The organism is Mucilaginibacter sp., assembly GCF_964263795.1.
In the GTDB taxonomy this organism is placed as follows: Bacteria; Bacteroidota; Bacteroidia; order Sphingobacteriales; family Sphingobacteriaceae; genus Mucilaginibacter.
This window is the reverse complement of sequence record NZ_CAXVWK010000057.1, coordinates 111433-169103: the sequence shown is the minus strand read 5'-3', so window position 1 is coordinate 169103 and position 57671 is coordinate 111433. Positions and strand designations below refer to the sequence as shown.

Genomic DNA, 57671 nt, shown 5'->3' with positions numbered 1-57671 from the left:
TTGTTAACACGCAAAGGTAACAATTGCTCGTATTTAAAGGCGATAGAGTAGAAAACCTTGGTTAATACTTTTAAATTACCAGCATACTGTTATTTTTGAGATATGAAACTTTTTATTGCCAATGTGGCCTTTAATCTTGCAGAAGCAGAGCTAAAACAAATGCTTACCCAATTTGGCCAGGTTGCTTCGATCAAGCTGATATCCGATCCGGAGACCGGTAAAAGAAAGGGTTATGGATTTATTGAAATGCCCGTCCGGGAACAAGCGTTGCGCGCAATTGCGGGCTTAAATGACAAAATGATCGGCGGTCGTAAATTATCAGTTAAAGAGGCTGTCGAAAAAGATCAGGGCAGCACCGGTTTCAAATCAAAGGGTAATCCACCTCAAAGGAATTATCGTGATAATGAGGGAGAGATAGATGGCAACCGCTGGTAAAAAGCCGCTGACCGACTATATCCGGGCGTTTGCGCATTTCGGCGGTGTGAATAATGTATTTCATACCAGGTCGTTTGGCAGGCATGCGCTGGTCAACGATGGTGTTTATGTTTACCAGGTGTCACGATTTGATGATTTGCTGGCTGACTATCAAAGTTATTTTAAAGGCGATTATCATGCGGTTTATACGGTGTTTCCTGCGGAGTTATGGGCTTCACTGCTGCATGACAAAATTCAGCTGAGCAGCGATGATCTGATCATTGAACTTTACAAAGGCTGGAAAGCCTTTTGGAAAAAACAGGAGTTGAATGCAGAGCGGCAAGCCGCTTCACTTGCAGCTTTTAATGAAATGATACTGAGTTTTCAAAAGGACGGGGATCTGCTGGAAGCTGCAGATGCCGATGCTGAAGTACTCATTCCTGTGATCGCGATAACCATTCAACGGCAATATGCGAAACGAAAGGACTTTCTGATGGATTGTATTAAGTTGATGACGTTCCGGTACGTCGACCAGATTGGTGACGGACAGCTATTTGTCAAAGTGGGGCCGGAAGGTTATCCGGACGAACATACATTTTTCATTTACACGGTAGATGAAGACTTTTAGCAAAGTCTGGGAATGTCCCGACTTTCTGCGTGTGCTTCATCGGTTAATCAATCCTTATATTTGTTGCCAACGATATGATCATTTTGACGTCCTGTTATGCTTGAACAGCTTCCGAATAAATCCACACTTGCCATAGAGATCTGGACAGCGTACCAACAGCACTTTAAGCGTATCGAGGTCCCGGCTAAATCTATCCTGTTAGCAGAAGGTGATGTGGCTCATAAATTATTTCTTATTGAAAAAGGATGTATAAGGGCATGGCACAATGACGACGGCAAAGAGATCACCGGCCAATTCTTTTTTGAAAACAGCAGCGTTTCTTCTATTGAAAGTTTGAAGAAAAGCATTCCTAGCCCGATCACAATCGAAACTTTGGAACCCTCGGTGATCTGGTGGATCGATAAAGCCGATCTGGATAAGCTTATCGCAGAGATCAAGGAGGTTCCGAGGCTACGCGATATGCTGATCGATGCGCTCTTCGAACGGACATTTGATTACATTAAACAGTTCTCCACGTCTATCCGCGATTCGCCTGAACAGCGGTATCAACAATTGATGCAGGACCGCCCTGAGATTGTTCAGCGTATTCCGCAGCATTATATTGCTTCTTTTCTGGGCATTTCGTCGGTACATCTCAGTCGTATTAAAAACAGGATCGCAAGAAGCAAATAAGCTATTTGATAACAAATGTTATCGTTTGACCGGGACGGGTTGATCTACTTTTGAAAAAAAAAACAAAAGAGATGAAAGCGATAGTAATGTTTCAAAAAGGCGGAACGCCGCAATATGTAACGAATTTCCCGGTACCAAATGTTAACAATGATGACCAACTGATCATGACGGTTCAGGCAGTAGCCATCAAACACCTGGACAGATCTATGGCCAGCGGTACGCATTATTCCACGGAGGGTGACCTCAGCCACGCCAAGGTCATTGGCGGAGATGGCGTTGGCCTGTTGGAAGACGGCACCCGGGTTTTCGCACTGGGCGTGACCGGGACGATGGCTGAAAAAGCATTGATCGATAAAAAAAGAATGGTGGTTTTACCTGAAAATATTGCGCCTGCTATAGCTGCCGCTTTACCCAACGCTGTGGCAGGTTCTGCGATGGCATTACTTTACAGGGCGGACATGCAGCCGGGAGAAACGGTGCTGATCAACGGCGCTACGGGCTTCACTGGCCGGATTGCCGTTCAGGTAGCCCGATTGTATGGTGCAAAGAAAATCATTGCTACAGGCAGGAACGAGCAATCGCTAAAAGACCTGCTGGAACTGGGCGCAGACGCGGTCATCACTATCCGTCAGGATGATGAAGGTTTTATCGAGCAGATAAAGAACATCCATCAGGCTACGCCGATCGATGTGGTGGTTGATTATATATGGGGGCATCCCGCGGAGATGATTCTGGAGGCACTTAAGGGCGAAGGCAACTTCACTCATCGGACAAGGTATGTATCTGTGGGTTCGATGGCGGGCGACAAAATACAGCTATCGGCAGCGATCTTAAGAAGTGTAGACCTGCACCTGACCGGGTCGGGGCTGGGCAGCTGGACCAAAGAGCAGATGAAAGTGCTCTTAACGGAGATTCTTCCTGCAATGCTTCAGCTCGCCTCCGAGGGCAAGATCAGAGTTGATGTGGAAACCATCGGGATTTCAGATATAGAAAGCATCTGGAAAATGGAGGTAGCGGACGGAAAACGGCTGGTAGCGCTTTTCTGACCAATGCTGTAAGGGCTATATCTATAATAGTCTATTTTCCTGAAGAATTAGCCTGACACGGTATGCTTATTGTTTCGACCTGGAGCTGATTACATAAAGGGCAACCGTCACAGTGGCTCAATTAAAAATGGAATAAGCCTTAATAGACGCTTGATAATTTACACTACTCAACGCTCTTTGCGGGCTGATAAAACAGGAAGCAAATGAACAGCAAGTCCCAGCATGAGATTGACCACAGCAGCAATCGTCATCCAGTGATTCTCCCGGTAAAAGGCCAGGATGAAAAAACAACCTTCCTTAATTTTCAAGTAGTATTACGTGATGTTTGGATTAATAACTTTTATGCAGCCGGCTTTTTACAACCGCTGTTCAGTTACACATACCGGTTCATTTTTTTAGTGACAAAAGACCATTCATCAGTTCTTGATTAAACTGATCGATCGTGTTTGTGTTGAGCATCTGATGGATTCGTGTCCGTATGGCTTTAAATTCCTCATGCAACGGACAAGGATTTATCTCTGAACATTGCTTAAGTCCAAGTGCGCACCCTTTAAAGAGTCCGTTCCCGTCAATAGTTTCTACAATGTCACTTAAAGGGCGTTTTAAATTTTCAGGGGCGATATAAAAGCCGCCATTGGGACCTTTAAAAGAATTAATGATTCCTTTACGGCTTAGGTCCTGCAAAATTTTTGCAAGAAAGAATTCCGGCGAATCTATACCACCAGCAATCTCTTTGATTCCAACTCTACGGCCACTTGCTGTAGTGTGTGCGATAAAGAATACCGCACGTATGCCGTATTCACATGTTTTTGAAAATATTCCCATGACTAAACAAAGATAGGAAATAATAAAAGATAAATTTGTCTTTTATTATTTTATTTATAAATTTGTCCTGTCCAATCAGAAACAATCAATCACTGGAAAATAAAAGAAGATAAAAAGGTATTAATATAAACTATATGACAACTGAACAAAAAGCCTACATTACTGCAACCGTTCCTGTTCTAAAAGAAAACGGCGTCTTATTGACCAAGCATTTTTATAAACGGATGTTTACCCATCACCCGGAATTAAAGAACATGTTCAACATGGGTAATCAAAAGAGTGATAAGCAACAAACAGCGCTTGCTCTGGCTGTGCTGGCATATGCAGAAAATATCGCAGACCCTACAGTACTCCTTCCGGTAGTTGACCGTATTGGACACAAACACGTCAGTTTAGATATCAGACCGGAACATTACATTATCGTGGGCCGTCATCTGATTGCGTCTATCCAGGAAGTCTTAGGTGATGGTGCTACACCGGGGATTATTGACGCATGGACCGCCGCATACAACCAGCTGGCCACCCTGATGAGCGGTCATGAAGCATCGCTGTATCAGCATAAAACCAATATGGAACATGGCTGGACAGGATGGCGGCCATTTCAAATCCGTAAAAAAGTGGCAGAATCCGACGAAATCACCTCTTTTTATATGTATCCTGCTGATGGCGGACGCGTGGCAGCACACCTTCCCGGTCAGTTCATCAGCGTTCGAACTTTTTTGCCGCAACTCAACCTTAATCAATCCCGCCAATACAGTATTTCAAGTGCGCCGGATAATAATTTCTACCGCATATCCGTAAAACGCGAACGCAGTCAAAATATTGATACGAACGGCATGATCAGTAATCATCTGCACGATCTGGTAAACGAAGATGATGTGGTAGAGCTGACTGCCCCCTCCGGTAACTTTACACTTAAGGAAGAAATGGACGGACCGATCATACTGATCAGTGGCGGTGTAGGACTGACCCCGCTTCTAAGTATGCTTCAAGCCCTTATGGCTAATAATCACCAGCATTCTGTGACCTGGTTGCATGGCTGCAGAAATGAACAAGTACATGCCTTTAAAGAGGACGTTGAAAATATCACAGCTGAATATCCACATTTCAATCATCATATTTTTTATAACGAGGCAAGTGAACAGCATCAAGCTGCGGGCATCCGTCAGGGCTACCTCGATATTGCAACCTTACCTGAAGATCTGCTGGATCCTGACGGACATTATTTCCTTTGCGGCCCATCGGTTTTCATCAGTAAACAATACAGTGATCTGGTTTCAGCCGGCATCAGCAAAGATCATATTCATTTTGAGGAGTTCGGACCGCAAGTGCTGACACTTAATTAATTTTTTATACTCATAAACTACAACATCATGTTAACATTAAAAATAAATACTAGAAGAAATTGGATGCTTAGAGATGCGAAGACCGATACTTTCCATCCGCTAAAAGCTTATCTTAATTTCGCTGACGGTCAGAAGCAGAACCGCACTTTGTGGTGGTTCGTCAGCCTTATGGTACATGGCAACCTAATATTGGCATTACCAGCGGCACTGATTTATTACTACAATGCTCCTATTTACATATTACCAATAACGATTCTTGGATTCTTTGCTAATCTGGTAGCAAATATGGGAGGGATGAGTATACGAGTAACGCTGACTTCTTTTTTTACAAGCCTGGTCGTCAATCTGGCGATGCTGCTTATCTATGTGTTATAAATTTTTTGTTCTTTAGAGGCTGGTGAAAACCGGCCTTTTTCAATATTTATAAACACTTATAGGCTTAACTTAAAGACAAGCCCGAGCATTCAGCATGTAAACGGTTGTTGCTAACAACCCATTATTATTGCCGATAAGCAGGCCTCGGAGTGTTTCACTCCAATTTCTAACGCTATATTCGGTTGTGTCAATTATTCTCACCGCAACTCAGCCTTCAGCTTACATCTTGCCAAATTGCGCTTAGTACGTTTACTCAGCCAAACGGTCAGCTTTGATGACGGCATCTTCGACAGCTTGGGAGCCTCCGGGACCATCTCAACTGTAGTAAAGGAGACATACGGCCGGCACTGTGTTTGAGCCCGACCCGGCATTTTCCGAAGTATGACGTGGAAAAATGCTATCTGATAAGGGCTGCCAGCATGTCTTCAACAATTTTCAGATAAGGGAACAAAGATCTCGACCGCTGAAGAGCGCGTATCATCAGCACCTGTCCCTCTCCTGTACTGTAACGCTCGAAATACCGGCGGATAACATAATCGGCAGGTCTGAAAACCCTGATAAGGAACGGAGGCGTAGACCCATAGAAAAAATCCCTTCCCCAACAAACCTTCCGGGCTATTCCTGCCAACTGTTCCCCGCTTACCAGGTCCCCTGCGAGATCCAGGGTTTGTCCTAAAAACTCATCCGGATTATTGAACAGATGAACTGTACATTTTCCCACGTCATCGTAAGATAAGAAAGGAAGTGCGGTTGCACCGGCAAAGTAACTGCTGAACACATTGTCGCTCAGGCGCATAAAGCTATATCCGATATTATCCATAAATATACCACAGCGTATGATGGTGAACGGCAGCTGCTTCTTCTGTATCATCCGCTCGATCTCCACTTTATTGTCAAAATGTGGAATTCCTGAAGGAATATTATCGGGGTTAATGATTGAACTGAAGACAACATGCTTTATGCGGGCAACATGACAAGCCCAGATCACATTCCTGCCCTGAAGCAGTTCCTTTTCCGGGTCACTATTCGTATTGCCCAAGTCCCAAGGCTGTAGTACGAAAAATACGCCATAGGCGCTTCGAACCGCGTTGGCGACCGCAGCCTGGCTGGCCGGATCAGCTTGATGCAATAAAGCACCCATATTCTGCATCCGGAGTGCTGCAGGTGCCCGGAGGTCGCAGGTTACAGCTATTACTTCCCAGTTCCCGTCATTAAGCAAGTGACGGATGACGGCTTCCCCCTAGTTACCGGCAGCTCCGAACACAATAATTTTGCGTTTTACCATTTGATTTGATATAATTAAAGAGCTTTTGTCCTGTCAATTAAGCAGTTCCCTGATCACCGGCGCAAATTTTGAATGTTTCAGGCGGACTAGCGCAGCATCTCTTAACCGCCTGGTATGTTCTATAGTGAAACCCATTGAACCGGCAATACTTTGCAATGTTTGAGGCTCATTTCCTGCCAGTCCGAAGGAATTGACAATAATTTCAACATCTCTGCGGCTTAATATTTTCATGCATGCACTTAAGGCAGACCAGTCACTGTTGTCATAAAGTGACTTATCCGGATTCACTTCAGGTATCACTAAAAAATCAAGCAAAGTGATATCGCTATAGGAACTTACGGGTTGATCAACAGAAAGTGTTCTTTCGGAAAACGAAAGTAGTTCGATAATCCGCCAAACAGGCAGTTGCAAGTAATCGGCGAGTTCATCAGGGCTGGGTTGCCGGCAAAGCCGCTGTTCCAAAGCAGACTCAGACCGCCGGATCTTCTTAAATAAGGTATGACAATTATTGGGTAAATGAACCGTCCTGACCTGCTCTGCCAAGGCATAGCTTATAGCCTGCCTGATCCACCACACGGCATACGATATAAACTTACATCCTTTCGAAGGATCGAACTTCTTGGCAGCGGTTATCAGTCCAATATTACCCTCGCTGATCAGGTCCTCAAAACTTAATCCCTGATTTTGGTATTGCTTAGCCACAGACACAACGAACCGCAGGTTCCGTGTGGTTAAAACGTTTAGGGCTACGTGGTCGCCCTCATGGATCCGACGCGAAAGCGCTATCTCTTCTGCCCTGGACAGTACCTGCATTTTGTTAATTTCCCTGAAGTACTTGTCTATAGAGCCGGCGGCTTTATTGGTAAACGACATGGATTTGGTAAATTCCCTCATAAACTTCGTTTTCTGCTTCGTATACAAATCGTTGACTATATAGCCAACTACCTTTAAATCAATTGTTAATATTTCAAAGTATGGCCGATTTGACAAAATATCGTTTGTAGCACGATAGAACGGCGAGACTTCGTAACCATCACAAAATGATGGCCCTTCCATTAAAGTCACGACTTGCCGCTGATGCCACTTAAAGCTGTAGGTCATGGAGCTGATTCACTTTTCGTATCGATACCCCTCAAATAAGGCAGCAATTCACAGACATGTCCTGTCACACAAGCTTACCGGCTATCTTAGCGATTTTGACCGCATGTTACCTTATCTCAGCCATCAAACCTGATCACGGGCTTTATTGTTAACCCTTTTTCGGAATCATCCGCCGCCTCGTTTATCTGTGCCGGTTCATAATATTTGATTAGACGGTCAAAGGGGAATTTTCCACGTTTGAACAAAGAAATAAGCTGCGGTATGAAAAGATCCGGAACGCTGTCTCCTTCAACGATTCCTTTAAGCTGAAGGCCTTTTCCCACGAGGTAATTGGCATCCAGGGACAACGGTTTGGGAGATGCACCGATGATACCGCATGTCCCTTTGGATTTAAGTGAACAGATGGCGGAATTAATAATTTCGCCTCTGCCAGTCGTATCCAGCGCGAAATCGAGGCCGTCCGCTGCTATTGCTTTGACCGCTTCGGCAAAATCACTTTGCCTGCTGTCCAGTGTATGGGTTGCACCAATTGTCAGCGCTAGTTCAAGTCTCGATGGATTGATATCCACTGCGATAATGGTCGTACAGCCTGCAGCCGCAGCGCCCATGATTGCCGAAAGGCCGACAGCCCCAGTGCCGAAGATGATAATCCCGGAACCCGGTCCTGGCTTAAGAGAATTAATCACAGCGCCCGCGCCGGTCTGTATACCGCAGCCCAGGGGGCCAAGCAATTCCAACGGAGCCGTCGGGTCTACTTTTACTACGTTGAGCTCCGGTGCAATCGTATACGTACCGAAAGAAGACTGGGAAAAAAAGAAATCATGAAGCGCCACTCCGTCAAGATGATGCGCGTGCGTGCCGTCTGTGCGGCAGCCTTCAAAATTAAGGCTCAGGAATTGATAACAATATGCCGGGCTGCCCTTCAGACAATTAGGGCACTTACCGCAATGCCCGAAGCTGAGTACGACATGATCTCCTACTTTAACTTTTGTAACCTCATCACCTACTTGCTCTACCACGCCCGAACCTTCATGGCCGAGAACAATTGGCAAAGGTGCAGGATAAACCTGATCCCTCACTGCCAGGTCTGTATGGCAGATACCGCATGCGGTTATCTTAATCAGAACTTCGTTCGGCCGGGGTTCATCCAGTTGTACCTTTTCAAAAGAAAAAAGCCCGCTCTTTTCCTTTATAACTGCTGCTGTGATTTCCATATTTGTTTAATTTTTTGATATTGATAGGGAATGCGAATTCGTATAAATCCGGCAACCACGCTCCGTCTGATAACACGCAGGGAATGATGAGATTCTATTCGTGGTCAATCAATTGTCCTGGTTCTATTTGAGGATATCCAGCAGAGTAGCTGTTAATTTATCGGGCATAGAAAGAAAGGGACAATGTCCGCTGCCAAGGCTGTATGTCTTAGTAATCCCCGCAGCTTTGACCATGCGATACTGCAGGTCTATACCGACCGCGTGGTCAAGCAGCGTATGGATATAGTATTTATCTACCTTCCCGAAGTTTGATGCAGTCAGTGTCACCTTATCTCCAAAGGGAATGGCGGGCTCAACCCTGAACTTTGACACAACCAGTGCCTTAACAGGGTCCGAACCGTCCTGACAGAAGATGTTGGTTACCTGGTCCCTTTTGATGTCAAGCGTCAGTTGATCTGCTGACGATACCAGGTTTGGCCCGAGTAATGACTGTGCGTCTGTTGCTGCCAGTGCGCCAAGTGATTGGCCGTCGGAAGGTAAAAACGCACCGATATAGACAAGTTTTTCAATCCGGTCAGGGATTGCCTCCGCAACAGCGGTTATGACCATACCACCCATACTATGCCCGACAAGGATTACATTGCCGCTTAGCGCCCTGATGGCCGCAACAACTTTATCCCGGTATATGTTCAGGTTTACTGCTCCGGCCGCTGTCTGATCATCTCCGTGAGCAGGAAGTTCAACCACCACCACTTTCTGACCTGCATTTTCCAACCGTAACTTTACATCTTGCCAAACCCAGGCCCCTTGCCAGGCGCCGTGAACAAGCACGTAAGTTTTAACTGTTTTAAAGTGATTGTCTTTAGAACACGAGGCAAAAACACCGAGTGCCGCCAACACAGCAAATGCCGCCGCAATAAGCTTTTTTGAAGTTTTTAGATTTGTAATGTAACTGATCATATAGCTGTTTTAAAGTTTAATAAACCAACATGATACCAGTACTATTAAATAACTAAAAACCAAGTACTTAAAAATTTTAAGCAGATGAAATAATTGATATTTCGTCAATCGGGAGGTAAAAATCCGATATATAGTCAGCGTCCGTAGTTATTATCATCGCTTCCAATATCGAATGGGATCATATGTAATGCCTTGTCAGTCATCATAGATATATTGGCATGCACATACACTTACTATATATCGTGAGTAATGTCCGCGACTGGCGTAATTTCAACAATCCTAAGCTTTTGAAAAAATATAAAATTGTGTCTATCAATACTTTGCTAAATCAGGCCCTTTGCTTGCAGAAATTACGGAAGTTAAACAACACGCCATGTATAAAATGCTGATGAACTGGTTAATTGCAGTATGGATTGCGAGACAGCTAAAAAAACCGCGCGGGCATTGAAAAACACCTTATTAATTACGAGAAAGACGCCGACATAATGGCGGAGGAGATACCCATTGACTTATAGAAGCGTTAAGCGAAGTCCGGATGCAGCAAAGGCTCGGCAGCAAATTCAATGCTGATGTGTAAACCGGAAATGTTACGCATTTTAAATTCACCGCCAAGCTGTTTACTTAAAGCCTTCATCATTTCCATTCCTAACGACTTTGCATGTTCAAGGTCGAAATTATCCGGTAGCCCTTTCCCGTTATCGCTGATATGAAGAATTAATCCGTCTACGCCAACCTGTTGCAGCCCGATAATTATATCGCCGCCATCAGGCCCGAAAGCATATTTAATTGCATTAGTGATCGCTTCATTCAAAATCAAGCCCAGCGGTACCGCCTGCGCCAGATCGAGGTTGAAATTTTCAATAAGCTGCTCGATTTTAATCTTGCGCCTGCGGATATCGAAACAATCAGCCAGATGACCCGTGAGATCGGATACATAAGCCGGCATGCAAATACTGGCAATGTTCCCGCTGCTGCTGTAGAGTTTTTGATGGATAAGCGAAATAGCCTGCACCCGGTTCTGACTTTCCCTTATCGCTTCCAAGGCAGCAGCATTTTCCAGATACGAAGATTGGGAACTCAACAGGCTCATTACAATTTGAAGATTATTCTTCACGCGGTGATGCACCTCCTTCAAAAGCCAGTCTTTTTCTGTAAGCAGTTTATCTTTATCAGCTACCAGGCTCTGCAGCTTGTTGTTTTGATCATTTATTTCTACCTGTTGCCTGGTTAAGTTAAAGTTGCTCCGCTTTTTATTCCGGTATCCGTTGTAAGCGAAACCCGCAATTATAAATGACAACGCTATCCCAATCAATATGATAGTTCTTTCCAGTTCTCCCCGTTTCAGTTCTTCATATTGAAGCGTACTTTTGTTCTTTAGTTCCAAAAAGGATTTTTCGCGAAGCTGCGTCCTGTATTTAATATCCAACTCAGATATTTGCCTGCTTTTGACAGCATTAAACATAGAATCCCTGGTATCGTTGCTATGCTCAAAATAACGGATCGCCGACACGTAATTCCCTAGTGCGGAATCCGCCTTGAACATAGAAAACTCAATATTGCTTCTTTCTTCAACGCTGGAAGACTGAGTGCCTGTCAGCGCCCCATACAAATATTGCCTTGCAATCGCATATTGTTTTTGTGCCAGGTAAAACCTGCCTATCTTATGTAACGCTTCACTACCTTGTATACTATTATGAAATCCCAACGTTTTATTGCTTTCGAGCTGGGCAGCCTGGTCTTGCGTAATCATTTCCCGATAATACCGTTCTGCCTTTATGTGATTACTCAATGCAAAATAAAGGTCGCCATAAGCGGCGGCGATCAGTTCCTTAGTACTTGCATCAACCGGTTGGAATTTTTTTGTAAACACATCAAACTGCTTGAGCGATTTTTTTGCATCGCCGATTTTAATCTGATCTTCTATCTGCCTGTATTTCCAAAAAAATAAATTGTAGCTGTTGATTGAGGCACAATATTCAAAAACTGCCTTATGATATAGTAAAGCTTTTTCCGGCTGGTTTAACTGGTCGTAAATGATGCCTAATTCGCTGTTAAGTGTGGCCATTTTACCATCACTTAATGTTTCTGGCAAATTTAAAACAGCAAGCGTATAATTTAACGCTTTAGGGAAATCACCTTTTATCTGATAGATATCAGACATTACCAGGTAAGTGTTCATTGACGGACTCTTTTTGATAGAACGTAGAATAGAGAATACTCCGAGTCCGTCTTTTTCAGCGGAATCGAGATAATTACACTTCAGGTTAGCTGTTGCCTTGTCACGTAAGGCATAAGCTGCTTCCTGCTTGTTGCCAGCTCTTAAATAACATTTTACCGCCATATCATGGTAGTGAATTATTTCTTTTCCACTACTGTCCGTAAACGGTATATAATTCCCAAGTTCTGACCAGTAGTGTCCTTCATTTTCAAAGTCAGAATCACGGTGGCAGGAATTGATTATCTGCAGCACTGCTTCTCTACCTTTAGTTATATCGCCTTTCAGAAAGTAAAATTTTCCAAGCAACAGTAAACATTGATAATACCATGGTTTAGATCCGGATGATCTGCTTACATTTATTGCCTGAGCAAGAATAGGATAAGCCTGGTCAATCTGATTTCGTAATTCCCTTGTAAAAACAAGGTGTTCACCAATTGTAAGCAGAATCCGCGCACGTTCTTCGCCGTAAACTTCAGATGCGATTTTTAGTGCGTTTTTGTTATCGTTTTTTTCTACGCAAATTCTGGCCAGCATAAAATTCGCCTCATTACTGCCTTGTATATAACGAAGTTTGTTGCTGATATTTAAAGCCTCTTTTGCCGCTATACGGCTACTGTCCAGCAGCCTGTTGCCCTCTGTCTTCGCTTGCCAGTATAAGTGACTTTGGGCTAACAATAAATTAACTTTGTTTGTATCCTGCCCGGCTATCGCAAGTTTCTGAAGTAATTCACCTACAGTTTTCCCTTCTTCTTTAGGCACAGCAAGAGATCCGGATGTCCGCTGCGCTATCGCATTTGAGATAGCCAACAGGCAAACGAGGACAATTAAAACTGAAGACTTAAAGCCGGCCATTAAGTACAAAATTAAGATAGGTCGATAACTACCTGCCAGCACCTCAGGCGGTTAACAGCTGCTTTTTTGAGATACTGAATTAATACATAATAATAAATATCTTTTTTGTAAATATCTTGCTCTAATCAAAATATATTTCACCGGTCAAAAAGCAAGGCTAAATAATATCTTTCAGCATTAAGGTATGGAAACCACGGTAGGGAAGATAATAGCAAGCAAGTCGGCCGTTTATTTCACTTGTGCTGGTGAAAATGCTGAATGTTGTGAAAGCAAAAAACCCATTGTTGACCGGACCGGACATGGGGATATAGTTAGTTTCATGCAGGTGCTCAAAGGCAATCAGATACCTGTTAAGAACATGTCGCATTGCAACAGCACAAAAAAGGCTGATCTTAAGATCAGCCTGCAGGTATCAGTGTGCAGCCGGTACAAATGACGGTTTATCGCTATCTTTGATGTACATCACTAACAGTTTAGCCGGCCTGGTCTTGCTGTCGTTTCTGGCATCACTATGTAAACCGTTTGGGGTTTCGTAAAACGAATCACCTGCTTTGTAATGGTATGTTTTACCTTCAAATACAGAAACAATCTCACCCGATATAACGTAACCGAAGGTTGGACACGGATGACGGTGCGAGGGTGACCGGCTGAACGGCGGAAAGTCGACCACCATCATCTCTACAGATTTATTAGTAAATCCTTTTTCCGCAAGCAGTTTGGTTAGAATAACCGCATGTTTAGTTTCCGCGTAGCCAGGTGATTCTTTCCCGGTTTGCGCGTTTGAACTGATGGAAAGGAATGCAAGTGCGGTCAGCAAAGTCATCCATTTAAGTGGTTTTTTGTTAATTTTCATATTATTTTTATGTTTAGTGATGAATTTTTTTGTTAGCTGCTAACGATGTGGCGTTATTGGTAATGATCGCATCTGTAATCATTACCCCCTTTTCTCCGTTGCCCGTATCTACAGTATGTATATATTTGAAACAAGAGCTCAATTGATCGTATCCCTGATCCACAACGCATATGTGTACCGCCTCTACCGGAATGGATTGATTATTCTGAACACAAAGCAGCTGGCCTTTCAGCACCATGTAATCAAGGCAATAACCTTTGTCCTCTAGTTCTATGACCTTTCTTGTGAGGTTAAAATTTAATTTGCGGCTCTTTCTGGATTTGTTATTCATAGTTATTAATATTAGATACGTGACTTACGATAATCATTGAACCGCTAAAAGATAGTGCCATTTTATGCAATAAGCTGAACTTCAATATTTTAAGAATATTTTTAAGGGAAACTTGACGATACTTCGCCAGTTGTCAGCCAGTGAGACGAAATAGCGCTATTGGTTACCCGGAATAGGCCATAATTTTGGCAAGATCAAAAGGTGTCTCGTCGGTATGCCTGTGGGCTTGTTGTGTATTTTTACCTAAATCATGGTGATTATTTGTTAAACGAAGAGTATCGGTTGAAAACTGCTTATCAAACGCCAGCCGGCTGACATTTACGGAAACACAATGCGCTTTTTTAGATGACTTATTCATGGTTGTTTAAATAAAGTATGATTAATTGGTGGACACAGCCAGGATTTCCGGCTGTTGTTTTCGCAGGAGAATCTTAATGAGCAGTACGGTTACCGCCAGAAGCAGTATGACCGCTGTTATTTCCGCAATGAACAGAAAAGTGGCACGACTGCTGAGCAGCTGTACCTGCACCGCTAAAGCTTTAGCTAATGATACATTCGCCAGCGTTCCTGCTTGGCCAGCATCGTAGCCTTTAGACATAAAAAGCTGTTTAAATCCGCTCAGCCTGGCAGCGGCACCGCCGTCAACAGCAGTAATGTGATTTAAAAAGCCTTCTTTAAAAAGCTGGCTGTAATACAGCTGCAGGTTATAAAATCCTGCGCCTGCATTCAGCAGTGACACAAAGCGTGCACAGGCTGCTATAGCCAGGCCTGTTATACCGGTGCTTGCTGGTACTGAGGTCAGAATAAAAATCATAATAGGCACGAACAATATGCCTGATGCGGCTCCCTGTAAAAACATAGGTGCCAGCAGATCGTTAAAGGAAAGATCAGGTGTCCATATAAAATACATCCACAAATGGTAAATCAGCGAAAGACTGAACCCGGCGATGAGAAAACCAAGGGTCGCGTCCTTCCTGCGAATAAGAATCAATGCAGCGATAATCAGGAAAAGCAGAAGACCGGCGATATTAACCAGTCCAAGTTCAACTACCTGGGGAGCGCTCCATTGCAGGACAGCTGCTGTATAGCCAAATACAATGTTAATACTTTCCTTCATGCCATAGTAAAGCGCCAGTAATGCCAGACCCAGCCAAAATTTGGGGTAGGTAAATACGCGCAGATCCAGCAGGGGGCGCTTGATGGTCAGACTGCGCCAGATGTATAGCATGGTTCCGGCCAGACTGATCAGGGCAGCGTTCAGGATACGCTGGTCGTGGAACCAGTAATATTTAGACCCGTAGACCATCGTGAAGGCAAGACCGATAACTGCACAGGCCAGGAAAACGGTTCCCGTCCAGTCGATCTGGTACAGCGGATAACGACGTATGTTTGATTTATTACTGAATCCTGTGAGAACGATTAACATTGACAGCAGCTGGAAAAGTATAAGATATTTATAAATCACCGTAAAATCACTGTTAAGCGATACCTGTGAAGCTACCACTGCAATCAGTACGCTGCTGCTAAGAACAGTTCCATAAAATATGGAAGAGCTTACTGCCTGCCGGTGTTCTAGTTTCAAAAAGCCTGGTATAACAGTGATTGTGCTTGCGGCAATCGTACAGACCACAACGCCCTGAAAATATCTGATGATAAAAAACAATATCATATCGGTCGTATAAATGCAGGCAATGGACAACAGAATTCCGACCATCATGACAGCCAGCAGGTAATATTTCATTTCAAACCAGCGAAGCAAACGTGACTGCAGCGGCAAGGCCGATAATATGCCGGTATAACAGATTTGAATACTAAAACTGACATCTTCCGGCTGGGCACCGAGATATGCAATTACATAGTTCTGGCTTAACGCAAAAGCTACGAATTGAACGATAGCTGAAAGCAGTACGATAAAAAGCGCTATACGCGTTCCCCAGCTCCAGCCGGTCAGCCATGGTCTTAGATAAGTGGGCTGATTCATATCTTATTTTCTTTTTTCACTGAAACTAAAGCGTTCATACCCGCTTTGACGGGGCTAAGGTCGGAGGGGGCAAACCTGATCTTGACCGGCACGCGCTGGACAATCTTCACAAAATTACCGGTAGAATTGTCCGGTGGCAGCAGTGAAAACTTGGCGCCCGTTGACGCGGCTATGGCTTCAATTACCCCCTTATATACTTTGTTGTCAATGGCATCGAGCCGGATCTCCACTTCCTGACCAATGTGCATGCCGCTAACCTGAGTTTCTTTGAAGTTAGCGGTAACCCATTTATCCTTTTCATTGACGATGGAAACCAGCGGCTGGCCAGGCTGGATCTGCTGCCCTTCGAGGATCGTTTTCTTTCCCATCCGGCCTGTATAAGGAGCTACAATTACCGTGTAAGCCTGGTTGATTCGGGCAAGCTCCAGTTCAGCCGTTTTCTTTTTAAAGTCAGCAGCCAGCAGGGCGCGTCTTGATTTCAATTCTGCGATCTTGGCATAACTCGTTTTTAAATTATTTTCGGATGCGCTGTAGTCACTCACCGAAACGTCATAACGCGATTGTACGGATTCAAGATCTGATCCGGTGATCGCTTCCTCTTTAATCAGATTTTTAAAACGTCTGATATCTGCCTGTTGCAGCACGAGCTTTGCTTTTGCGCCATTGATCTGGTCTTTATTCACCAACGTGGCGGTTTGCGCAGAGGTAATACCCGCTTCCAAAACAGCAAGCTGTGCCCGGGAATCATCGACGGCGGCCTCTGCTTCAGTAACACGCTGACGGTTTTCCCTGTCATCCAGAATGACCAATGTATCTCCTGATTTTACTTCCTGATGTTCTTCAAACAAAACTTTTTTGATATAACCTCCAGTTCGTGCAGACACCGGGTTAATGTAAGCTTCCACCTGGGCATCATTGGTTTCCTGATAGCGCTTATTCCTTAAAAAATAACCGGTAAAGTACCAGATACCGGTTCCTAACGCCAGCAGTGCCAGAACAGCCAGAAATATATTGCCGGGGTGAAACTTAGACTTCGTTGATGTATTCATGATTTCTATGATATAGGGTGTTTAATTAGAATGTAGCGGATGTATAAAGCAACTGGTAGTAAATGAACTGGGCATTGGTTTGCGCCTGAACCAGATTGAAACGACTTTCCTGGTAAAGGTTATCGGCGTCCAGCAGATCGGTGAGCAGCGCGAGCTGATTGAAATATTTTGCGCTGACGATTTTGTAATTAACCCGTGCCTGTTCAATAGATTTTTCAGTAACCGAAATCCTGTTAAGCGCTTCCTGATATTTGATCAGTAGACTGCCGGCCTCCTGCCGGACATTGTCTTTTGTATTTTGCTGTACATAATTCAATTCCAGCCTTCGCATCCTGCCTGCCAACATCTTATTTTTGTTCTGATAAAGCGAGGAGATATTATAAGAGACTTTTAATCCGACAAAGCCAATGCTGTAGGCCTGGTCAACTGGTGGGTAGAATATGGTATTGGGATAACTGATGCCGTAGGCTGAAAACAAGGAAAGTGAAGGCGCATAATTACTTTTGATTCCCCTGATCCTTGCGTCCTGTATCTTTATATTGTAACCGGATCTTTGAACCGCATAAGCGTTTCGTGCAGCTTCACTCACTAATTGCAGCAATGTATCGGCGCGCGGCCGGGACATATTAGCAGAGTCTGCTGGTAATACGCGGAGACTGTCCGGCACGTTCAGCAGTACATTCAGTTTCTGACTGCTAATTATAATGTCATTCTCAGCTTGTTCCAGGTTCAGTTTAACGGCGGAAAGTACCAGTTCAGCACGGAGCACATCACTGCGGGTCACCTTCTGATTACTGTACAGCGCATTAATATTCTTCAGCCTTGTCTGAGCGCGGATGACCTGTTCTTCAATGAACCTTTTCTGGTCATTCAGGCGAACCATACTCAGATACTGAGCAACTACCTGGAGAGCGACATTCGCTGTTTGTTCCTGAGTGGCGACCGTAGCCAGATCACGTTTTCCCTTTTGTTCTGCTTCAAATGCTTTTTGCCTGCCGCCTGAATAGAGATTAACAGCAGCAGAAACGTTTAGATCTGCGCCGTTCGAGCTGGGACGTTTGGGTACGGAGTGCGCACCTCCTAAAAAGCTTTCGTAAAGTGTTAGGCTGGTAAAGCGCTGATAATCGCCGCCAGCCGTAATGGTTGGCAATGCTGCGATCTTTGCATCTTTAAGGTCTGCCCTGGCAGCGTTCTCTTCACTTTGCGCAGCTTTAACCAAATTGTTATTAGACTTGCCAAGCATAATGGCCTCCTGTAGGGAAAGCTGGAAAGGCCTGCTGTTTTGCTGTGCAGCAACATTTAGTGGCAACATCAAAATTTGGCACAAAAGGATTCCCGCGAGCCCGGTAAGAACCGGCTTTAGATATATAAAGTTCATGATATATTGTTTTGAGGTATTAATTCATACTGCTGGTAGAATTGCTGTTTGCTAATAAAATCTGATATAGATATGTTCTGATTTCGTCTGTGGTATAGGTCTGTGCTGGCATGTCACCATCAACCTGTACATCGCAAATAATCATAGACAGCATACTGATCAGGGTGATATAATAAAAGGATGTGTTCAGCGGCCTGAAGTCTCCCTCCGCAATTCCCTGTGCCATGATGGCCTGAAAGACCATTTCATTTTCTGCAAGAAAATCTACGATCGTGTCACGGATCGGCGAAGGCGACAAAGAAAGCATCTCGCGGTATAACATGCGCTGAAAGTTGCCGTTCAGGCGATAGCTATCCATATATATCATTAAGAATCTTCCGAGTTTGTCAATTGCAGATAAGGGCTGTCCTTTGATACACTGAAGGCTGATGACCATTTCCTTTAGCCTGGTACAAAAAATCTCCCGGTAGAGTAACTGTTTGGATCCGAAATAATAACTGATCAGCGAAATATTCGTACCGGCTGCCCCGGCAATATGGCGGGTAGAGGTCAGCTCATACCCCCGCTGAGCAAACAGCTTCTCAGCCGTTAATAAGAGCTTGGTCCGGGCATTGGAAAAGATATCGGCAGTAATGCTCATCTTTGTTCCTCCTTTCCGATCTCCATCAGAAACAAATTGGTGTCTTTATTGAACTCCAGAAAAATGCTGGCCTCACCTGAAAAAATCACGGTGTCACGGTAGTCCAGTTGGCAGCCATTGGCAGTTACCTCGCCGTTAAACACAAAGAAGATCAGCAGATGGCCGGCGGTAATAGCAGAGATCGTATGGTTTGCGCCGGCCTTAAAAGTGCCGATCCGCAACCATTTTTTTTGATTCTTCCCATTAGCATTCTCTTTTTCGTCAGTAAAGACGACTGTGTAGAACTTTCCTTTCTCGCGGCCGACAGGCCCTGAGTGAAACTGATAGCTGCTTTCCTCCTGACCGGGTAGCATCCATATTTCCAGAAGCTCGGTATCCGTTTGATCATCATTGTTCTGCGTTACAGAAGAAAGTATTTCATTTCCTGTATCTATCGCCAGAATACCTTGTTCACCCAAAACGGTGCGGTAGCCCCAGGAATCAAAATAGTCAGCTTCGCCGTTAATCGCTATCCGGAGAACCTGGACAGGGCTGCCAATAAAGTGCTGAACATCCTGACGTCCGGGAAGCAGCACTTTGTTATCAAAGCGAATTACAGGCCCCCATGCGTTATCCTCCGGTTTCATACGAACAGGAAAAATTGAATGGTAGATTTTCACTCCTCCCATGTCTGTAAATTTGCGGTCTTGTTCTGCCACGTATTTCATGTTCTTATTGATTCGGTCGGTCATTGATGTCTTGCTGATTGTATAGTACAAATATCTGAATGAAGCGTGCCGGTAAAAAGGTCATTTTTGCTGTACTTTTCGTCGAATTTGCTGTCATTAAAGACCGGAGTTGTGATAAACGGACGACGGCTGAATGAGGTGTGATAAGCCGCCGAAGCTTTTAAAGGCAGCTGCCGGAGCCGCTATCTTAAGCTCTTTCTGTATTCAGCCGGAGAAACGCCTTCATGAGATTTGAAGAATTTACCAAAAACAGACTGATCGGAAAAGTGGAGTTTGTCGCTGATCTGGGCGACGCCGAGACTTTTGTTCTGGAGCAATACCTTTGCCTCCAGAATTACAGCCCGGTCAATCCACTCCCCGGCGGTCTTGCCTGTTTGCTTTTTAATGAGTTCAGAAAGGTACTTCGGTGTAACATTCAGTTGATTTGCATAGAAACTGACTGACCGGTGCCGCCAGAACTCTTTGGTCAGCAGATTCCGGAATTTAATGAACGCTGATCCATGTTCATCACTTTGCAGCGACCTGGTTCCAAGATTTTTGTGCATTGCGTCAATTTCGTGAATCAGCAGGTAACTGTAACTGCGCATCAGTACCTGCTCGTTGGCGTGATCAACGTTGAACGATGTTTTGATCATGTTAAATATCGGGGCTATACGGTTCACAGCACCGTTATCCAGTTTAAGTATGTGCCGGTCATTGTCTTCGAAAAACTGGTATTTGCTTAGGTAAAAGATGTTTGCCCTTGTTTCGAGCAGGAACGAATCGGTAAAGAAAAGAAGTTCCATTACCGGTTTCTCAGTACTTTTTCGGAAAGTCCGGGTGACTGTCGGGCTGATAGTAATCACTGCAGGTGCAAAGACCTCCCGGCAGGTAAGTCCGGCCTGCAAGCTTATGCTGCCTTCTTTCAAAAATAAAATAGCGTAAGTTTCCGTACGAAACGGTTCATCAGTATACAGCGGTTCTTTACCGAATTCCACATAAAAGTAATCGTTTCTTTTAGTGGTCAGTTCGAAAGCTTTTTGAAGCCTGGAGATAGAGTATAAGCTGATATCATCCATAATCCATTTAAACTAGCTGAAATTCATTTTCATGTTCCTTATTTTAATTCCTTGTATACAGCAATGCCATCATAAAGAATTATTTACAATGGTATACTAAAACGATTCAATCGTGAGTAGTCGCCCCTTTATCAGGAAATGAATACTTTTAAAAAGGAGATATATGATCAGCGTAGACAAAAACGCAAGTAAAAAACCTGCGATAAAAGCTGAAAGCTGCCGATGATTATGGGCTGCATATTGAAAGGCCGCATTTGTCAAAGCGGCTACCGGAAACGCTAATGACCACCAGGTGTATTTAAAGCCGTTTTGGTGAAGCAGGATTCTGAAGACCAAAATGAGGAAAAGAAACAGTCCGAAATAAAAAAGGACAGCTGCAAAAAGATCGACGTGCCCCGAGACAGCGGTATAAGCCAGGAAACAAACGCCAAACGGGCTCATCAGGATCATTAGCGTGGGTTCCATCTTATCGTTTAGGCGGGGGAAATGCAGCAGCCTTGAAAATATAAGATTTAAAAACACAATCGTAAGTACAGCACCCACGGCTAAACAGAAAATATTTAATTCATCAACCCAGAAGGCATGGATAAAGCCGCCTGTCTGGGCAACGTTTAAAATGCCCACAGCGGGAAGTATCATGGCCGGTTCAAAATCGGTCTCCCGATGGAGTTTCGTCAGAAGGTTGTAAACCGTAATATAAGAAAGTAAAAAAATCAGCCCGGTTCCGGTTATCCAGCAGCATAAGCCAGCCAGCCAGGAGTAAGGCATAGTTACCGCAGCAAGCAATAAAAGACTGATCGGAATCGTTCCATAGAACCTTCCCTGTACAGGGTCGGTAAATTCAGCCAGCACTTTATAAGGGTAAACGGTCAGTTTTATAATAAATATGAATGCCGTTATTGAAAAGACCAGCCAGGCAAGAATACCGCTGATTATACTCCAGTACCGACCTATCTGAAATAGGTCTTCAGCAAGGCGCAATGCTCGGCTGAGACCTGCTGTTCCCATGACAGCGCTAAAAATACTTACAGGAAAATTGTAAAGCGCAGACTTTTCCGCTCTCCATAGTTCCTGCTGAGGTTTCCGGTGGTATCCTAGTAAAATCATTCCTGTTGTTCTTTTGTTATCATTACTTTCAATATAGTTTGGGCTCAACCCTATTAGTGCGGTATGTTATTGCGGCATCAGCCGGAATGACATACCGTTCATAACCGGACTGATCCGAAGCTGACAGGCCAGGCGGCTGGCTGGTGCGGTTTCAGGCAAACTTTCTATCATTGCCATCTCGTCTTCCTGTGGTTCCGGCAGATCTTCCGAGCCCTGCAGCACTTCCACATGGCAGTCGCCGCAGAGTGCAATTCCACCACAGGTGGCGGTAAAAGGGTACCCTGCCTCCTTCAGATACTCCATCAGGCTCAGCCTGGTATCCTCGGGTATTTCGACAGGCTGCCGGAAACCATTTCTGTCTTCGATGTTGATCCCAATCATATTAAAAAGTGTTAACTCCGTAAACGGTCGTGTATTTGAAACTTAATTTCTCATCCGGGTAAATGTATTTGAACGCACTCTGTACCATTAAAGCCGCTTCGTGAAAACCGCTCAGTATCAATTTGAGCTTACCCGGATAAGTGTTAATGTCACCAATAGCATATATCCGCTCCCGATTCGTACTGTAATCAAGTGTATTAACTTTGATCGCATTCTGATCAATGCCAAGTCCCCAGTCCGCGATCGGTCCGAGCTTCGGGCTAAGGCCGAACAAGGGTATAAGATGATCCGTAGCCAACTGACGCACATTTTGATTATGGTCGGTGATCCCTACATGCGTAAGAAAATTTTCCCCCGACAATCCGGTAAGATGTGATCTAAGCAATAAGGTAATCCTGTTGTTGCTCGCCAGCTCAAAAATGCGCGAAGCCGAATCCGGCAAGCCGCGGAAAGTATCGCCGCGATGAACTAAGGTGACGCGTTCTGCAACATCGGCGAGATATAGTGTCCAGTCAAGCGCGGCATCTCCCCCGCCTGCAATCATGACCTTTTTCCCTTCAAAGACTGACGGGTTCCTGACCATGTAGCTGACTCCCTTGCCCTCAAATCTTTCCAGGCCGGCCAATGCTGGTTTTCGCGGTTCGAAACAACCTAATCCCCCTGCAATAGCGATGACCTTACTGTGAATGACAGTTCCCTCGCTGGACGTGATCTCAAATCTCTTATCATGCAGCTGGCTGATTCTGTTGACCCGCTCACCTAAAGTAAAGCCTGGCGAAAAAGGTTTGATCTGCTGGATAAGCTTATCAATCAGTTCAAGCCCTTTAATTTCGGGGTAGCCGGGAATATCATAAATCGGTTTGTGCGGGTACACCTCAGATAACTGGCCGCCGACCTGAGGCAGGGCATCAATCACATGGCAGCGCATTTTTAACAAGCCAGCCTCGAAAACCGCAAACAGCCCGACCGGCCCGGCACCTATAATGCAAATATCACTTTCTATCATGACCTTAAATTTCTCCTGTTTTCATTGGTTAGCCTTGTATCAGCACACAAATGCTGTCCTCTCTTGCTTCCAGAGAATGGATGATATCGACAGGTATATCCATATCACTAAACAGATCCAGCTCCGTCAGCTGATCATCCTGCCGGTATGCAACATGGCCCTTTATGACCAGTAATCTGGTGGGCATGGCAGCTTTGTGGTCACGCCACACCATGCCTTTTTTGAGACCGATTGCCAATGATTTGAATGAATCGCCGGTTTTGACAATTTTTGATACCGGTCTGATGGCTGCTTCGAGCTGGGCCACTATATTTTTTATGATCATATGTTAGTTTATTTAATCCAGAACTCATCCGGATAATTGTCTTCAAATGGTTTGCTGTGGAGTTTGATAAGTATATCCCTGACAGCGGTTAACACCCGTACAGATAAGACCGTTTCCAGCAAAGGAAAGACCTCCCGTTCCTCAAATCTGATGTGGGCAATCAGCTGTTCAGTGAAATTAAGATAGTCAGGTTCCTTCAAATGCCCTTCACCGTTTGCGCGGAAAATATTTTCGAGAAAAAGATGCTGTTCCTTACCTCGACGGGTCAGTTCGCAGTCATGCTGGTTGAATAGCAGAATCTCCTCTTCCTGAAAGTGTTCTTTCAGATGACCCTCCCAGAAAAAGTTTACATAATCTGCAATCCTATTCAAAGATCTGCCTCTTTTAAGCCCTTGTTTAATCTTCCAGCAGAACAGCAGACCGGAGTGATGGTCACGGGATAACGCTATAACATATTCGCTCCTTTTAATGGGTTGGTTTTTCATTTAATCGATCTGATGAGCTTCGTCAGCAAATCTGATAGAGGCCCCCTCCTGCAAGACAATGAAACCTTTAAAATCCTCTACGACCTTAAGCAGATGTTCTTCATTAGCAGGTATCATCGCAAAATTTCCTTTATGTACTTCGCGCCTTTCACCGGCATAAACGAGCAGTGCATTGCCCTCTTCCGCTACCAGGTAAGCATCGCAGGTTGCAATATGCCGAGGCATGTTGGTACCTGCTGCATAAGCCACTTCGATGATCTTCACCCCTTTACTTTCTTTAAGATTTTCCATATTATAATTTTTAAAAAACAATTTTCGATACATCCCGGGCGGCCTGTAGTTTAGTCTGGAACATTACCGCCATCAGCCCGGCCCGTTTCTTTGCATCCTCAGCAACTTCTCCTTCAAAGTGACGGTCGATAGCCTGGCTGAATAATTCCAGCCAACGGTTGAAGTGAGAAGCGCTGATTGGCAATGGCACGTGTTTGATAAAAGGATTTCCGCGGAAACCCGGCACCCCAAACAGAGCCGCATTCCAGAAGTCATACATCTGACGGAGATGCGGCTGCCAGTCCCCCTTAATCACTGCTGAAAATACAGGTCCGAGCATTGCATCTTTTCTCACCTCTGTGTAAAAGTCATCGACCAGTACTTGGATGGATATTAAATCCGCTATATCTTTCATATTTGATGTTTACATTAAATCTCTTTGAGGAACTGTCTCAAAACATATTGCAGGATGCCACCATTCCGGTAATATTCGATCTCGACCAGCGAGTCAAGGCGGGCGACGACATCAAAGACTTTCACTTTACCCGCCGGATCCGTTGCAGTTACGCTGACTTGCTTGTTGGGGTATACGCTTTCGATACCTTCGAAATCAAATATTTCCAACCCGGTCAGTCCCAAGGAATCAGCAGTTTGGCCGGGTAGGAACTGAAGCGGCAGCACTCCCATACCCACCAGATTACTGCGGTGGATACGCTCGTAACTTTCCGCAATGACTATTCTGATCCCTAAAAGGAAAGTTCCTTTAGCAGCCCAGTCGCGGGAGGAGCCACTACCATATTCCTTGCCGGCAAGTACGATCAGCGGTGTTCCGGTCTTTCGGTATTCCATTGCAGCCTCGTATACAGTCAGCTCCTGTCCGGCCGGCAAGATTTGCGTATACCCGCCCTCGGTTCGGGCCAGTTTATTCTTCAGCCGCACGTTAGCAAAAGTACCCCTGATCATAACCTCATCGTTTCCCCGACGCGAGCCGTATGAGTTGAAATTTTCTTTGACCACGCCCAGGCTGTTCAGGTAGAGGCCTGCGGCTGAAAATTCACTAAATGAACCTGCAGGTGAGATATGGTCGGTGGTTACGCTGTCACCCAGGTAAAGCAAAACTCTCGCGGATGTGACATCCTTCAATGCAGCAGGGATAAGCGGCAGGTCCCTAAAGAATGGTGCTTCCCTGATATACGTTGAAGAGTGATCCCAGTTATACAGTTTCTCAGCACTGACAGCTAATCCTCGCCAGATTCCGTTGCCATCTAAGATGGTAGCGTAATTGCTGGAGAAATCCTCTTTCAGCAGCACTTTGCTCATTAATACTGAGATTTCTTCCTGTGTCGGCCATATATCCTTTAGAAAAACCGGACGCTGATTGGTGTCAAAATCTACAGGTTCATTCAACAGGTCTATATCCACCCTGCCGGCTATAGCATAGGCAACAACAAGCATAGGCGACATTAAAAAATTCATACGGACCTGCGGATGAATCCGGGCCTCAAAATTGCGGTTACCGGACAGTACAGCGGCCACAACGAGGCCTTCCTCATCAATAGGTTTGGAAATATGAGGCGGCAGAGGACCGGAGTTTCCGATGCATGTTGTACAGCCATATCCGACAATATGAAAGTTCAGTGCTTCCAGGTCGGCCAGCAGCTCCGCCCTGCGCAGGTAATCGGTAACAACCTTAGATCCGGGTGCCAGCGATGTCTTGACCCATGGTTTGACGTTGATACCGCGTTCGCGAGCTTTGCGTGCAACTAAGCCGGCCCCAAGCATAACATAAGGATTTGAGGTGTTTGTACAAGAGGTGATTGCTGCTATGACAATACTGCCGTCACTCAAACGCAGCTTTTGCTGCCCGGTTGTAATCCAAATCTCCTTCTGCGCATCATGGTTGGCTACTTCCACTATTGTTTCGGGCAGCTCGGCAGGAACGCTTACCAAGGGCTGACTGCCGCCTTCTCCTTTCCAACGACTGATTGAATCAGGCTGCGGTATATATTTCCGACCGTAATTTTCCTCAAGCAGAGTAATGAAAGTGCTTTTAAAATTTTTAAGCAGGATTTTGTCCTGCGGGCGTTTTGGACCGGAAACTGTTTGTTCAACCGTAGTGAGGTCAAGTTTTACAACTTGAGTATATGCTATTTTTTCACTGCCTGTCCGCCACAACAGATTAGCCTTGCAGTACTGTTCCACGAGCTGTACCTGCTGTTCAGAACGGTCACTTTTGCGCATGTACTCAAGGGTCTTTTCATCGACTGGAAAATAAGTAACTGTACAGCCGAACTCCGGTGACATGTTGCCGATACTTGCCCTGTCCGGTACCGATAGTTCATCAAGCGCAGAACCGAAAACCTCAACGAACTTGCCGATAACGCCACGGGTACGAAGCAGTTCTGTAATGGTTAGGACGAGATCGGTTCCGGTACTGCCGGCAGGCAGTTTACCAGTAAGTTCAAGCCCGATTACTTCCGGTATGATGAAATATACAGGCTGGCCAAGCATAGCCGCTTCCGCCTCAATGCCCCCTACACCCCAGCCTATGACGCCAATGCCATTTACCATAGGCGTGTGACTGTCCGTACCTACCAGCGTGTCCGGAAAAACAAGACCTTCACGTTCAATGACGCCTTTAGCCAGATACTCTAGATTGACCTGATGACAAATTCCCATTCCGGGCGGCACAACGCTGAAATTATCGAATGCATTTTGAGCCCATTTCAGGAATTGGTATCTTTCTGTGTTGCGCTCATATTCACCGGCGATATTCATCTCATAAGCATATGAGGTTCCATAATAATCGACCTGAACGGAATGATCCACCACCAGGTCAACAGGAACCAACGGATTTATGCGCGCCGGATCTTTTCCTTTACGAACCAGTTCGGCACGCAGTGAGGCTATATCGACAACTGCAGGGACACCCGTAAAATCCTGCATGAGCACACGCGCCGGCTTGAAAGGAATTTCCAGTGCAGTACTTCCTGATCCCCAGTCAAGGAGGCCGGAGATGTGTTCAGCTGTAACTGCGAAACCATCATAATTCCTTAGCGCGTTCTCGAGCAGAACGCGGATAGAAAAAGGTAAGGCCCCTATGTCATAACCTTTCGTCTGCAGCGCCGCCAGACTAAAATAATCATAAGTACCGTTTCCGGTAACCAGCGCTTGCCTGATTTGATATGGATCTGAATTCATAGTATTATAATTATAGTTTGACCGACAGGGAAGTGATAATAAAATACCCGGTCCAGGCAAGAAACATGATAATGCCTGCGACAAGCCACCAGGGAATACTTTGCGGGGTCTCGCTACCATGAAGGACGAACGTTTTCTGGTCGCCTTTGCTGTAGGCATTGATCATTAACGGCAGTGTGCCTTCCACAACTTCGTCCTTCCTCAGGCCTTCAACTGCGATCGCCGGACCGTTACGGACGCTGAAGGGAATTAGTTTAATGCCTTCTTTTCCAACATGGTCTTTACTGATAACTTTTAAAACATGACTGCCATCCACCAGTTTTCGTGTATCAAGTTCGAATGCCACCGGTGCCGGAAATTCACCAACCGGCTGAGGATCATCATCTATAAACAGGGTTACAAAGCTTTGATTTCTCATGGTTAGTCATTTAATATCATTCTTTTGATATGCCGTTCTTCACTTTCTGCCGGTTTGATCAGACATTTTAATGTGGCTGCAAAGACATAGAGTGTAATAACGACCATAATGGCTACGATCAGGTAGTCCCAACCACTGTCGGGCCCCGTTCCATGAGTGATACCCTGCAGGAATTTCGGCTGTTGCTTCTTGCAGGCGTCACAGGCCAGGACGCTTAATGATGGGGTAAACAGGAATAAAAGGATTAAAGTACGTCTGAATGACTGATTGAGATTTTTCATGATGCTATTTTTTTAAGGATGCAATAATTTTTTTAACCTGGTCCACAGTAACTTTCTTCGAGTTATTTCCCCAGTTTGAGCGTTCATGGTTGACAATGGCAGCGACTTCCTCCGGCTTAAGGTTATTGTTCACGCCCACAGGCGGCATAATACCATACCCTTCACTGACACGGCCATTATAGCCCTTCATAATGATAGTCACTTGCACATCAGGATTTGCATCAAGTACAACTTTGCTACCCTTTAGCGCCGGAAAGGCACCAACTAAACCCTGACCGTTTTCCTGATGGCAGGACTGGCAATTGCTGGCATAAAGCGCGGCACCATCCAAACCTGGGGTTGCTGTTCCTTTTGTCTGAGGAAGGCTGCCGGCGGCAGCGTCTTTTCCATACAAAAAAACAGGCGTTGGTTTACCGATCGGCAAGGGAGTTTGCCGGAGCGATTTTAAATAGGCTACCAATGCTAATGCTTCGTGTGACGCTACAATTTTACCGGTAACACCTTTACGATACTGCTCCGGCACTGTAACAACAACATCTTCCGGATAGGCATAATCCCTGGCAGTAAAAAGCCACGCGTACGATGGCATAACTGATCCGGGCACTACTGCTCTTGGGTTATATAAGTGAAGCATATGCCAGTCCGAACTGGACTGGCGGCTACCGATACTTGTCAGGTCAGGTCCTGTCCTTTCAGACCCCATCAAAGTGGCGGTGTTACGCCAAACATCTACTCTTTTATTGCGCGCGTAATCTGCGGCTATACCAGGCCGCGTTCCCCAAGATTTATCCATATCAAGATTACGAACCTGCTGTGTATGGCAGGCAACGCATCCTTCGGCAATAAAAATGTCTTTACCCTCTTCTTCCAGCCTGCTTAGCGGTTTGCTGCCCGGAAGTGGCGCATTGTTGGTCTGATTGTTCAGGGCAGGAAGAATGGCCACAAAAATGGTGAGAACAATAAAAAGGAACAGGGCCGCCAGGTAAAGCTTTTTGTGGTTGTTATAGATATCCATTTCGTAAAACTTAAATTGTCGTGTTAGTCTGCAAATTTTCCAGCTTATCGAATATTTCAGCCTGTAATTCCGATTCCGTCGTAATGCATGTCATCGCATACATGTTCCAGGCAAAAATTAGGTGGGAGCCCCACATTAGGGAACCTCCTATAGCCCGCCAGAGCCAATAAGGCGCCATCATTGTAACGCTGTCGATGAACGGCTTTCCGGCCACCCAGTTCATGCCTTTCAGTGTTCCTCCTATCATTAGCGGTATGGAATAAAACAGGATGCCGACGAGCGCCATCCAGAAATGGGCTCCTACAAGTCCCTGTTTCGCCTCCTTTCCGGTCAGGCGGGGTACCAGGGTATAAATACATGCCCAGAGCATGAAGGCAATGATGCCGTACATTGTTATATGAGAATGGGCTACTGTAAAGTCGGTAAAATGCCACACCAGGTTGGCGGATCGAAATGCTTCAGCCGTTCCCTGCGCAGACCCGGTAAAGTAAAAGATAATCCCTGTGAGGAAAAATGGCAGTGTGTAACTACGGCCGATCTTATGGTAATTGCCTTTAATGGTCATTAAAAAATTGGTAGTGCCGGAGAATACAGGGATAAGCATCCCGACGCTGCCTACAATTGCAACGGTCTGGAGCCACCACGGAATTGAACTAAATAAAAAGTGGTGCGTGCCGATCAGCGTATAAAATAAAATCTGTGACCAGAAAGCGAGAATTCCTAAGCTGTATGAGTATATTGGTGTATTCAGCTGCTGCGGTAAGAAGTAATAAACCAGCCCTAAACTAAAGAGCATAAACCACATGCCTACTGCCTGATGCATATAAAACCCCTGAATGATGGTTTCACCCAGCCCGTTCTGCCACCATGGAATATAGCCTACCACGACAATGACGATCAGAAACATTACAGCTGCAATAATGTACCAGTTCGATATATAAATCTCACTCGTTTTTCTGCGGGCGATTGTCTGGAGAAAGTTCACAAGCGTTATTACGATGCCAACTGCAAACAGTCCCATGACCGGCCATGTATATTCCCTGTATTCTCCTCCTCCGTTGTTGATACCGGACATCAGAGAAACAGTGCCAGCCAGGACCGCGGCATTGATCAATATGAGTGAATAATACCCTCGTTTTATGCTGACAAGCGCAGTGTTGCTGACTGTGGTAACTACATAGTGTCCGAGTCCAAGCATTGCAAGGGAGGACCAGCCCCAGAAAACCATATTGGTATGAACGGGGCGCAGTCTTCCAAAGCTCAGCCAGCTTACGTGATCGGCGTCAGGAGACACGAATTTGATCCCGATGTATTCGCCTATAGATGTTCCTGCCACTAACCAGAAGGTGCCGCTGCAAATGAACCACAGGATAAGGTTTACGAGCTTTTGATCGATTTCATGCCTTTTCGCCGCCTTTCTTTTAGGTGCAATGAACCGTACGCTGCTGACCTCTGCTATATTATGAAGCAACCCCTTTTTATCAGCCGGCTCGCTATCGCCAGCCAGCTCTTTATTTGTCAGTGAAAAATCGAGTGCTTCCCTGCGTCGCAACACTCCGGCATAAAATTCTTCATCACTTTGCAGAAGGCGACTAAGTTCGCGCGTTTCCTTAGTAATCCGGGAAGATCTGGTTCTTGAAACGAGCCTGCTTAACTTAAGGCCCGCAAACCAGATCAGCAGTACCAATGGGATCATGATAAGTGTAATCATTATATACATGCCCGGACTGCTAAGTGCATTACTGGCCGAATCTGTATCCTGCGCTAATGATTTGATTGAACACGAGATCAGGAAAAGTAACAGGGTAATCCTTTTCATGCCTCTGTCATTTAACTTTTTACCCGCGCAGTTATCTTTTCTCAGGCTATGACCTACAAGCTGACCTATTTGTGCACGGTTCAATCTGCTTAACTTTTCACTAGCATCGTGCGGATCAAATTCGAGGCCGGCAGCTTCATCTTTTAATCTTAGAGACAACCGATATAGCCACAAACACAACAACAGCAAAATAAAGATCATCAGCGCAAAAAGGAGACCCGTGCCAATGTCGCTGTCATTCTGAGCACCTGTGTCATCTGCCCTTACAATACTGCTGATCAATAAAATTGGGCTGAGGCAGACGATATTACTAGTAAACTTTGTTTTCATATTAAATATATTAATACCTTAATATCTTTTTTAATTATTATTCTGATTCGACTAAACGTATTTTAAATAAGTCTGTATCGTTTAACCTATTGCTTCAGAAATATAAAATCCAGAGGAGTTCGTCGCTGAGCTGACCTGGTTTGAGAAAACTTTCCCATCTCTCCTGCAAAGGTAGGAGTTAACGCGAATAATAAAAGACAATTAGGTATTTTATTATTTCCTTGCATAATCTTGACTATTGATACAGTTTTTGTCCGGCCCTCGCGGCCATCTTATTTGTCTCCTCGCAGTACACCGGTAAGCTGAAATAGAATACAGATCCGCCCTCTTTTCCTCTTTCTGCCCTCACTGCGCCGTTATGTTCACCGATGATTTGTTTTACCAAGTATAAACCCAGCCCCTTACTGTTTTTCTGCCTTACGGATTTTAAGTCGGAGCGGTAGAACTTTTGAAATATCTGTTCTTCCTGACCTGGAGGAATACCTATTCCTTGGTCCTGAACGGACACAACAACATAAGCTTCAACAGCTGACACCTGGATAGCGATCTGCGAGGATTGGGGAGAAAAGTTCACTGCATTCGTAAGGTAATTGATGAAGACCTGCACAATTTTGTATTTGTCCGCTTTGACCAATACGGGCCCACCTTCCTGCTTGATAAAACGGTGTCCCGGATACACTAGTTTCATTTCACTGATGATGATATCGATCAGATCATCAAGGTCAAATACCGTACGGTTCATTTCCCGCTGTCTTTTATCATTTACCGGAGAGGCGAGGTATTCTTCCATCAGGCTTGTCATACAATTAATATGTAGTTCCACATTGCGAAGGAGCCTGACGGGATATTTGTCGACGTTTCCGGATAAGATATTGATCAATAACTGCACATTTAACTTGATAACGGTCAGCGGGCTTCGAAGTTCATGATTGACGACGGCAAGGCTCAGGCATTCTTCGTTCACCTGTTGGCTTATATCTTCAATTACACCAACCATCTGATCCGGACTGTCCCAGCGACGATAATAAAGTATTCCTGTTAGGCGGAACCACTTAATTTTACCATCAGGTAGATTCGTTTTTATTTGCATTTCTAGCTTTGTATCAAATGCACAGGCGTAATTGAATTCATGAATCAGGATCTTTACCTGTTTTGCGGGCATAAGGCTTAGTAGCTGCTGAATATCTAGGCCCCGTGCTGCCTCCAAGCCGATCATTTTGCGGCTGCGCGGACACAAAGTCAGGCTATTTGTCTTCAGCATCAATTTCCAGCAGCCTGCATAAACGCCCGGGTCAGCGTAATCTGCTGATATACCTGGCTTTCCACTAGTAACGGCTCTGTGCGCTTTCATATTTATTTGATTGGTCGGACAAGTAACTATTATAAATTTGTGCCATACTGGATTCCTTCTTCACATTTACATATTCTGGATTTGATAAGACTGAATAATTATTTCTTCTGAGGTTCGCCATTTATAAAACACATCAGTTACGTGAGCTCTCCGGCGCCCCGGAACAAGGTCGATACATACTAAAAGAATCTGCACAATAAGTATTTCAGGCGGGAACGAATATGCTGTCTTGTTAAAGACCAACGGAAGCCCGTATATCAAATCCGCCGCTATAAATCCTGCAGTGAGCTGTTTAAAGCTTAAATTAGCCGGCATGGTTATTATAAAAACGCTGATAAATTTAACAATTAACAGTACCTGTAACAGCAGAAGTCCTGTCTGGTCATGATCCGTATGGCCTGGCTGATCGTTGAGAATCAGCAATGTAATATTATACCATATAACCAAGATCATGCTTAGAAGGAAAGCAGTAAAGAAGGATTGTCGGTTTTTCATATTCCTGCGTTTTAAGTTTTGAAGCTATTGTTTCATTGAAGTAAAGTTCAGCATGAAACGCACGTTTATCAATGTACCGATTAAGGATATCGTCGTACAAATTACCTATTGAAAAAGCCGGTTGTTTGAACAACCGGCTTATCAAAGCGCTATCATCAGATATCTTCCTTTCGGATACCGAGCTTTTTAATTTTTGAATGAAGTGTTGTCGGGAGTATTTCAAGCATTTCTGCAGCGCCGCCAGCTCCGCTGATCTTTCCCTTGCATCTTTTCAACACAGTTAATATGTGTTCCCTTGCATTATCATCTATCGTTTTAAGCTTGCCTGAGTCTGCCGGAACTTCTGTCTGCCTGCCCGCAAAAAGTTTTGGTAGAAAAACCTCCTTTATAAATGGCCCGTCGGTTAATAGTATACTGCGTTCAATCAGATTTTCCAACTCACGGACGTTCCCAGGCCAATAATAATCAGCCAGCTGCGCCAGAACAGCAGGGGTCACTCCAATAATTTCTTTTTTGCTTTTTCGTGCATAGCGTGATATAAAGTAATCGATCAATACAGGTATATCTTCTTTTCGATCGCGCAGGGGTGCGATCAGAATGGGAAAAACATACAGACGGTAATAAAGATCGAGACGGAAACGTCCTTCCTCAACTTCTTTTTCCAGGATACGGTTAGTAGCAGCGATGATACGCACACTGATCTTTATGGGGGAACGCCCGCCTATCCGCTCGATCTCGTGTTCCTGCAGTACTCTCAGTAACTTCACCTGAAGCTCGGCAGGCATTTCTCCTATTTCATCAAGAAAGATAGTTCCTTTATCAGCCAGTTCGAACTTACCTATACGCTTTTCTATTGCCCCTGTAAATGCACCTTTTTCATGTCCAAACAATTCGGATTCAATAAGATTAACGGGTAAAGATGCACAATTGACAATGATCAGAGGTTTTTCACGACGCAAGGACAATTCGTGGATGCTTTTCGCAATCCGCTCCTTGCCGGTTCCGCTTTCACCTAAAATCAGCACTGACGTGTCGAGTGGAGCTACTATAGAGACCATGTCCTGCACGCTTAACATCTGATGACTGTTACCAATAATACCATCGAAAACCTTTCGCTTGTCCGCTTTCATGGCGACTTCCGTAGGGCTTTCGAATTGAAGGTTGCTTAATCTCGGCTTCGATGCAAGCCAGATATTCTCAAGCGCCCTAGTAAGTGAATTCTGAATACGGTTCATCATGGAGAGATGCTGGGGGGTATAGACATCAGGTTTACGGCTGTAAAAACACATTGTCACAATTTCGCCGCCGGACAGCAAGAAGGGAATATTGAGAAACGAAAGCAGCTGAAAATTGTCAGCAATTATTTTGCCGACAGGGTAGTATTTCCATGCATTTTTCAGTTGATCAGCATTAAAAAACTCGGCTTTTAATGTCGCAAAGGTAATACATTGCTTCGCATGATATTCTGTCACCCCAATACGCATACTTTGCAGCAGATCTTCCTTTGTCAAAACCTGGTATTCATTAAAACCAGTGCGCATGAATGATATTTCCTCATGAGGTTGGTTCTCGGAACGCTTCAAGTCTACTCTAAGAAAATCATAAGGCATATAGGCTTGAAGCGAGCTAATCACCTTTAATATTTTCTGGTTAAAATCTAAAGAGTCTTTTTCAATTTTACTTAACAGATTCTGCAACCCCTGCTCCTGGTGCAGCTGTTGTTCTAAACTGTTCTTATGTCTGAAAAAAGCAACGTCAAGTGATATGAGCAGTTCCTTTTCTCGGAAAGGCTTTACAAGAAAACCGTATGGCTGCGTAATTTTTGCAAGATCAAGTATACTTTCCTGAAAGTTAGCTGACAAGTAGACAAAGCCGACTCCTTTTTCCCTTAATATTTTCGCCAGATCAATGCCATTTAACGGTCCTTTAAGGAAAATATCAAGTAAAACCATTTCAGGTTTTTGCTCATCAACCAGTTTTATCGCTTCCGCCACAGAATCAGCAACGCCGCAAACCTTATAACCTGCCCTTGTCAGGATCAGTTTAAGATCAAACGCGATCATAGATTCATCTTCCACTATAAGTATCCTTTTTTCCATCTTCAGCTATACATGTGATTAATAATATCTCTGCTGCTACATCAGCTTCGTTTTTTGTAACCGGAAACTAACGCTCATGGTAACTCCGTTTCTATTTTCAATTTGAAAACTGCCGTTCAACTGCCTGCAAAGTGCTTTCATCATTTCCATTCCAAAAGTATTTGTCTGATCCAAACTGAAGTTCGGGCTCATTCCTTTTCCATTATCTGACAAGGTAAGCAAAACCTGATTGTTCTCATATAGTATCAAACGGATTGTTATCTGGCCTGTGCCATTGTCAAATGCATGTTTTATCGCGTTCGTAATCCCTTCATTCAAGATGAGTCCGATCGGTATGGCCTGCTCCAGCTCCATTACAAACGGATCCATTACTTGCTTGATGTGAATCCCCTTTTGCGTCGTGCAAAATGAGTCACTTAAATAGGTTACAAGGTCTTTTATGTAAGTGTTCATGTCAACATCCGAAGCACAGCTGGCATATAACTTCTGATGGATAAGTGAAATCGCATGCACCCGGTTCCGGCTATCACTCATTGCTTCAATGGCTACATGATCTTTTAAATAGGCCGACTGAGTGTTTAGCAAACTCGTTACGACCTGAAGATTATTTTTGACACGGTGCCGAACTTCCTTTAACAGCCAGTTTCTTTCCCGGAGTATTTTGTTCCTTTCTTCGGTCAGTCTTTGCAACCGGGCTTCCTGCTCATCAATCTCAATCTTTTGGAATTGTGCTTCAAAATTACATTTTCTTATATTCCGATGACTATTGTAACTTACTCCAGCGATAATCACAAGTGTAGCCAAAACCATGATAGTAACCTTTCGCTGACAGATTGTGAACTCCTTTACAGATTTTTCCTGATTTTCTACATTGCCTCTCGACCCTTCGTTTAGGTGAACCGTATGATTTGCAACCTGACAAAGGGCATCGAAATTCATTGTTACTACGAAACACAGGCAAATTAAAATCTTAAACATATTTTTCGGGCTGAACTTGATATACCGGGCCGCTACCAGTTGATTATTTAAATTGTACGCTGCCGGTTGAACTTATATATTCGCCCTAACTGACAAAGAAGGTTAGAGCAGATCAAAAGCAGCAACTGAATAATTTTCGATAAATATGCTGTATCAGGCGGTCTGAATCAATGTATAAAAACAGCCTTTAATTGTATTAATCATCGATTTACGACGTGCGGTTTGCTTTGAAGGCCTCATGCCTCCGCATAATTAATATTTCGACGGGAGCTATAACCTCTTGTTCACTTCGCTGATGCTGATCTGGCAATTATGATTACAAATACGAAATATCGTAACTACCTTATCTGATATCGGATATATCGTATTTTTAAGACGCCCAAATTCTATTTAAATAACTCACAATCAATGAATTATGCAACAAGGCATAATATTGGGGATAATGGCAACTGTAGTAATTACCTAATTAAATATGCTATGAAACAGTTGCACAAGTTATCGCCTTATCCGGGTTCAGAAAATACTAGTTCCGCCTTTAGTATTGGCCCTTTACAGCGTTTGAGTGAAAATGGCACTTTACAACGCGATGATCATTTCAAAATTATCTGGATCACCCGCGGAAAGGGGACATACCGGCTGGCGCAGCTTAAAGGGCTGACTGCACAGAACCAGTTGCTGTTTGTTAAGCCCGGCCAGCTTTGTAACCTGCAGCTTACGGATGAACTTGACGGCTATATTATTTCGTTCAGTTCTTCTTTCCTTGACGTAGCAGATAGTGAGGGCGCGGCTACATACAGCAATTTTTATCAGGTATTCGCCCGTACACAAACAACCGCTGCAGGTACTGAACTCGAAGATATGGAAACAATAATGGCTATAATGATTAAAGAGTTCCGTCGCAATCACCTGTTCCGCTGTGACATTTTAAAAAGGTATTTAAAAATATTTCTCCTCTACGTTTCAGGCTTTCTTGATCACCCTGTCTACCAACCCAGACATAGCCGTAACGAGGCTATCGTCGACCGTTTCATGTCGTTGCTGGAAAATAACTTCCGTACCCAAAAAACGGTAGCTTACTTTGCTGAAGCGTTATCTGTTACTCCTAATTATCTGAACGAAGTAATTAAGAAAACAACAGGGTGTTCAGCCGGCCACCATATACGCCAGCGGGTGGCTCTTGAAGCAAAGCGTCAGGCTGCATCCTCCAATATATGCATGAAGAGCGTTGCCTATGATCTCGGGTTTTGCGATATGGCCCACTTCAGCAAGTTTTTTAAAAACACAACGGGCATGAACTTTTCAGAATTCAAAAACAGAGACAGGATTTTACAATCAGTAATTTAATGAATATGGAATCAAGTTTACCCATTTATAAACGAAAAAAGCTGCTGATCATTGGCGGCGGGTTTGCAGGAATGAATCTTGCGCAGGAACTGATGAAGAGCGAGATTTATCAAATCATACTCATTGACCGGAATAATTACAATTACTTTCCGCCGCTGCTATACCAGGTAGCTACCAGCTTTTTAGATCCATCAAGCATCAGCTATCCTTTTCGCAAACTCTTCCGGAATGAACAGGTAACGTTTCGCATGGGCGAACTGATGAAAGTTGACCCTACAAACCGCGTAGCTTATCTCGATAATGGTAAATTGCATTACGACGAGCTGGTATTTGCTACCGGAGCGCGTACCAACTTTTTCGGGAATGAGAACATTAAGAACAATGCGCTCCCGATGAAAACGATTGATGATGCACTTATGATGCGAAACGCGTTGTTGAAGACTCTTGAACGAGCATCAGTATGTACCGATCCAGATGAGCGCCGAAAACTGTTGACGATCGTTGTTGCCGGCGGTGGCCCAACAGGTGTAGAAGTGTCAGGCATGCTGGCAGAAATGAAAAAACACATTTTAACAAAGGATTATCCCGAAATAAAAAGCAGTGGAGGTGAGATCTATATTGTGGATGGAGGTGAGAACCTGCTCGCACCGATGAGCGAAAAGACCCATCAGGAAACCCAAAGGGCGCTTACGCGACTGGGCGTTCATGTTAAGCTTAAAACCCGTGTGGCTGACTTCAAAAATGCTGTAGTAACCTTGAATAATGGTGAGACGATTGCAGCACAGACATTGATCTGGGCAGCCGGCATTACGGCTAATACATTCGAGGGTATACCACAGGAAGCGCTCGGGCCGGGCCAGCGTATGATAACTGATCAGTTCAATAAAGTAACCGGCCTTGAGCACATCTATGCGATTGGGGATTCATCAATAATGACTACAGATCCGGCCTATCCCCGCGGACATCCCCAGCTGGCACAGGTAGCTATCCAGCAGGGACGGAATCTGGCAGCTAATTTTCTTGCGATAGCTTATGACAAGCAGTCCAAGCCTTTTATATACTTTGATAAGGGAGACATGGCTATTGTAGGCCGGCACAATGCAGTAGTTGATATGTTCAAGCATAAGGTTCATCTAAGTGGTGTCGCAGCGTTGTTTATCTGGCTTTTTATCCATCTTATATCACTAGTCAGCTATACCAACAAACTTAAAACGCTTTACAACTGGTCTGTCGCTTACTTATCAAAAGACCAGTCGCTGCGAATGATCTTCAGGTCATAGCAAAGGTTCACTTTAATCCAACAATAATGAAAAAAAACACAAACACTGCCAGTTTATCCGTTGGCTGCATTATAGCGGCAAAAATAGGTAAGTTAACTGTCCTGCTGCTTAGCATGCTTATTTATTCTTCAAAGTCAGAGGCACAAAGCACTGGTACAAAAGCGACATCAGCAGAAATGGTTGGGGCGCTTCACGCCGCCTTCGGCAAGCATCCCAATGCACGTGCTGTACATGCCAAAGGCTTGTTCTTCACCGGTACTTTTTCGCCGGCCACCAGTGCAAAAATGCTTTCGCATGCACCTCACCTGCATCACTTAACTTCATCTGTAATTGTTCGCTTTTCCGATTTCACAGGAATCCCTGATATTTCCGATACAATCGGCGCCTCAAACCCCCGTGGTATGGCTATTAAGTTCCAACTGGCAGGCGGCAAAAGCACGGACATCATTGCGCATAGCTTTAACGGGTTTCCTGTTGCTACGACAGATGAATTCAGGGAATTTTTGCTGAACATATCCAAAAGCGGACCTGAGGCGCAGCATCCGAATGCCATCGAAGATTTTCTTGGCACGCATCCTATAGCAAAAGTATTTGTAACGACACAGAAACCACCTTCAGTGAGTTACGGAACACTGTCCTACTTTGGGGTAAACAGTTTTAAGTTTGTTAATAGTAAGGGCAGTGCAGCTTTTATCAGATACCAGATTGTACCCGAAGCAGGTGAACAATTCCTGACTGCAGATGAGTTTAAACGATTAGATAACGATTATCTTTCTGCCGAAATCAAAAAACGTGTTGCAGCAGGCGCTGTCAAATTTAAACTGTATGCCCAGGTAGCCGAATCAGGAGATCAGGTCAACAATCCTTCAATCGCCTGGCCGGAGGACCGCAGGCGCGTATTACTGGGTACAATTACAATTACCCATTTGGCTGATAATAGTTTAGAAAAGGATAAGGCGTTGGTATTTAACCCGGGCAACCTGCCTGCTGGGATCGAGATTGCCGATCCGATGGTTGCCGACCGTGCCCGCCTTTACCCAATTTCTGTTAAAGAGCGTCAACAATAATTTAAAAAAGAAAACATATGAACGAGAATCTATCATTAATACCCGGTAATTCTTTAATTACCGCTACGCCCGAAGAAGGCCGTGCACTGGCAATAAAAATGTCCAGACTGATCATCAAAGCAACCCAGCCCGATGCTGCTATCAGAGAAAAATTGCGACCTATTTATGCAGAAGACGCCGCTATGCTGATAGCAATCGGCCAGACAGTCGCTTTAGAATTTGCCACGATTGCAGCGGCAAATAACTACTGGAAATAACGGACCATTGTTAAGTTCATGATGCGTACCAAGATCATCATCATTGGAGCGGGCCCCACCGGCCTGATGGCTGCGTGCCAGTTGGCCCGCTTCAATTGTGACCTGATCATTGTTGACAGAAAGACTGGTCCCACCCTAGAGTCGCGGGCGATGATCGTCACGCCGCGCAGTTTGGAAATTTTTCAGCAGATGGGACTGGGAACCGACTTGTTAGCAAAAAGCAAACCGGTTCCTGATTTTTCAATTTTTATCGGTGGCCGGCAAAAAGCCAGTTTCAGCCTGTCGGAAAATGGCAGCGGCCTGACCGATTTTCCGGCCTTTCAATCTTTTGAACAATATCATAATGAAAAGCTGCTTTACGGGTTTCTTTTGAATACCGGTCGCGATGTGATGTGGCGTACAGAATTTAAAGAACTCAGGCAGCATGGAGATCTCGTAACCGCAAAACTAGTTCAAACGGTCGATGGAACTATTCAAACACTTATTGTTGAAGGCAGTTACCTGCTCGCCTGCGACGGTGCCACCAGTCCGGTCAGGCATGCACTTAAAATAAAGTTCCGGGGCGGTACTTATTACAACAAATTTTTTGTTGCCGACGCAAAGATCGAATGGGAACAATCGCCAAACCGCCTGATTGCAACACCCGCAAGGGGAAACTTCTGTGCATTTTTCCCGATGAACGGAGGCGGCGCTTACCGTATCTTAGGTACGCTTCCAAAAAGATTCAGCAACCGGGAAATTGAAAGTTTCGAAGTTTTAAAGCCGGTCATATTAGCAACGGCGCAGATTTCCATGCACATAGCCCATGTCAACTGGTTTTCAATCTATCATTTACATCACCGCTGCATAGATCATTTCCGTTACAAGAACTGCTTTCTGCTGGGGGACGCTGCCCATGTCCATAGTCCTGCCGGTGGTCAGGGAATGAACACAGGTCTTCAGGATGCCCATAATATCGCCTGGAAACTTGGGCTTGCAGTTAAGCAGCGGGCCGGTAGCCGTCTGTTGGACACCTACCATACCGAACGACAACCTTTCGCTAAATGGCTATTAAAATTTACCGACAGAGTATTTGATTTAATGACCCGGGGCACCTGGTTACATCATATATTTCGCAAGCACATACTGCATTACTGCTTTAAGCTAATTTTGTTACTGCCTGGTGTTAAGAAAATAATCTTCATGACGCTTTCTCAACTATGGTATAACTATGATAGGGGGCCGGCACGTTTTAACAGAACTATCCAGAAAATTAAATTTAAACCCGGCGACCGTTGCCCTTATATTAATTATCTACCCAATGAAGAAAATACTTATTACTATTTAAACTTCGCAGGATTCGTACTTTTTATCATAGGCGATTTTTCCCGGTTACCTGATTTCAGGAAGCTTGAATTTTTGCCGGAGATTAAAGTGGTCTGTTTACCTTATAACCTGGGATGGGCAGATTTGGGTGTAACGAATAAATTAGCGATACTCATTCGGCCGGATCAGTTCATCGGACTGATCGCTGATGAAATGTCGCCTGAACTCTTGATAAGCTATTTTAATTCATTTTATTGATCAGAGCAGATTAGCGCAGGCCAACGCGACCACAAATGCGAGAACCGAAATGATAAGGCCATACATGAAAACATTGTAGGCAAGGCGCAGTAAATAATATTTTCGGCCAAGAACGACTCCCTGGGCATAGATATCTCTTTTAAGTGTGCCGTAGAGAAATCCCTTGTCCGCCATGACCTGTTGCATGCCCGAATCATAATCCTCATAATTCATCTTATAAAAGTTCCCGAAAAAAATCAGATTAACTACTTTGTTGCTTACATCCGCTTTTGTGAAGGTGCCGTGCGGCAAGGTTGGGCGGGTCGCGAGTATAGCAAATATCATAGTGATCAAACTAATACTTAGTAATAACAGGATAGGCATTACAAGGTAATGGTATTCTCCGATTTTTCGCAACACTAAACTTATAATGGCTGATAGTATGATAGAATTTACAGTAATCATGATGTGCGCTTTGTTATCAGCCATATCACTTAGGCGCTGGTGATTGCCCGAACTTATTTTAAACATTGTCTCTATACCCCGAACCGGCTTTTCGACTTTTGATTGTATCCCTGAATTTCCTTGTTGGCCAAGCTTTTCTTTCAACTTACAAAGGTTGTTATGCTTACCGGTGTTCAGTAACATGCGGCAATATTCTGTGTGATAATTGTGACTTTCTAGAAAAGAAATTGTCTCATGCCACCATTTTTTTTTCTTGATTTCGCCATGGTGCAGAAGCTTTTTTTCTTTACGTAATAATTTATCATCTTTAAAGAAGTCAGCGGTGCCCAAAGTATAAAGATTAGCGTCGCAAACAATTTGTTCCAAAAGTATCAGCGGTTCCTGCGGTACTTTCGTTGCCATTATACAACATTTAACGGCATCGATATCCTTGCTGCTGAATCCCTGCTCAGCCAGAAAGGACTCAGCAATCGTTGCACCGGCCTCTTCATGGTTACCCTTATCGGTCATATAACCTAAATCGTGTAACCAGGTGGCCGCTAATACAATAAACCGATCGCGTTCGTTCAGCTGATAATACGCAGCCATATCCTTTACATGTGATGCTACATCTGTGATGTGCTTCTTGTTATGGTAAACATAACACGGCTTTGTGTGCTTACTGTAGTAATTGTCTACAAAGGCCTTTACATACTGCAGGGATCGCTGATACTCCATTTATCGTAACAGTTTTTATTCCGGATGTTTACCGAACGCAATACCTAATCTGTTCCAGGAGTTCATGGCGACGATGGCCAGTATAACTTTAGCAGTAGTCTCTTCACCCAGGATCGTTACTGCTCTTTCGAACACTTCGTCACTCACACCATGGTTGGAAATCAGCGTAACTTCTTCTGTAATTTCCAGAATAAGCTGATCTGTCTCACTAAACCAGTTTCGCGCCTCGCGCCAGGCACTCATGACAAAAATCCGCTGAGGATTTTCGCCGTATTTTAGCGCATCCTTTGTATGTATGTTCAGGCAATACGCACAGCCGTTAATCTGTGAGGTGCGAATTTTAATCATCTCTTTCTGTACAGGATCCAGCTGAGTGTCCATTAACAGCTTATCGAGCTCAATAAATGGTTTGTACGCCTGTGGTACTACGGCCAAAAGGTTAAATCTTGCTTTCATGTTTTATTAATTATAATGTGTTATTTATCGCTTTTTTATTTAAATAATTATCCAAGCTGAAATAATAGACAGGCACTGTTGCTAAAAGTAATGCGGCCGCACTATCCGTAAATACGGAATAATTGAAAGGCGCTTTAATACCCATAAAGATGGCCATGCACAATGCAAAGATCAGCGTCAGCAAAAATGAACCCAACGCGGCAAGTCTGGTCTGATACCCTATTAAAAATTGGATGCCAAAAATAACCTCCGCTAACGTAGCCAACCCGCCCATTACACTTGTAGCCGACGGGTTTAAGAAAGGCAACAGCACATGGGTGTAAGTAACGAAATTTTGCCAGTTCCCCCAATCAACATTAAACTGTCCCGCCGGACCAAGCCAGCCAAACCGGTCGGCTGCAGGAAATAAGAAACCGATACCCAGGGATAACCGCAGAAAAAGCTGCGCAAATTTTAATGTAGTTTTCATTGTGATCTATTGTCAGAAGAAATAAACAGTCGCCTCATGTGATTAAGTTAACAGCACAGGCAATCCACCCAGTTGTTACGGGCAAATTGAACTCAGCATATCTGTTGCGAACTGAATCAGACGAAACAAATAAGGTTAATCGTTTTCCTAATTACCTAAAGCGCATTGCTATTAAAATGCCAATTTCAAAACTGCCTGTAAGCAAGCACTTTAATTAAACGCGATCTCAAACTTTGCCGATATTTCGGAGGTAGTAATCCAATTTTTACGAAATAAAGTAAATCGTGATCCGGAGCCCATGAGGTCGTCGCGTATTTCGCCTTTAGTTACGATTGGTTATTTTCCCTGCATCAAAATAATGTGGATTATTTCGTAATTCAACAAATACTTTTTACGAAATAAAGTAGTTCAGGGACGTAATATTTAACAACCAACTGATATACAAGTATATAAACGAATGGCACAGCTTTAGCCATCAGGTTTATGCGTTAGCAAACATAAAACCTGATTTATATGGAAAAGTACACCAACCTTAACAAACAGTACATCGACGGGGCCTGGAAAGACGGAACAGAAAACGTAGTCATTGACAACTTGAATCCGTTTTCTGACGTAGTCATACACAGCATGAACTCCGCAGGCCATGCTGACGTTGACGAAGCATTTAGCGCCGCAAAAAACGCTTCGTCAGCATGGGCAGACTCAAACCCGTTGTTTAAACGCGACATCCTACTCAAAGCAGCGGACATTCTTTGGCGCCGTAAAAATGAATTTATTGAATGGCTGGCACTTGAAACCGGCAGTACTTATATTAAGGCTTTTGTAGAAACACAGCAAGCACGTGATATCCTTATTGAAGCGGCAAGTTTCCCTACGCGCATGCACGGAACAATCCAGCCGTCAACCATTGACGGCAAGGAATCCTTCATTTACCGGAAACCGCTGGGCGTGATTGCGCTGATCAGTCCTTGGAACTTTCCACTGTATCTTTCCATGCGTACTATTGCGCCATCCCTGGGGACTGGAAATACCGTAGTGGTCAAACCAGCCACCCAATCCTTGGTTACGGGCGGAACGCTGATCGCTAAAGTCTTGGAAGAAGCCGGTTTACCAGCGGGCGTCCTTAATGTTGTAATTGGCAAATCAGATATCATAGGCGATTATTTTACCGGTCACCCCGTGTCAAAAATGGTTTCCTTTACTGGGTCTACCCCTGTCGGCCGCGGAATAGGCAAAATCGCCGGAGAGCAGCTGAAAAAATCTGCATTGGAACTTGGCGGCAATAACGTTTTCATTGTACTGGATGATGCTGACGTTGATTACGCTGTGGAAGCCGCGATCTTCGGTCGTTTCCTGCATCAGGGACAAGCTTGCATATCCGTCAACCGCATTATGATACATGACAGCTTGTACGAAGATTTCAAAGAGAAATTTGTAGCCATGGCTAAAGAGCTGCCTCATGGTGACGCCCTTGATCCTGTAAATATAATCGGGCCGGTCATAGACCATAAAGCCTTGCAGCGGATACTGGGAGTTATTGCCAGGTCGCAGGAAGCTGGTGCGATTGTAGAATGTGGAAACCTAACTGAAAATAACATCTTATTGCCGACTGTTTTATCCGGTGTCACCGAAACGATGCCTATTTTTCAGGAAGAGATATTCGGCCCCGCTGTAGGACTGGTGTCATTTAAAGATGACGATGAGGCCGTAACTCTTGCCAATGCAACCGACTTCGGTTTAAGTGGAGCTATACATACCAAGGATGTTTACCGGGCCATGCAGCTTTCTAAGCGGATCAAGACAGGTATGATGCATATAAATGATCAGACTGCGAATGATGAGATTCATGCACCCTTCGGCGGCGAGAAATCTTCCGGAACTGGTCGGTTTGGCGGCAACTTCATTCTTGATGAATTAACAACTGTTCAGTGGGTCAGTGTTCAATATCAAACCCGTCAGTATCCTTTTTAATCAGAACAATCGTCCTGCGCTGACTAACCTATTGTTTTTTGTTGAATATGAAAAAACTCCCAATCCTAGCTCATTTATTTAAAGTCCAGTTGGCCTTTATAACCGGCATTATGTTATTGTCTTCCAATGCTAACGGACAGGATCCCTCATTACCTGCCGCGAACCTTGGCCTGGCCAATATCACAGATGGAATAACGCCCGGCCCCGGTTTTTACTACGCTAACTTTACGCAGCTTTATCAGGGTCATTCTTTTAGGGACGGGCAAGGAAGAAAAATTCAAACTAACCTGAAAGTGAATTCATATTTTACCATTCACCAGTTAGTCTTCTTGAGTAAAATTAAAGTACTTAACGGGTTACTTGGATTTACAGCTTTCCTGCCTGTCATCCGGATTTCCGCAACGAATGCCGGTGGTCCGACGCCAACAGTAAACAATGGTGCATTAGGTGACATCATATTAGCACCTGCAGTGGTATGGGAAAACAAGAAACTGTTTAATCACCTGTATTTCCACCGAGCGGAAATCGATGTCTTCGTGCCTACCGGTTCTTATAATAAAAAAGACATGATCAACCCTGGTGCTCATCATTTTACCTTTTCCGCCCATTACTCATTTACCTACTTTTTTAACAAGAGCTTCAGTTTCAGTTCACGTAATCACATCAACTACAGCACTGACATTATTGGTACGGATGTCCGCCCGGGCATGTTTTATAACGCAAATTTCTCCCTGGAACAAACCATTTATAAAACGTTTCGCGGCGAAATATGCAGTTATTATTTAAAACAGCTGAATGAGGATACCAATAACGGAAAGAGCCATTATTTTCAGGATACCTATGGTGTTATAAGTACAAAAGAACAGGTACTCGGCATAGGTCCAGGCTTGGCCTACCTTGCAAACCAGCGTCTTGTTCTGGAAGGGAAAGTCTTTTGGGAAACCGCTGTCCGTAACCGGCAACAGGGCGTGCGTCCGGCAATGCAACTATCTTATAAATTTTAAACTTCATTATGAACATTCAAAAAAACATTCATTCAAAAACGATCGTTTTCATCACCGGTGCATTTGTCACCAGCGATTGTTGGGACAAATGGAAGAATTTCTTCGAGCAGAAAGGTTACGAATGCCTGGTGCTACCGTGGCCAAACAAAGAAGCATCTGCAAGCACCCTGCGAAACCGTCATCCGGATGAAGCCATTGCTAAAATGCGCTTGACCACCTTGACAGACTTTTATGAACGTCAGATTAGCGTAATGGCAGAAAAACCAATTCTTATTGGCCATTCTATGGGCGGACTGATTACCCAGATCTTATTACAGCGTAATCTGGCCGCTGCAGGAGTCGCCATTCACCCGGTTGCGCCGCAGGGTGTTATATCATTCAGCTTGTCTATGTTACGTGCAGTTTGGGGCCCATTGGGCCTTTTCACTTCGGTTAAAAAACCATTCATGATGACGTTTAAACAATGGCAGTTTGCCTTTACGAACGGCATGGCGGAGGGTCAGCAAAAGGCGGCATACGAAAAATATTGTATTCCAGAATCTAAGTTGATTTCTCGGGATGGTCTGACAAAAGCAGCACATATCGATTTCAAAAAATATCACGCGCCTTTGCTCATCACCGCCGGCAGCACGGACCACATTGTTCCTTCAAAGCTAAACTATGCAAACTACAAGAAGTATCAATCCGGTTCCGTCATTGATTTTAAGGAATTTGCGGGCCGTAATCACTTTGTACTTGGACAGCCGACCTGGCAGCAAGATGCGCAGTACATTTATGACTGGCTTCAAAATAAAATAAGAGCCGGCTGCCTTGAATGAATAACCGGCATTAAACATGCGTTTTAACCATAAAGTCCATCGGTTTAAATTTGACGGAAACGGTCATACCATCTTTACCGTCAATACATAGTGTACCATTGACCTGTTTGGACAGGACATTGAAAAGTTCCATTCCCAAAGAGTTTTTGACCATTTGTGCATTACAGCAAATTCCTACACCGTTATCAGCAATAATTAAATGCCAGTATCCTGTGCTGTCATGCAACAGCTTCACCTGGACTTCACCTTTCCTTCTGTCGGGGAAAGCATGTTTTATTGCATTCGTTATCGCTTCGTTCAGTATCAGGCCCAAAGATACTGCTTGTGCGACATCAAGATTCAGTTGTTCCGCTTCTGTTATAAATTTGATGTTACTGGTATAAGTGAAACTGTCTTTCAGATAAGCGACCATCTCTTTAATGTACATTGCCATTTCGACATAAGCGAGACTGTCTGACTGATAAAGTTTTTGATGGATCAGTGCCATGGAATGCAGGCGTCGCTGGCCATTCAATAGCGCTTCCTTAGCTACCTTACTGGTTGTCGTTTGTGTTTGAACGGAAAGCAGGCTCATGGTAATCTGCAAGTTGTTTTTAACCCGATGATGAATTTCTTTTAAAAGCCATTCTTTTTCGCTCAGCAGGGTTTCCTGACGCGCGTTGAGGTGCTCAAGCCTTTCGTTTTTGACATCGATCTCTTTCTTTTGCAAGATCAGGAGCCGGTTACTTCGCTGCTTCTGAGCATATCCGTAAGCCACCAACCCAGAAATTAAAGTAAATAGTGTTAAGCCGCCGAGCGTAATATTTCTTTGTAGCCGGCTATGAATAAGTTCGGCACGCTGGCTTAAACTTTCGCTTTTTAACAATCTGATCGCCTGCTCTTTCTCTTTTGTTCGGTACTTGATATTAATATCTGCTATCTGCTTAGCCTTTTCTGCATTATAAACGGTATCATTTAATGCTTTATACCGACGGTAATGCTTAAGCGCCCCGAAGTAGTCGCCTTTGGCCGAATCTACTTGATAGTACTGATACTCTTCAAGTACCTTTTCCATAAAAACCAGAGCGTGTCTCTTGTTTCTCACATTGGCTAAGTAGCTTTCCGTCTTACTTAGTTGTTTAGTGTGCGCATAAAATCTTGAAAGAGCAGCTTTCGATTCCGGAAGCAGCAAAGCATCATCTTTGTTTAATTCAACTGCTTTCAAATAAAATTTTTCTGCCAGCTTGTTCTCATGAACGGCATTATAATAAAGCGCATGAATGGTGGCTATTCTTGCTTGCTCTCCCTTAAACACGGGTGGATACAGCTTAATATACCGGTCAGCAATTACAGAGGCTTCCTTTGCCCGTCCGGAGTTACACATCACGTTTACCAGGCCCTGTAACGCTTCATAGAATTGAATCATCCCTCCCTGATCTTTGTTAATCAATGCGTAATTCATCGCATCATTATAGTACTTTATGCTTTGCCTGTGATCGTAAGCTTCATAAATTCTTGCAATTTCTATATTTATATAAGCGTATTGACCTGATTTTTCGGTGTAATGCCGATCACGGAGATTTTGCAACGCCGCAAGCGCATTGTTCAGGGCTTTTACGTTGTCTCCTTTAATCCTAAAAAAGCTACTGAGTGAAATGTAGACTTTATAAGCTTCCTCACCGCCGATCGATCTTGCGGAAGGTAGTGTTTGCAAAAGGTGAAAACTTGCGCTATCGGGATACCCCAAACGGTCGAATAAAGTGCCTGTAATCAAATGCCCGTTTAGAATTCCTTTTATGTCACCTATTTTAGTTGAAATAGCCAACGACTTTTTCCCAAAAAGAAGCAATTCTTCTCGAATGCACTTGTAAAACAATGCTTTAGCAGCCAATAAAAAGTAGGCACGGGCTTCGTTTTTTAGCTGTCCGCTATTTTGGTAATCACTGATCGCCTTCAGATAAAATGCTTTTCCTTCATCATAATTCAGCATTTTCAAATAAGAATCCCCGATTAACAAAAAAGTTATGTCGCTGAGGTCAGGTCGATGCAGTGAATCTGCAAGTGATATTGCCTGTTTTCCATAAATGATGCCACTGTCTAAATTTATCTTTAAGTTTCCTCTTTTTTGAACATAGTATTTGAGTAAAGAATGCAAGGTCTTAATAAGATTAGAGTCCCGTTTAGCGGTTGTTATTTGCAAAAGCACCTCGTCTGAAGTTGAAGACGATCTTGTCTGCGCCGAGGTAAAAAGTGATACAGAGAACAATAATCCAAAACACATCAATAACGCTTTCATTAAGTGCTTAATAACTCTTTAAATGTCTATGCAGGTTCTGAACGATGGCAATCCAAGTCGCGAAATCTGTCTTATAAACTCAAGTTATTTATTATGAATCTCGATATTTCAAGTCCAGTGAAAAATGTATCGATAATGGTCTTTGTTGTATCTGTTATCGACGGGATAGGTTAAAAGCTTAATCAACTGGCGAAGCGACCTTATGTACATCCCTATCTTCAGGCTGAAAACTGTTTAAGGTGATAATCAAGGTGAAGCATACATAATTTCCCCCATTGCTTTACACTTAGTTTTCCAAAATAGCAATGCGGTTTCCAGTCTTCCTGCGACCTTGAGCTGGTTGCACTATCGAGGAGTACCAATAGGCGGTTCTTTTCCGTTTCAAAGTCGAATCTTTCATCCGGCTGTATAACCATACTCAATGGTAGCCGCAAACCTTTAGGTTGCTCGTTATACCAGTCAATTACCATCCATTTAATCAATGTCCTTGATAATAAATAGCTTTCATCTGGCAAAATATAAAGACCTTGCCCGCATCCTATGGATAAGTTAACATGGCGCAGCATATGTTCTACCCGCATAGTACCCCAGATTGCAGGCGCTTCTTGTGTTAGACCTTCAATTCGCTTTTTAAATTCCTGATAGGCACCTTCTGTAAAAAAGTCTTCCCCTCTAATACGCTGACTATTCAGTGATTTCAGAAAGTGACCGGCAAGAGCTAAAAATGACTGCCAAAGCTCTTTGTTAAAAATTGCTCTTTTCTTCATTTATTTGAACGTTACTATTTTCAGAAATTATCGTGCTGATGCCAAGATGAGATTCGCTGCAAATTCGGCGATCATAATCGTTGGTGCGTTAGTGTTTCCGGAGGTAATTTGAGGCATAACAGAAGCATCAGCAATTCGCAAACCCGAAATACCATGCACCCTTAGATGGTTATCCACAACTGCAGCTGCACCGGACCCCATAGCGCATGTACCTACAGGATGGAAATACGTGCCGCAGGCGTCTCTGATGAAATCCTTGATGTCCTGGCGGTTTTTTACCCGTCCTGGGGTTACCTTGTTTTTAATGATCGTTTGGAAAGCAGGCTGTGCGGTAAGGTCTAAACACAGTTCGATAGCATCGGTTAAAGCTTCAAGATCCTGCTGATCAGCCAAAAAATTGGGCTGAATGACTAAAGGACCGTCGAATTGAGCTGTTTCCATTTTAAGAAAACCGCGGCTTTTGACTTTTACAAGGGTAGGCAATAGTGTAAAGCCATATTCTGGTATCTTATGCTTCGCACCGATTTCGTCAGTAACCAACGGCCCCTGAGCGGGAATGATCATCAAATCCGCAGTTTTCGTCTCTTGGGCACTTTTCGCATACAACGCGCTTCCCAGTAAATTATGCGTAGGCTGGCCAAGAGGGCCGTCAGTTTCGAAACAAAGCCCTGCAATCAACGGGTGATCCTGGAGATTCTGGCCGACACCTGGTAAGTCCGCCGAACATAATATACCGATTTTACTTAAATCTTCTGCCGGACCTATGCCGGACAGCATTAATATTCGAGGCGTTTCAATCGTCCCGGCTGTCAGGATCACTTCACTGGATGCACCTATATGATAATAATGTTCATCATGGATGAAATTCACGCCTTTGCATTGTCCGTCCTGGATGGCCAGACCGGTAACCTTTGTGTTGGTTAGCACCGTCAGGTTACCGCTGTTCATCACCGGCTTAAGATAGCCTGTGAATGTGCTGCAACGTTTGCCGTGAAGCGTATTCATACTCATCGGGCCAACACCCTCGGAATTGAGCCCGTTGGTGTCTTTCAAATAAGGTATTCCGTAAGATACGGCTGCCTCTATCAAAGCATTGGCAGCCCTATGCATTTCTTTTGCAGTCTCAACATGAATTGGCCCTCCGGCGCCGTGGAATTCCGTTTCACCGAATTCCCAGTCCTCAATCTTTTTGAATAGCGGCAATACTGAATCGAAATCCCAGCCTTTATTACCAGCTGCTGCCCAGCCATCATAATCCGCTTTGTTACCACGCGCCCAAACCATAGCATTGATGCTGCCGGAACCACCGAGCAATTTTCCCCTCGGAGCAATAATTGTCCGATGGTTAATATGCGCCGTTGGCTCGTAGCGGTAAAAATAATCATGAGTAGTTCCAATATTGCTCAACCACTGCAAAGGATCGGTAATCTGATCAATTTCCGTGTGGCTATCTCCTGCTTCTATCAGCAGTATATTCGCCTCTGTAGCGTCCAGAAGGCGACGTGCAATAACACAACCTGCGGAACCGGCTCCAACGATGATATAATCATACTGAGCAAGTATATTCGTATTTAATTTTGAGTCAACCTGACCTGGTTTACCATTTTTAACATTTATCGTTTCCATAGGGTAAAATTATTTAGTCAATCATGTAAGCGACATGACGCTGTGCAGACCTCGTGTTTTGAATTTAAATCCCGGATGCATGCCGGGTATATCCATTACCTTTGTATCGCGGAACAAAATTCAACCTATTAAAATGGGCGTGCATTCACATTTGTTAATTATTAAGTAAACTGAATGTCAGGAAACGTAAGGCCGCCGGATCGAGGTTAACGGCGCTAATAATCTAATAAGAATGAAAGAATCAACCAACAATCATTTTTGTAATCCGTTTATCAGTTATATTGAGGAAAGCTTTGCATTAGATGCCACAACTAAAGCATTGATTGCACAGCAATCACATCTAATGACTATAAAAAAGGGGGAGTTAATACTGAATGCTGGTAATGTGTGTAATTACGTGTATTTCATCATCTCAGGAGAAGCCATTTCCTATTTCAATAATTCCCGGGGCAAGACAACCACTTTCTTTTTTTATTTTAATTCGTCGGTAAGCACTATAAAAAATTTATTTGCAGTAGACTATAAAAGCTTTTTATCATCATCTCCGGCATCTATTTCCATAGTTTCGGTGTCGGCAGTTAAAGCGATAAGGTTTTCTAAAGAAAACATTGATTATCTTATAGAAAAGTCTCCCATTTTCGAGCGATGGATAAGAACTGTAGATGAGAAAGTTTACAGCTATACTTTTGATCGTGTCTTCTCGCTATTGACCCTATCAGCGAAAGACCGATATGAAAAATTTTTAAAAGAGGAACCTTACTTGCTCAATATCTTCTCCAATTACCATATCGCTTCGTATCTGGGTATAACCGCACAATCTCTTAGCAGGATCAGAAGTGGCGTTAAAAACCTTAAGAGTAATGAGAGCGGATTGTAACCGCAATTACACATTTTTAAGATGAAGAAGAATTCATGCTACTGTAACAGGTTAAATTTTTAAGTATGTTAAAGGTTATTTAAAGGTACCAGCTACATAGACGCAAATTAGCACTCGCAGGAAACCGGTAAGTTCCTGAGAATTGAAATATGCAGCATCGAATTACAGCGTTAAATGTGTATTCATCGTCAGTAAATTCCGTATTAATAATACGTGGTCTGCTTTTCCCCTATATATCGCGCTTCACAAGGTAAATTCACTAAATATAGTGGATAGTAACTGGCCTATTCATATGAAAAGACTGTCAGTCAATGTATTAGTTAGTTGGCACTCCTCTTGTAGTTGCAGAAGCGAGGTGCTACAGGCGTTCAGACAGTACTATTGTAAGGCTCTGATTTCTCCCGGAACGATGGTAGCGTAAAGAGACTGGCGCTATATAAATTGCATGGTGGCTGTCCTTTACAGAAAATGCCTGTTTCCATGCTCAACCTTTTTTGCAACTACAGACTTTAAAAATGAGCTACCATTTTGCGCCGCAACTGCTTTTACGGATGCCTGTCAGGACCCCGGCTGACTATATCAACGACATTCAGCTATTTTTAGAGGACCAGCTTTTTCTTGGTGCGCTAAGAGTCGCTACAATTTCTTTTTACACAGTTTTAGAGCGACAGCAGTTTCAAGCTTCTAAACTAACGGGTAAAGAATTAAATTCATTACAAAAATATATAAACCGGTATTGTTTTCGCCCTACCCCTTTTGGCTTATTTGCTTCAGTATCCCTGGCGCATTGGATAGAGAAAAACGACGCAAAAACCACTTCAGCCAATTTTAGCGCTCATATCGAGGCGGCGATGCCCATACAGGATATAATCGGGACCAGTTTGCTGGCAAATCAGCCTAAAGACCTGGCAATATTTGAAAGTAATCCCTCCATCTACAGGGTGTTGAATGAATACCGTTTTTTTCGGACAAGCCTGGATGAAACGGGCAAGCAACGCGAGTACCAGTTGCAATCCATTGCATTTTCCAGGTTACTGAAAGACCTGATCCGTCGCTGCACCTTAGGATGCTCCTGGCGAGAGATCGTCAGTCAAGTTTTACTTTATGCGCAATGTACAATCAATGATGCTGAAGATTATGCCGAATTCCTGATTGATGCCCAACTGCTCGTCCATAATAACCGTTTATCCATTACCGGTACGGATCATTTATCGCGATTAGCGATCAAAGTTGATGACAGCCAAATGAGAAGCAAGTTACTCGCCATGCGGTCCCGGCAAACCAGTACGAATGGCATTGATTCCCGGTTCATAGCGCAACTGGAGCATGACTTTCAAAGTCTGTTACCAGATGTTAAATTACCACAGGATAAATTGAATGTTATTTTACTACGGGAAAATTCGGCAAAACTGGAGATGGACTTTCAGCATAAACTTCGGGATGGACTTAAAGCATTGGAGTTACTTTCGATAAGTGGACCATCGGCCAACCTATCACAGTTTATCCAATCTTTCCAGCAAAATTTCGAAGGCCAGACATTACCGGTCTTACAGGCGCTTGATCCGGAAGCTGGTATTGGCTACCAGTTACCTGACATAGAGAGAAATAACCCCCTCCTCGAAACACTGAACATTCCCTACAGAAATCTGGTAAAGGCGGACGGAATATGGTCTTCTGTTCATCGTATGCTGATCGAATCCTGGCTTCGTAAAAAATCAGACGAGGTGGTGATCAGGTTGCAGGATGCCGACCTGGAGCACCTAAAAAACGCTAATCTGCCTGAGCCTATTCTTGGCATGTCGGTACTGTTTCGCGTTTCGGAGAATAAAGTATTTATTGAGAACGCAGGCGGTATTAACGCTCCTGCATTAATGGGACGATTTACGATAGCTGATGAAAAAATAGCCTCTGCTGCAAGGATGATGGCCCGAGAACTGGAAGCACAAAACCCTGATCTTATTTTCGCCGAACTGCTGCATCTGGGCGATCCCCATACTGATAATGTAAACCGCAGGGAACATATTTATCATTACGAACTGCCGATAACTGCGGCCTCTACCTTACCCGCAGAGCAACAGCTTCAATTGTCCGACCTGTATATCAGGATCATTCATAACAAAGTGATGCTTTTCTCTGGACGGCATCAGAAATTCGTGATCCCTCGTCTTACATCCGCTTATAATCACAGCCTGAATAAACTGCCATTATTCCGTTTTCTGGCAGACCTGCCTTATCAATATGGGCGTTCAAACCTGGGTTTAAACCTGCGGCATTTATTCCCGGGCCTTCGGTATTACCCAAGGGTCGAGTACAAAGACACCATTTTAAGTTTGGCCACTTGGATAATTACCGAACAGGAGATCGAAAACTTATTTGAAGAAACTAACGCGGCCGGTGACGCTTTCATCCGTCTAAGTACCGCAATCGGACTAGCACGCTATTTTTCAATCGTCGAAAGCGACCAGGAATTGGTTTTTGACGGAACAAGTAAGCGTGATATCGAGTCGGTCTGCAATTTTATACGGCAAAAAAAAGAAGTGGTTTTCAAAGAGTTTTTGAACCAAACGACGATAAAGCAGTATAACGCTTATCTTTTACCCGATGAACCTTTTGTGCTGCCAAAACCAGCCAGCCTGAAAAAATCACCAATCAAATTACAGCGTAAATATATTCCGGGCTCCTCCTGGCTTTACCTGAAAGTATATGCGCCCAAGATTAGTGTAAACCGCCTGCTGTTACGATTAGCCCCCATGCTCCATAAGCGCTATGGAGGTCATAATATCCGTCAATGGTTCTTCATCCGTTACGACGATCATGCGCCCCATATCAGATTACGGTTGCAAGTGGATCCGGGCTCGATAAACGAAATCCTGCTTGCTTTCAAAACGAAATTGGAAGACCGTATTCAGCAGCATGTCATCCGAGAATTTCAGATCGATGTTTATAGCCGTGAACTGGAACGTTATGCGGCAGGCGGAATGGAAAATACAGAACGCTTTTTCTGGACGAGCAGTGAACTGGTATTGCAATTCTTAAAACATACAACGACAAAATCCGTTGCCAGCACCCACGCGTTCGCACTTTATTCGATTTCAATAATGATCAGCACGTTTATCTCCGATATCGATGAGCAGCATGATTTTACGCTGACCAGCTTTCAGCAATTCCTGCCGGAATTTACCGAGAAGCCTTTCAAGGTAGATCTTGATAAAAAGTACCGTGAACTTTCGAGTGGGATCTTGGCAGCTTTCGAGACTGCCGATGCAGGCCTTTTCAGCGGGTCTTTAAAAGCGGGCAACAATTTCAAACGTAGCCTTTCCATCATAAAAAACCTTATGGTTGGATCTCTGGATGCAGATTACCTGCGCAGCATTATTCATATGCACGTTAACCGGATTTTCACAGATGAGTCGCGCAAACAGGAAATGATCTGTTATTACTTGCTGCATAAATACCTGCTGTCTTTCAAAGGCCGTAATAAACGATCAACGTGAGGGTTGTTTAACGGTCAGTTTTAACCAGATGCTCATCCATCAGATCCAAAAACCGCTTTTTATAATAGTCACCCATGACCAGGTTATAGCCGTTTTCCATCCGAATCTGACCGCGCTCTATTACCTTGACATGATTAACATTGATCAGGAAAGAACGATGAATTCTGGCGAATAAGGGTTTGGGGAGAAAGCTTTCCATATCTTTCATGGTCAGATAAGTTGTATGTTTTCCAGCAGTTGTGTGTATATGTATATAATTATCCGCGCCTTCGATATAGATCAATTCATTGAACTTTACTTTTATCATTTTACCCTTTGTCTCACTTTTAATATTGAAAAAGTCCTCCCGGATAGGATAGTCATTTTTAGCCATCAATTTCCGCTTTCGCTTGGCATGTTGAATGCACTTTGCAAAGCGTTCGTAGGTAATCGGCTTCAGTAAGAAATCAAAGGCTTCTTTCTCAAACGCCTGTAGCGCGTACTGCGAAAATGCAGTGGTGAAAACAACGGTCGTATACAGGTTGACCATACCTGCCAGGTCCATGCCAGATAGCAAGCGCATATCAACATCCAGAAAAGTAATATCCGGGGCGTTTGAGCTTGTCAAGTCATCCAGTGCAGCAACAGGATCAATTGAAGATCCGATCAACTCTAACCCCGGCGTTCGTTCAATGTATTCTTTTAGCAGTGTTATCGCCCCCGCTTCATCGTCTACCACATAGCAACT

At 44.0% G+C, this 57671-nt stretch carries 56 protein-coding genes (1 of these 56 running past the window's edge); 16 read left to right on the top strand and 40 right to left on the bottom strand.

The genetic code is table 11. The features are described 5' to 3' along the window. Positions 1-102: 102 nt before the first annotated feature. From ACE5CV_RS10605 to ACE5CV_RS10590, 4 genes are all read left to right on the top strand, one after another. Positions 103-435 carry an RNA recognition motif domain-containing protein gene (locus ACE5CV_RS10605; RefSeq protein ID WP_374950138.1) on the top strand — a complete coding sequence of 111 codons (333 nt, stop codon included), beginning with the start codon at positions 103-105 and terminating at the stop codon, positions 433-435. Next, positions 419-1042: a hypothetical protein gene (locus tag ACE5CV_RS10600; protein ID WP_374950137.1), complete on the top strand. Its 624-nt coding sequence runs from the start codon at positions 419-421 to the stop codon at positions 1040-1042. Before ACE5CV_RS10605 ends, ACE5CV_RS10600 begins: the two co-directional genes overlap by 17 nt. A 96-nt stretch (positions 1043-1138) precedes the next feature. Further along, the gene (locus ACE5CV_RS10595; protein ID WP_374950136.1) at positions 1139-1714 is read left to right on the top strand and encodes a Crp/Fnr family transcriptional regulator; all 576 of its coding nucleotides are present in this window, start codon (positions 1139-1141) and stop codon (positions 1712-1714) included. 50 nt (positions 1715-1764) lie between these two features. Next, the gene (locus tag ACE5CV_RS10590; protein ID WP_374950135.1) at positions 1765-2760 is read left to right on the top strand and encodes a zinc-binding alcohol dehydrogenase family protein; all 996 of its coding nucleotides are present in this window, start codon (positions 1765-1767) and stop codon (positions 2758-2760) included. Between the two features lie 167 nt (positions 2761-2927). Here ACE5CV_RS10590 and ACE5CV_RS10585 read toward each other — a convergent pair whose 3' ends face one another. Continuing rightward, positions 2928-3068 carry a hypothetical protein gene (locus ACE5CV_RS10585; RefSeq protein WP_374950134.1) on the bottom strand — a complete coding sequence of 47 codons (141 nt, stop codon included), beginning with the start codon at positions 3066-3068 and terminating at the stop codon, positions 2928-2930. Positions 3069-3147: 79 nt separating this feature from the next. After that, positions 3148-3585: an RrF2 family transcriptional regulator gene (locus ACE5CV_RS10580; RefSeq protein ID WP_374950133.1), complete on the bottom strand. Its 438-nt coding sequence runs from the start codon at positions 3583-3585 to the stop codon at positions 3148-3150. Between the two features lie 134 nt (positions 3586-3719). Here ACE5CV_RS10580 and hmpA point away from each other — a divergent pair, with 134 nt between their 5' ends. Together hmpA and ACE5CV_RS10570 are read left to right on the top strand one after the other, a co-directional pair. Continuing rightward, on the top strand, positions 3720-4931 hold the full coding sequence (hmpA, locus tag ACE5CV_RS10575; protein WP_374950132.1) for an NO-inducible flavohemoprotein: 1212 nt from the start codon (positions 3720-3722) through the stop codon (positions 4929-4931). A gap of 27 nt (positions 4932-4958) precedes the next feature. Then, complete coding sequence (locus ACE5CV_RS10570; protein ID WP_374950131.1) at positions 4959-5306, top strand: hypothetical protein; 348 nt, start codon at positions 4959-4961, stop codon at positions 5304-5306. Positions 5307-5703: 397 nt separating this feature from the next. Here the strand turns inward: ACE5CV_RS10570 and ACE5CV_RS10565 are convergent, their stop codons facing one another. The 31 genes from ACE5CV_RS10565 to ACE5CV_RS10415 all read right to left on the bottom strand — a co-directional run bounded on the left by ACE5CV_RS10565 (position 5704) and on the right by ACE5CV_RS10415 (position 36515). Beyond that, positions 5704-6534 (bottom strand): NmrA family NAD(P)-binding protein, encoded by an 831-nt coding sequence (locus tag ACE5CV_RS10565; RefSeq protein ID WP_374950180.1) that lies wholly within the window; start codon positions 6532-6534, stop codon positions 5704-5706. A 90-nt stretch (positions 6535-6624) separates the two neighbouring features. Beyond that, complete coding sequence (locus ACE5CV_RS10560; protein WP_374950130.1) at positions 6625-7485, bottom strand: RNA polymerase sigma factor RpoD/SigA; 861 nt, start codon at positions 7483-7485, stop codon at positions 6625-6627. A gap of 323 nt (positions 7486-7808) precedes the next feature. Next, positions 7809-8906, bottom strand: a complete 1098-nt coding sequence (locus tag ACE5CV_RS10555) for an NAD(P)-dependent alcohol dehydrogenase (protein WP_374950129.1) — start codon at positions 8904-8906, stop codon at positions 7809-7811. Between the two features lie 123 nt (positions 8907-9029). Continuing rightward, a complete protein-coding gene (locus ACE5CV_RS10550) occupies positions 9030-9866 on the bottom strand; it encodes an alpha/beta fold hydrolase (RefSeq protein WP_374950128.1) in 837 nt (278 codons plus the stop codon). A gap of 520 nt (positions 9867-10386) precedes the next feature. Then, positions 10387-12936: a histidine kinase dimerization/phosphoacceptor domain -containing protein gene (locus tag ACE5CV_RS10545; RefSeq protein ID WP_374950127.1), complete on the bottom strand. Its 2550-nt coding sequence runs from the start codon at positions 12934-12936 to the stop codon at positions 10387-10389. 157 nt (positions 12937-13093) lie between these two features. Further along, complete coding sequence (locus ACE5CV_RS10540) at positions 13094-13303, bottom strand: hypothetical protein (RefSeq protein WP_374950126.1); 210 nt, start codon at positions 13301-13303, stop codon at positions 13094-13096. 45 nt (positions 13304-13348) lie between these two features. Then, positions 13349-13789 (bottom strand): cupin domain-containing protein, encoded by a 441-nt coding sequence (locus ACE5CV_RS10535; protein ID WP_374950125.1) that lies wholly within the window; start codon positions 13787-13789, stop codon positions 13349-13351. A gap of 13 nt (positions 13790-13802) precedes the next feature. Continuing rightward, complete coding sequence (locus ACE5CV_RS10530; protein WP_374950124.1) at positions 13803-14120, bottom strand: hypothetical protein; 318 nt, start codon at positions 14118-14120, stop codon at positions 13803-13805. Positions 14121-14283: 163 nt separating this feature from the next. After that, a complete protein-coding gene (locus tag ACE5CV_RS10525) occupies positions 14284-14478 on the bottom strand; it encodes a hypothetical protein (protein WP_374950123.1) in 195 nt (64 codons plus the stop codon). 21 nt (positions 14479-14499) lie between these two features. Continuing rightward, a complete protein-coding gene (locus tag ACE5CV_RS10520) occupies positions 14500-16101 on the bottom strand; it encodes a hypothetical protein (protein ID WP_374950122.1) in 1602 nt (533 codons plus the stop codon). Beyond that, the gene (locus ACE5CV_RS10515) at positions 16098-17150 is read right to left on the bottom strand and encodes an HlyD family secretion protein (protein WP_374950121.1); all 1053 of its coding nucleotides are present in this window, start codon (positions 17148-17150) and stop codon (positions 16098-16100) included. Before ACE5CV_RS10515 ends, ACE5CV_RS10520 begins: the two co-directional genes overlap by 4 nt. Positions 17151-17175: 25 nt before the next feature. Then, positions 17176-18528, bottom strand: coding sequence for a TolC family protein (locus ACE5CV_RS10510; RefSeq protein ID WP_374950120.1), 1353 nt, complete (start codon positions 18526-18528; stop codon positions 17176-17178). 19 nt (positions 18529-18547) lie between these two features. Next, complete coding sequence (locus ACE5CV_RS10505) at positions 18548-19168, bottom strand: TetR family transcriptional regulator (RefSeq protein ID WP_374950119.1); 621 nt, start codon at positions 19166-19168, stop codon at positions 18548-18550. After that, positions 19165-19899, bottom strand: a complete 735-nt coding sequence (locus tag ACE5CV_RS10500; protein ID WP_374950118.1) for a hypothetical protein — start codon at positions 19897-19899, stop codon at positions 19165-19167. The genes ACE5CV_RS10505 and ACE5CV_RS10500 overlap by 4 nt, the downstream gene beginning before the upstream one ends. 179 nt (positions 19900-20078) lie before the next feature. Then, positions 20079-20954 (bottom strand): helix-turn-helix domain-containing protein, encoded by an 876-nt coding sequence (locus tag ACE5CV_RS10495; RefSeq protein WP_374950117.1) that lies wholly within the window; start codon positions 20952-20954, stop codon positions 20079-20081. 96 nt (positions 20955-21050) lie between these two features. After that, entirely contained in the window at positions 21051-22109 is a 1059-nt protein-coding gene (locus ACE5CV_RS10490; protein WP_374950116.1) for a hypothetical protein, read from the bottom strand. An 18-nt stretch (positions 22110-22127) separates the two neighbouring features. Then, on the bottom strand, positions 22128-22442 hold the full coding sequence (locus tag ACE5CV_RS10485) for a 2Fe-2S iron-sulfur cluster-binding protein (RefSeq protein WP_374950115.1): 315 nt from the start codon (positions 22440-22442) through the stop codon (positions 22128-22130). 1 nt (position 22443) lies between these two features. Beyond that, positions 22444-23448 (bottom strand): NAD(P)/FAD-dependent oxidoreductase, encoded by a 1005-nt coding sequence (locus ACE5CV_RS10480; protein ID WP_374950114.1) that lies wholly within the window; start codon positions 23446-23448, stop codon positions 22444-22446. Positions 23449-23476: 28 nt separating this feature from the next. After that, a complete protein-coding gene (locus ACE5CV_RS10475; RefSeq protein WP_374950113.1) occupies positions 23477-23773 on the bottom strand; it encodes a hypothetical protein in 297 nt (98 codons plus the stop codon). An 8-nt stretch (positions 23774-23781) separates the two neighbouring features. Further along, entirely contained in the window at positions 23782-24258 is a 477-nt protein-coding gene (locus ACE5CV_RS10470) for a hypothetical protein (RefSeq protein ID WP_374950112.1), read from the bottom strand. Continuing rightward, complete coding sequence (locus tag ACE5CV_RS10465) at positions 24259-24549, bottom strand: hypothetical protein (RefSeq protein WP_374950111.1); 291 nt, start codon at positions 24547-24549, stop codon at positions 24259-24261. 10 nt (positions 24550-24559) lie between these two features. Next, positions 24560-24943: a group III truncated hemoglobin gene (locus ACE5CV_RS10460; protein ID WP_374950110.1), complete on the bottom strand. Its 384-nt coding sequence runs from the start codon at positions 24941-24943 to the stop codon at positions 24560-24562. 14 nt (positions 24944-24957) lie between these two features. After that, positions 24958-27729: an aconitate hydratase AcnA gene (gene acnA, locus ACE5CV_RS10455; protein WP_374950109.1), complete on the bottom strand. Its 2772-nt coding sequence runs from the start codon at positions 27727-27729 to the stop codon at positions 24958-24960. A gap of 10 nt (positions 27730-27739) precedes the next feature. Beyond that, positions 27740-28147, bottom strand: coding sequence for a cytochrome C (locus tag ACE5CV_RS10450; RefSeq protein ID WP_374950108.1), 408 nt, complete (start codon positions 28145-28147; stop codon positions 27740-27742). Positions 28148-28149: 2 nt separating this feature from the next. Continuing rightward, positions 28150-28428 carry a hypothetical protein gene (locus ACE5CV_RS10445; protein WP_374950107.1) on the bottom strand — a complete coding sequence of 93 codons (279 nt, stop codon included), beginning with the start codon at positions 28426-28428 and terminating at the stop codon, positions 28150-28152. A 4-nt stretch (positions 28429-28432) separates the two neighbouring features. After that, complete coding sequence (locus tag ACE5CV_RS10440; RefSeq protein WP_374950106.1) at positions 28433-29443, bottom strand: cbb3-type cytochrome c oxidase subunit II; 1011 nt, start codon at positions 29441-29443, stop codon at positions 28433-28435. Between the two features lie 10 nt (positions 29444-29453). After that, positions 29454-31592: a cbb3-type cytochrome c oxidase subunit I gene (locus ACE5CV_RS10435; protein ID WP_374950105.1), complete on the bottom strand. Its 2139-nt coding sequence runs from the start codon at positions 31590-31592 to the stop codon at positions 29454-29456. 235 nt (positions 31593-31827) lie between these two features. Next, a complete protein-coding gene (locus ACE5CV_RS10430; protein WP_374950104.1) occupies positions 31828-32943 on the bottom strand; it encodes an ATP-binding protein in 1116 nt (371 codons plus the stop codon). Between the two features lie 66 nt (positions 32944-33009). Continuing rightward, positions 33010-33438 (bottom strand): hypothetical protein, encoded by a 429-nt coding sequence (locus tag ACE5CV_RS10425; RefSeq protein WP_374950103.1) that lies wholly within the window; start codon positions 33436-33438, stop codon positions 33010-33012. A 155-nt stretch (positions 33439-33593) separates the two neighbouring features. Beyond that, positions 33594-35537 carry a sigma 54-interacting transcriptional regulator gene (locus ACE5CV_RS10420; RefSeq protein ID WP_374950102.1) on the bottom strand — a complete coding sequence of 648 codons (1944 nt, stop codon included), beginning with the start codon at positions 35535-35537 and terminating at the stop codon, positions 33594-33596. A gap of 36 nt (positions 35538-35573) precedes the next feature. Beyond that, positions 35574-36515 (bottom strand): sensor histidine kinase, encoded by a 942-nt coding sequence (locus ACE5CV_RS10415; RefSeq protein WP_374950101.1) that lies wholly within the window; start codon positions 36513-36515, stop codon positions 35574-35576. Between the two features lie 477 nt (positions 36516-36992). On the opposite strand from ACE5CV_RS10415, the gene ACE5CV_RS10410 reads away from it, so the two are divergent. Genes ACE5CV_RS10410 through ACE5CV_RS10390 form a run of 5 tightly spaced genes read left to right on the top strand, consistent with a single transcriptional unit; the run spans position 36993 to position 42026 of the window. Continuing rightward, positions 36993-37859, top strand: coding sequence for a helix-turn-helix transcriptional regulator (locus tag ACE5CV_RS10410; RefSeq protein ID WP_374950100.1), 867 nt, complete (start codon positions 36993-36995; stop codon positions 37857-37859). A gap of 5 nt (positions 37860-37864) precedes the next feature. Continuing rightward, positions 37865-39139 carry an NAD(P)/FAD-dependent oxidoreductase gene (locus ACE5CV_RS10405; protein WP_374950099.1) on the top strand — a complete coding sequence of 425 codons (1275 nt, stop codon included), beginning with the start codon at positions 37865-37867 and terminating at the stop codon, positions 39137-39139. 26 nt (positions 39140-39165) lie between these two features. After that, positions 39166-40206 (top strand): catalase family peroxidase, encoded by a 1041-nt coding sequence (locus tag ACE5CV_RS10400; RefSeq protein ID WP_374950098.1) that lies wholly within the window; start codon positions 39166-39168, stop codon positions 40204-40206. A gap of 17 nt (positions 40207-40223) precedes the next feature. Next, positions 40224-40463, top strand: a complete 240-nt coding sequence (locus tag ACE5CV_RS10395) for a hexameric tyrosine-coordinated heme protein (RefSeq protein WP_374950097.1) — start codon at positions 40224-40226, stop codon at positions 40461-40463. 18 nt (positions 40464-40481) lie between these two features. Further along, on the top strand, positions 40482-42026 hold the full coding sequence (locus ACE5CV_RS10390) for an FAD-dependent oxidoreductase (RefSeq protein ID WP_374950096.1): 1545 nt from the start codon (positions 40482-40484) through the stop codon (positions 42024-42026). Here ACE5CV_RS10390 and ACE5CV_RS10385 read toward each other — a convergent pair whose 3' ends face one another. Genes ACE5CV_RS10385 through ACE5CV_RS10375 form a run of 3 tightly spaced genes read right to left on the bottom strand, consistent with a single transcriptional unit; the run spans position 42027 to position 44112 of the window. Then, a complete protein-coding gene (locus ACE5CV_RS10385) occupies positions 42027-43187 on the bottom strand; it encodes a Pycsar system effector family protein (RefSeq protein ID WP_374950095.1) in 1161 nt (386 codons plus the stop codon). A 15-nt stretch (positions 43188-43202) separates the two neighbouring features. Continuing rightward, positions 43203-43643 (bottom strand): carboxymuconolactone decarboxylase family protein, encoded by a 441-nt coding sequence (locus ACE5CV_RS10380; RefSeq protein WP_374950094.1) that lies wholly within the window; start codon positions 43641-43643, stop codon positions 43203-43205. A 10-nt stretch (positions 43644-43653) separates the two neighbouring features. Next, positions 43654-44112 (bottom strand): TQO small subunit DoxD, encoded by a 459-nt coding sequence (locus ACE5CV_RS10375; protein WP_374950093.1) that lies wholly within the window; start codon positions 44110-44112, stop codon positions 43654-43656. Positions 44113-44625: 513 nt separating this feature from the next. On the opposite strand from ACE5CV_RS10375, the gene ACE5CV_RS10370 reads away from it, so the two are divergent. From ACE5CV_RS10370 to ACE5CV_RS10360, 3 genes are read left to right on the top strand one after another with little or no spacing between them, the layout of a single operon-like run. After that, positions 44626-46083: an aldehyde dehydrogenase family protein gene (locus ACE5CV_RS10370; RefSeq protein WP_374950092.1), complete on the top strand. Its 1458-nt coding sequence runs from the start codon at positions 44626-44628 to the stop codon at positions 46081-46083. 47 nt (positions 46084-46130) lie between these two features. Further along, positions 46131-47087: a transporter gene (locus ACE5CV_RS10365; protein ID WP_374950091.1), complete on the top strand. Its 957-nt coding sequence runs from the start codon at positions 46131-46133 to the stop codon at positions 47085-47087. An 8-nt stretch (positions 47088-47095) separates the two neighbouring features. After that, a complete protein-coding gene (locus tag ACE5CV_RS10360; RefSeq protein WP_374950090.1) occupies positions 47096-47905 on the top strand; it encodes an alpha/beta hydrolase in 810 nt (269 codons plus the stop codon). Positions 47906-47915: 10 nt separating this feature from the next. Here the strand turns inward: ACE5CV_RS10360 and ACE5CV_RS10355 are convergent, their stop codons facing one another. The 3 genes from ACE5CV_RS10355 to ACE5CV_RS10345 form a co-directional block, all read right to left on the bottom strand. Next, complete coding sequence (locus ACE5CV_RS10355; RefSeq protein ID WP_374950089.1) at positions 47916-50180, bottom strand: histidine kinase dimerization/phosphoacceptor domain -containing protein; 2265 nt, start codon at positions 50178-50180, stop codon at positions 47916-47918. 218 nt (positions 50181-50398) lie between these two features. Then, positions 50399-50947, bottom strand: coding sequence for a DUF1569 domain-containing protein (locus tag ACE5CV_RS10350; protein WP_374950088.1), 549 nt, complete (start codon positions 50945-50947; stop codon positions 50399-50401). Positions 50948-50974: 27 nt separating this feature from the next. Beyond that, positions 50975-52573, bottom strand: coding sequence for a GMC family oxidoreductase (locus tag ACE5CV_RS10345; RefSeq protein WP_374950087.1), 1599 nt, complete (start codon positions 52571-52573; stop codon positions 50975-50977). A 232-nt stretch (positions 52574-52805) separates the two neighbouring features. On the opposite strand from ACE5CV_RS10345, the gene ACE5CV_RS10340 reads away from it, so the two are divergent. Further along, entirely contained in the window at positions 52806-53450 is a 645-nt protein-coding gene (locus tag ACE5CV_RS10340) for a Crp/Fnr family transcriptional regulator (protein WP_374950086.1), read from the top strand. A gap of 515 nt (positions 53451-53965) precedes the next feature. Further along, positions 53966-56944 (top strand): thiopeptide-type bacteriocin biosynthesis protein, encoded by a 2979-nt coding sequence (locus ACE5CV_RS10335; RefSeq protein WP_374950085.1) that lies wholly within the window; start codon positions 53966-53968, stop codon positions 56942-56944. 7 nt (positions 56945-56951) lie between these two features. Here the strand turns inward: ACE5CV_RS10335 and ACE5CV_RS10330 are convergent, their stop codons facing one another. After that, on the bottom strand, positions 56952-57671 hold the 3' portion of the coding sequence (locus ACE5CV_RS10330) for a LytR/AlgR family response regulator transcription factor (protein ID WP_374950084.1). 12 nt of this gene lie beyond the right edge of the window; the window shows 720 of its 732 coding nt (coding positions 13-732); its start codon lies beyond the right edge, outside the window; it ends in the stop codon at positions 56952-56954.

Coding starts and splice junctions, on each gene's coding strand:
- ACE5CV_RS10605 (WP_374950138.1), top strand. CDS start 103: ATGAAACTTTTTATTGCCAATGTGGCCTTTAATCTTGCAGAAGCAGAG.
- ACE5CV_RS10600 (WP_374950137.1), top strand. CDS start 419: ATGGCAACCGCTGGTAAAAAGCCGCTGACCGACTATATCCGGGCGTTT.
- ACE5CV_RS10595 (WP_374950136.1), top strand. CDS start 1,139: ATGCTTGAACAGCTTCCGAATAAATCCACACTTGCCATAGAGATCTGG.
- ACE5CV_RS10580 (WP_374950133.1), bottom strand. CDS start 3,585: ATGGGAATATTTTCAAAAACATGTGAATACGGCATACGTGCGGTATTC.
- hmpA (WP_374950132.1), top strand. CDS start 3,720: ATGACAACTGAACAAAAAGCCTACATTACTGCAACCGTTCCTGTTCTA.
- ACE5CV_RS10570 (WP_374950131.1), top strand. CDS start 4,959: ATGTTAACATTAAAAATAAATACTAGAAGAAATTGGATGCTTAGAGAT.
- ACE5CV_RS10560 (WP_374950130.1), bottom strand. CDS start 7,485: ATGAGGGAATTTACCAAATCCATGTCGTTTACCAATAAAGCCGCCGGC.
- ACE5CV_RS10555 (WP_374950129.1), bottom strand. CDS start 8,906: ATGGAAATCACAGCAGCAGTTATAAAGGAAAAGAGCGGGCTTTTTTCT.
- ACE5CV_RS10550 (WP_374950128.1), bottom strand. CDS start 9,866: ATGATCAGTTACATTACAAATCTAAAAACTTCAAAAAAGCTTATTGCG.
- ACE5CV_RS10545 (WP_374950127.1), bottom strand. CDS start 12,936: ATGGCCGGCTTTAAGTCTTCAGTTTTAATTGTCCTCGTTTGCCTGTTG.
- ACE5CV_RS10540 (WP_374950126.1), bottom strand. CDS start 13,303: ATGCGACATGTTCTTAACAGGTATCTGATTGCCTTTGAGCACCTGCAT.
- ACE5CV_RS10535 (WP_374950125.1), bottom strand. CDS start 13,789: ATGAAAATTAACAAAAAACCACTTAAATGGATGACTTTGCTGACCGCA.
- ACE5CV_RS10530 (WP_374950124.1), bottom strand. CDS start 14,120: ATGAATAACAAATCCAGAAAGAGCCGCAAATTAAATTTTAACCTCACA.
- ACE5CV_RS10525 (WP_374950123.1), bottom strand. CDS start 14,478: ATGAATAAGTCATCTAAAAAAGCGCATTGTGTTTCCGTAAATGTCAGC.
- ACE5CV_RS10520 (WP_374950122.1), bottom strand. CDS start 16,101: ATGAATCAGCCCACTTATCTAAGACCATGGCTGACCGGCTGGAGCTGG.
- ACE5CV_RS10515 (WP_374950121.1), bottom strand. CDS start 17,150: ATGAATACATCAACGAAGTCTAAGTTTCACCCCGGCAATATATTTCTG.
- ACE5CV_RS10510 (WP_374950120.1), bottom strand. CDS start 18,528: ATGAACTTTATATATCTAAAGCCGGTTCTTACCGGGCTCGCGGGAATC.
- ACE5CV_RS10505 (WP_374950119.1), bottom strand. CDS start 19,168: ATGAGCATTACTGCCGATATCTTTTCCAATGCCCGGACCAAGCTCTTA.
- ACE5CV_RS10500 (WP_374950118.1), bottom strand. CDS start 19,899: ATGACCGACCGAATCAATAAGAACATGAAATACGTGGCAGAACAAGAC.
- ACE5CV_RS10495 (WP_374950117.1), bottom strand. CDS start 20,954: ATGGATGATATCAGCTTATACTCTATCTCCAGGCTTCAAAAAGCTTTC.
- ACE5CV_RS10485 (WP_374950115.1), bottom strand. CDS start 22,442: ATGATTGGGATCAACATCGAAGACAGAAATGGTTTCCGGCAGCCTGTC.
- ACE5CV_RS10480 (WP_374950114.1), bottom strand. CDS start 23,448: ATGATAGAAAGTGATATTTGCATTATAGGTGCCGGGCCGGTCGGGCTG.
- ACE5CV_RS10475 (WP_374950113.1), bottom strand. CDS start 23,773: ATGATCATAAAAAATATAGTGGCCCAGCTCGAAGCAGCCATCAGACCG.
- ACE5CV_RS10470 (WP_374950112.1), bottom strand. CDS start 24,258: ATGAAAAACCAACCCATTAAAAGGAGCGAATATGTTATAGCGTTATCC.
- ACE5CV_RS10465 (WP_374950111.1), bottom strand. CDS start 24,549: ATGGAAAATCTTAAAGAAAGTAAAGGGGTGAAGATCATCGAAGTGGCT.
- ACE5CV_RS10460 (WP_374950110.1), bottom strand. CDS start 24,943: ATGAAAGATATAGCGGATTTAATATCCATCCAAGTACTGGTCGATGAC.
- acnA (WP_374950109.1), bottom strand. CDS start 27,729: ATGAATTCAGATCCATATCAAATCAGGCAAGCGCTGGTTACCGGAAAC.
- ACE5CV_RS10450 (WP_374950108.1), bottom strand. CDS start 28,147: ATGAGAAATCAAAGCTTTGTAACCCTGTTTATAGATGATGATCCTCAG.
- ACE5CV_RS10445 (WP_374950107.1), bottom strand. CDS start 28,428: ATGAAAAATCTCAATCAGTCATTCAGACGTACTTTAATCCTTTTATTC.
- ACE5CV_RS10440 (WP_374950106.1), bottom strand. CDS start 29,443: ATGGATATCTATAACAACCACAAAAAGCTTTACCTGGCGGCCCTGTTC.
- ACE5CV_RS10435 (WP_374950105.1), bottom strand. CDS start 31,592: ATGAAAACAAAGTTTACTAGTAATATCGTCTGCCTCAGCCCAATTTTA.
- ACE5CV_RS10430 (WP_374950104.1), bottom strand. CDS start 32,943: ATGAAAGCGCACAGAGCCGTTACTAGTGGAAAGCCAGGTATATCAGCA.
- ACE5CV_RS10425 (WP_374950103.1), bottom strand. CDS start 33,438: ATGAAAAACCGACAATCCTTCTTTACTGCTTTCCTTCTAAGCATGATC.
- ACE5CV_RS10420 (WP_374950102.1), bottom strand. CDS start 35,537: ATGGAAAAAAGGATACTTATAGTGGAAGATGAATCTATGATCGCGTTT.
- ACE5CV_RS10415 (WP_374950101.1), bottom strand. CDS start 36,515: ATGTTTAAGATTTTAATTTGCCTGTGTTTCGTAGTAACAATGAATTTC.
- ACE5CV_RS10410 (WP_374950100.1), top strand. CDS start 36,993: ATGAAACAGTTGCACAAGTTATCGCCTTATCCGGGTTCAGAAAATACT.
- ACE5CV_RS10405 (WP_374950099.1), top strand. CDS start 37,865: ATGGAATCAAGTTTACCCATTTATAAACGAAAAAAGCTGCTGATCATT.
- ACE5CV_RS10400 (WP_374950098.1), top strand. CDS start 39,166: ATGAAAAAAAACACAAACACTGCCAGTTTATCCGTTGGCTGCATTATA.
- ACE5CV_RS10395 (WP_374950097.1), top strand. CDS start 40,224: ATGAACGAGAATCTATCATTAATACCCGGTAATTCTTTAATTACCGCT.
- ACE5CV_RS10390 (WP_374950096.1), top strand. CDS start 40,482: ATGATGCGTACCAAGATCATCATCATTGGAGCGGGCCCCACCGGCCTG.
- ACE5CV_RS10385 (WP_374950095.1), bottom strand. CDS start 43,187: ATGGAGTATCAGCGATCCCTGCAGTATGTAAAGGCCTTTGTAGACAAT.
- ACE5CV_RS10380 (WP_374950094.1), bottom strand. CDS start 43,643: ATGAAAGCAAGATTTAACCTTTTGGCCGTAGTACCACAGGCGTACAAA.
- ACE5CV_RS10375 (WP_374950093.1), bottom strand. CDS start 44,112: ATGAAAACTACATTAAAATTTGCGCAGCTTTTTCTGCGGTTATCCCTG.
- ACE5CV_RS10370 (WP_374950092.1), top strand. CDS start 44,626: ATGGAAAAGTACACCAACCTTAACAAACAGTACATCGACGGGGCCTGG.
- ACE5CV_RS10365 (WP_374950091.1), top strand. CDS start 46,131: ATGAAAAAACTCCCAATCCTAGCTCATTTATTTAAAGTCCAGTTGGCC.
- ACE5CV_RS10360 (WP_374950090.1), top strand. CDS start 47,096: ATGAACATTCAAAAAAACATTCATTCAAAAACGATCGTTTTCATCACC.
- ACE5CV_RS10355 (WP_374950089.1), bottom strand. CDS start 50,180: ATGAAAGCGTTATTGATGTGTTTTGGATTATTGTTCTCTGTATCACTT.
- ACE5CV_RS10350 (WP_374950088.1), bottom strand. CDS start 50,947: ATGAAGAAAAGAGCAATTTTTAACAAAGAGCTTTGGCAGTCATTTTTA.
- ACE5CV_RS10345 (WP_374950087.1), bottom strand. CDS start 52,573: ATGGAAACGATAAATGTTAAAAATGGTAAACCAGGTCAGGTTGACTCA.
- ACE5CV_RS10340 (WP_374950086.1), top strand. CDS start 52,806: ATGAAAGAATCAACCAACAATCATTTTTGTAATCCGTTTATCAGTTAT.
- ACE5CV_RS10335 (WP_374950085.1), top strand. CDS start 53,966: ATGAGCTACCATTTTGCGCCGCAACTGCTTTTACGGATGCCTGTCAGG.